Consider the following 47883-nt stretch of genomic DNA (forward strand, 5'->3'; position numbering starts at 1 on the left):
GGCCTGCCGGTTACTTGCGGGCACGACCTTTCCGGAGCGCTGGACGCACCGCGCCGGGCGCTGACGGCACTTTTGAATGCGCGCCTCATTCCCATGATCGAACAGCTCATACGCGCTGTGCAGGGTATGTTGGAAGCGCGTGAGATCGCGGCGCCCCTGATGGTGGTCAAGGGTGATGGTTCCCTGATCGCTGCGGAAACGGCGCTTGAGAAACCGGTGGAAACAATACTTTCCGGTCCGGCGGCCAGTGTGGTCGGCGCGCGCTTTCTTTCCGGCGAGGGCGATATTGTGGTCTCCGATATCGGCGGCACCACGACCGATATCGCGGTTCTCCAGAACGGCCAGCCGCTGCTTGATCCAGATGGCGCGCGCGTCGGTGGTTACCGCACCATGGTCGAAGCGGTGGCGGTCCATACTGTCGGACTTGGCGGCGACAGCGAGTTTAGGCTTGATGACCGGTTACGGCCCGTGCTGGGTCCGCGCCGAGCTCAGCCGCTCAGTCTTTTGGCGCTGGAGCATCCTGGCGTGCTGCCGGTTCTGCGCGAGCAGGCCGAGCGTCCCTGGCCCAGCGAGAACGATGGTCGCTTTGCGCTGAGGGTCCGTAGCCTGCCACCGGGCGGAGAGGGCGCGCTTTCCCGGCTGGAGCGCAGCATCTGGGACGCTCTGGCGACCGGGCCGGTGGCGCTGGGGAATCTACTTGGCGGCGCATTCCCAATTGGATCGCTTCGCAAGTTGGTGGACCGCGGATTGGTCATTCTCAGTTGTTTCACACCTTCTGACGCCGCGCATGTCCTGGGTCTACAGAGCACCTGGGAAGTGGGGGCCGCACGCCTCGGCGCTTTACTCTGGGCACGCCGGGAGGATGCCTTCGGTAAAGCGATTGCTGATTCCGCCGAGGCTTTTGCGTCGATGGTTTACGAACAGGTCATCTTGCAGTCAGGAGAAGCCATCGCCTTGGCGGCCTTGTCCGAGGAACTTCGGTCGAGCAATCCGGCGGCTTCCAAGCTGGCGGCCGGTGCAAAGGAGGAATCCCGGAGTTTTATCAACCGCGCGCTGGCAAAGCCCGGCGTGGGCGGCTTGCTGGGATTTTCCGTAAAACTGCAACGCCCTTTGGTCGGCATCGGCGCACCTGCCGCGACCTACTACGAAGAAATCGCCAAGCGTCTTGGCACGCGTCACGTGGTGCCGCGTTTTGCGGAGGTATGTAATGCGGTCGGCGCCGTTGCCGGTGGCGTCAGCCAGCGGGTCCTGGTTTCTGTGACTCAGCCAGAGGAAGGCCGTTTCCGCCTGCACAGCGCTTTGGGAGTCGAGGACTTCACGCAACTCGACAAGGCGATGCAACGTGCTGACGCGGTGGCCACTGCAAGTGCGCGCAAGGCAGCAGAAGCCGCCGGAGCGACAGAGATCAAGGTTGAGCTGCAGCGTGAAATCAAGGCAGCGACACTGCGCGGGGACAAGGAGATTTTTGTCGAGGCGCAGGTCACGGCCCGCGCCTACGGCAGACCCAGGCTAACTCGGCCCGCAGCGTGACAAGAGACGGGGCGGGCGTTCTATCGGATATCTGACCAGATGACCGGGCGATTGACTCGTTCGGATCGACCGGGCCAGACTGTTTCCAACTGGTCATACCAATTCACTTCACCCTGCGCGGAGCCCTTGCCTTTGGACGCCCTGCCCGAGATGACATTTCTGGCGCTTTTCGTCCTGGCAATGACGGGGACGGGGCTGCTTGGAGGCGTCCTCGCAGGGATGCTCGGTGTCGGCGGGGGCATCGTCATCGTACCGGTGCTGTTTCACCTGCTGGGGTTGTTGGGGGTGGCTGAAGGGCAGCGAATGCACGTTGCCGTGGCCACTTCACTGGCGACGATTGTGGCGACATCGGTTTCTTCGGCCAGAGCACATAGTAGACGCGGCTCGGTTGACTGGACGCTGCTGAAAAGCCTGCTCGTTTCGGTTTTGATCGGCGTTGCTGTCGGCACGGCCTTCGCCACTTACGTCAAAGGACCCGTGCTGTCGGCGATATTTGGAGCGGTCGCCCTTATCGTAGCCGCCAATATGGCTTTGCGTCGGGAGGGTTTCTCGCTGGTCGCGGAGGTACCTAAGGGCCTGTTGCGGCAGGTGTTTGGGTTCATTATCGGCGGATTCTCATCAATGATGGGTATTGGCGGCGGCACTTTGGCGGTGCCGCTGTTGAGCCTGTGCAGCTATCCGATCCGCAATGCCGTCGGCACCTCATCCGCTTTGGGGTTGGTGATCGCGGTTCCGGCGACCGCAGGATTTATCTACGGCGGCTGGCAGGGTATCGACCTTCCGCCCTTCAGCCTTGGTTACGTCAATGTGCTGGGATTCTTGTTGATAGCGCCGGCGACCGTCCTGACGGCACCTTGGGGGGCGCGCATTGCCCACAGCATCAACGTCAACTATCTCCGAAAAGCGTTTGCCTTGTTTCTGATCATCACCGGCATTCGTATGATCGTCAGCCTTTTCTGAACGACCTGAACCAGTTTGCGGTGATATCCCGACGCACCAACGGGCCATGCAACAGCCACGCAAGCCCCAGCATCAGTAGGAAAGAGAAGTAGACATCGCTGAGGAAGTGGCCGCCCTGCAGAATGCGAACCGCACTCAACAACGACCCGTAAGCAAATGCGCAAACCATGCCGGTCCCCCGCCGCCAACCTGGCGGCAACAGAAAGGCGACCGCCAGGAACAGAAATCCCAGACTGGCCTCGCCTGAGATGAAAGAGCAGTTGCTTTCGCACTGATCCGATAAAATCCAGGCTGGCGAGAAGTCCTTTTCCCAGTGGCTGAGCTCGGCAAGATGCAGCGGACGGGCACGGCCCCAGATTTCCTTTAAGAAGAGGTTGGTGATCAACAGCACGCCCAGAAGGGCATTGCTTACCAGATAGAGGATCGCCGGACGGCCCAGTCCGAAAAGATAACGGCCTTTGATGCTGCACCAAAGCAGCGACAGGCCGCATGCCGCAGCAAGAACGTAAGCCGGAATCGACAAGGCGGCGCGAAAGTCATCCATCCGGTAGTTCGTTATGTTGAGAGAGAAAAAGCCGAAATCGAACAGGTGCGCGACCCAGCGATCAATCTCGGCCTGCCCCTCTGCCGTAAAGAAGGGCTGCTGCCAGGCAAAGGGAAAGCCGTCTATGGCCGGCAGGTAGAACTGCCGGGCCATCCAAAGATCGATCTCGGGGCGCAAAGTCAGGAGCAGCCCAATGCCCAGCAGTGGGATGGCTATGGCAAGTGGCCGTACGAAGCGATAAGGGGGGGCAGTCAACAAGGGGCGCGGCCCTCCTGGTCATTGCCGCCTGGGAAGCGCGCCTGGCCGCACCCTACTTCTTGCCGCGGCTGATCGACTGAAGCTGTTGCTGGAGCGCTTCTACCTGACGCCGGAGTTGCTGTAGTTGGTCGTCGTCCGGACCATCCGAATCGTCCGATGAATCCGTTGTGGGCGGCTGGCCCTGCTGCCCCTTTTCGTCGCCGGCGAAGGGAGAAAACATTTTCATCGCGCTTTCGAAGAAGGCGACGTTCTGCTTGCTCATTTCCTCGATGTTGCCAAAGGGAAACATGCCGCCCAAAGTGTCCTGCATCGATTGGCGCATCTGCTCCTGATTCTTCTGCAGGGATGCCATCATGTGCTCAAGGTAGCGCGGCACCATCCATTCCATGTTATCGCCGTAGTATCCGATGAGCTGGCGCAGGAACGAAATCGGTAGCAGATTTGTGCCTTTCGATTCTTCCTCGACGATGATTTGCGTCAATACGCTTCGCGTGATGTCGTCGCCGGCCTTGGCGTCGTAAACCACGAAATCAACGCCGTCTTTGACCATCTGGCAAAGGTGGTCGAGAGTGACGTAGCTGCTGGTCGCGGTGTTGTAGAGGCGCCGGTTGGCGTACTTTTTGATAACGACGATCTCGTCATCCTTTTTGCCGGTCGTTTTGTCGCCGGTCTTCGCTTCCGTCGGTTTTGACTTCTGCATGGACACTTCCCGCCCTATCCATTGAATTTTTTGGCATTGCACACAGGATTGTGCTGCGCCGCGTCAAGATATGTCAATGTTTGACCAATGACCCTATGGCGATCTCGGTAAGCCGCGGTTGGTTTAAATCATTCGCCTTGGTCAATGATGGCCGCCAGACCTATAATTGTTGCCACCATGAAACAGAGCGACGATGACACGAATGCAGAGGCTGCGCTGGCGCGCCGCTTCTTGGACTTATGGGAAGACCAGATGGCTCGGGCTTGCAGCGACCCGCAAGCGTTGAGCTTACTGAGACTCTCGGGCCTTGGTGTCGTTTCCGATGCCGATGCGAAAGCCGCCTCGCCCTTGTTGTTGTGGCAACAGAGCATGGCGGGCATGATGGAATTCTGGAAATCCCAGGGAAGTGAAGGGGATGGCACGAGCGCGGCGCGGGCCAGCACAGATCGACAAGAAAGGCGGGCGGGACACGACGATGCCCCGAACGGAGCAACTGCGTCCGGCGCTAGAGCGCCAGGGACCGCGTCCGTTGCCGCTGCATCTGGCGACCGCGACGCTGCTCTGGGGCTCATCCTTGAGCGCCTGGACACTCTGGAAAAGCGACTCGCTACGCTGGAGCGCCAGTCTGCAGGCAGCAAAGCCGGCGCAAGAGGAAGCAAGCGAGCAGGCACTAAGGGCAGCCCTGGAAAAATGCGATCCTGAGGTATTTCAAACGGCGCTCGCCCAAGCAGTCAGGGAACGGATGGGTCGGTTTCTGGATGGTGTAGAGGCCTACCGGTCCTATCCCGAACACCGAGAGTTACCTGAAATGCCGGTCGTCTGGCAGGAGGGCAATAGCCGCTTGCTCGATTATGCCCCGGACGCGCCTTCCGACGCGCCGACGGTGCTGTTCGTTCCGTCGCTGGTCAATCGCTTCTATGTCCTTGATCTGGACCGGGAAACCAGCCTCCTACGCTGGTTGGCGCGCGAGGGCTTCAAGCCAGTAGTGATGGATTGGGGCGCGCCGGGTGAAAGCGAGATGGATTTCACTCTGACCGACTACGTCGCCGGTCGTCTTGAAGCTGCGCTTGATGCGCTCAAGCAAATTCAGGAAGGACCACTGCATCTCGCGGGCTACTGCATGGGTGGGCTTTTGGCCTTGGCGCTGGCGCAGCGCCGCAGTCGCGATTTCGCCAGCTTGGTGTTAATGGCCGCACCATGGGATTTTCACGCAGAGCAACCTGAAGCGGCCCGGCTCTTGGGACTGCAGGCCGAGGTCATGGCGCCCTTGCTCAGGACGATGGGCGTGATGCCAACGGATATGATCCAGAGCTATTTTGCGCTTCTCGACCCGGCAGGTGTGCTGCGGAAATTCCTCGCCTTCGCGCAGTTTGAGCCTGGCAGCCCGAAGGCTCGACGATTTGTCGCACTGGAAGATTGGTTGAACGACGGTGTTCCCCTGGCGGCGAAAGTGGCTGGGGAATGTTTGTCCGGTTGGTATGGCCGTAATGAACCCGCGCGCGGTCGCTGGCGTATCGCGGGACACCCCGTAAAGCCCGAGGATTTGCGCCTACCGGCGCTGGTCATGGTTCCGGCGCAAGACCGCATTGTGCCGCCCCGATCCGCCCTGGCGCTGGCCGCTGCCTTGCCGGGCGCGCAAGTCGAGCAGCCGAAGCTCGGGCACATCGGCATGGTGGTTTCCGCACGCGCGCCCGAGCGGATTTGGAAGCCGCTCGTCGAATGGCTTTCGGCGCGCAGCTAGTCATAGTTCGTCATGCGAATATCTGCATGATTTCGGTTTCCGGCTTCACGGGTTCACCTTGCGGGCCGGGTGGCGGCGGGCTATATCAGAGGGGATTGTTGCATCGCAGCGTGAGGTTGGGGTCTTCTACGACCTCCCTGCGACCTGGAGGGTCGCGCCCTCGTGGCCCGCATGCAAATGAAAAATAGGAGGTCCTTTCTCAATGGCCGATATCGTGATTGCCAGTGCCGTTCGCACGGCGGTTGGCGCTTTCAATGGGGGGCTCTCCAGCGTCCCGGCGTCCTATCTTGGAACCACCGTCATCAAAGAAGCCTTGAACCGAGCCAAGCTCGAAGCTGGCGATGTCGATGAAGTTGTGCTGGGCCAGATTCTTTCCGCTGGCGCCGGGCAGAATCCGGCGCGTCAGGCTGCAGTGCATGCGGGTATTCCCGTCGAAAAAACGGCTTATCAGATCAACCAGCTTTGCGGTTCGGGTCTTCGGACGGTGGCGCTGGGCTCGCAAGCCATTCAATGCGGAGACGCCAAGGTCGTCGTCGCTGGTGGGCAGGAGTCCATGAGCCAGGCACCGCACGTGGCGCATCTGCGTAACGGTGCGAAGATGGGTGACGTGAAGTTCATCGATTCGATGATCCGCGATGGTCTTTGGGACGCGTTCAACGGTTACCACATGGGCAACACAGCCGAGAATGTTGCGCGCAAGTGGCAACTGACCCGGGATGAGCAGGATGCTTTTGCTGCATCTTCCCAGCAGAAAGCCGAAGCGGCGCAAAAGGCGGGTCGCTTTGCCGATGAGATCGTTCCGGTTGTGATAAGCAGCCGCAAGGGCGATGTTGTCGTCGACAGCGACGAGCATCCCAAGCACGGCACTACGGCAGAAAGCCTTGCCAAGCTTCGTCCGGCTTTCGACAAGGAAGGCACCGTCACCGCGGGCAACGCCAGCGGTATCAACGATGGTGCCGCCGCGGTCGTGTTGATGGAGGCTGGCGAAGCCGCGCGTCGCGGCGTGCAGCCGTTGGCCCGGATCGTTTCCTGGGCGACCTGTGGCGTCGATCCCGCGATCATGGGTACCGGCCCCATTCCCTCGTCGCGCTTGGCACTGGAGAAAGCGGGTTGGACTGCCGACGATCTGGACCTGATCGAAGCCAACGAAGCTTTTGCGGCCCAGGCTTTGGCCGTCAACAAGGATATGGGCTGGGATCCTGCAAAGGTGAATGTCAACGGCGGTGCGATTGCACTCGGCCATCCGATCGGCGCTTCGGGCGCTCGGGTTCTCGTGACTTTGCTGCACGAAATGCAACGCCGCGACGCCAAGAAGGGCTTGGCGACCCTGTGCATCGGCGGTGGCATGGGTATTGCCATGTGCGTGGCGCGCGACTGAACGACGCTCTAGGCGCTACACGGAAAAGGCGCGGCGGCCGGTGTGGCCGCCGCGTTTTTATACGGGCGCGCCGCTTTGCTCGGATATTGTCACCGCACTTGGCCTGATGGGCGCTTCCGTGTTTTCATCGTTTCTCAGGGTAAGCTGGCATCGAGAAGCAAACCAGGGAGGTCATGAAATATGGGACGAGTAGCAGTTGTCACGGGTGGCACGCGCGGAATCGGCGCAGCCATCTCCATCGGCCTCAAGGATGCAGGCTACAGCGTCGCCGCAAATTATGCGGGCAACGATGAAGCTGCAAACAGCTTTAAGGCAGAGACGGGCATCTCGGTCTACAAATGGGACGTGTCGGATTTCGATGCCTGTAAGGAAGGGCTCGCTGCCGTTGAAGCGGATCTTGGGCCGGTTGAGATTCTGGTCAACAACGCGGGCATCACGCGTGACACTACGCTGCATCGTATGTCGCCGGAGCAGTGGCGTGCGGTGGTTAGCACCAATCTCGATTCTTTGTTCAACATGACCCGAAACGTGATCGAGGGCATGCGCGAACGCGGATTTGGCCGGATCGTGTCTATTTCGTCGATCAATGGGCAGAAGGGTCAGTTCGGGCAAGCCAACTATTCGGCGGCAAAGGCTGGGGTTGCCGGCTTTACCAAGGCGGTGGCTCAGGAAAACGCCGCCAAAGGCATTACGGTCAACGTTATTGCGCCCGGCTATATCGGCACCGAGATGGTGCGGGCGGTTCCCGAGGAAGTCTTGAAAAGCAAGATACTGCCGCAAATTCCCGTTGGCCGGTTGGGCGAACCGGAGGAGATTGCGCGCAGCGTTGTTTTTCTTGCCTCGGACGAGGCTGGATTCATCACCGGGTCAACCCTGACGGTGAACGGCGGGCAATACATGATCTGACGCAACAGGGAAATTTGCACGGCGTCGGGCTTGCGTAGATGCAAGCATCGGAAGAACCAACTTCTCAATTTCGGGAATACAGATGACAGCAGGTGTGGAGCATGTCGGCGGTCGCCAAAGATTGGCTACGCTGGTAGGGTTTCTTGCGGTTTTATTGTGGGCGCTATTGGCTCTTTTTACGGCAGCGGCGGGGGCTATTCCCCCGTTTCAACTTCTATCGCTTTCGTTTGCCACCGCTTTTTTGGTCAGTCTTTGCTTCCTGTTGCGCCGCGGTCGCGCCGGCTTGTCGGCTTTGCGGCAACCTTGGCCCGTTTGGGCAGTTGGGGTCGGAGGCTTGTTCGGCTATCACCTCTTTTACTTCATCGCCTTGCAGAATGCACCGCCGGTCGAGGCTGGTTTGATCGCCTACCTCTGGCCTTTGCTGATCGTCATTTTCTCGGCCATGTTGCCGGGTGAAAAACTACGGTGGTTTCATGTTGCCGGTGCGCTGCTGGGATTGCTGGGCGCAGCCCTCCTTGTGACCGACGGCGGACGGGTTTCTTTCAAGACCGAGTACATGACGGGCTATATCGCCGCGCTGGTCTGCGCACTTATCTGGTCAAGCTATTCCGTCATCAACCGGCGGTTCGGAACCGTGCCTACGGAGATCGTTTCGGGATTCTGCGCGGTTGTTGCCGTTTTGGGTGCATTTTTCCATCTGTTGTTCGAGCCAACGGTTCTGCCGACGGCAACGCAATGGCTGGCGATTATCGGATTGGGCCTGGGACCGGTGGGGATTGCTTTTTTCTTCTGGGATTTTGGGACCAAGCATGGCCACATCCAGACGCTAGGCGCCTCGTCGTACATGGCGCCTCTGCTCTCAACGATCGTGCTGGTCGCAGCGGGGCTCGCTTCGCCCAGCCTAAGCCTGGCGGTGGCTACGATACTGATCGTCTGTGGAGCAGCGTTGGCCGCCAAGGACATGTTACTGCGGCGTGGCAAGCAGGGATGAGATGACACGGTAATGGTGCATGGTGTTCCTTCTCCCGGTTTGCTCATCTTCGATTGCGATGGGGTTCTGATCGACAGCGAGACGCTCGCCTGTCAGGCCATTGCCGATGAACTGGCCGGTTGGGGCCTTCGGTATGAAGGCGCCGAGGTGGCAAAGCGTTTTGCCGGATATACCGACCGGCAGATTGCCGATCAGGTAACCCAGGAGACGAGGGTTTCTCTCCCGAAGGATTTTCCGCTTCGTGTTCAGAACCGGGCGCTGGAGGCGTTCGAAACATCGCTCAAGACGCCGCCCGGTATTCATGAACTCTTGCGCAGCGACCAACGCCCACGCTGCGTTGCCTCCAACTCTGGCCGAAACCGCCTCCGTCGCGCCCTGGAAATTGTCGATTTGCTGGATTTTTTCGGGGGCCGGAGCCTGTTCAGCGCAGAGCAGGTGCCGCAGCCTAAGCCGGCGCCCGATCTGCATCTTCTGGCCGCCGGTATGTTTGGTTTTGCACCGGAGAATTGTTTGGTGATCGAAGACAGCGGTACGGGAGTCCAAGCGGCGCGCAATGCCGGGATGCAGGTCGTCGGTTTTCTCGGCGCCACTCATCTGGACCGATCGGAACGCACCGCCCAGGCGCAACATCTATCGAGCCTGGGCGCGGTCGCTATCTTCAATGATTTCACAAGTTTAGGTGACTGGCTCCGGCAACTTTAAAAGCTCCAGGATCAAGCCTCGGGCGGTTGGTTGTTCACCATGGAGGGTCGTGCCGAGAACCCCTGATACCACGCCGCAAGTCGCGGGTGACTGGCTTGCCACTGCTCACCGGCAAAGCGGAAGTCGATGTATCCGAGTGCGCAGGCTACGGTGATCTGACCAATCGTCAGGCCGCCGCCCGCGAGTTCGTCGGACTGGGCTTCGAGTTGGGCGATGGCGTTGCGCACCTTTTGAAGCTGCTTATCGACCCAGGGCTGCCACCGCTTTTCCTCGGGTCGCCTCCCTTCGAGCATGGCCAGGATCGCCGCGTCGAGAATGCCATCCCCCAGAGCCTGTTGTTGGAGCGCCTGCCAGCGCGGCGCGCCGGCCGACGGAAACACTCGCGGGCCGTCGTGTAGGCTGTCCAGGTACTCGCAGATGACAGGAGAATCAAACAAGATCCGCCCGTCTTCCAATTCTAGGGTTGGCACCTTGGCAAGCGGATTGACCTTGCCGATCGGGTCGTCGGGATTTTGCGTATTGGTAGGGATCTTTTCAATCAAGTCGGCCAAGCCGACTTCGGTCGCGGTGACCATCACCTTGCGTACATAAGGCGAGGTCGGGGAGAAACGCAACTTCATGGTCGAAGCGTTCGTGCTCATGGGACGTGATTTCCTTTCAAGTGCAATCGCAAAGGCCGTGGAAGTATTGGGCAAAGCGCGATCATCGTAGGCAATTAGTAGAAGAACTCAGAACGAATCCTTACGTTTGCGCACCTCTGCAAAGACAATCTCCGGCGCGGCGTTTGTCAATCCAAGTCCATCGGCTAGACTGCGTTCATCGGCGCGCAGGAAAGGGTTCGTGGCTTTTTCCTCACCCAGCAGGGACGGCACGGTCGGCTTACCCTGTGCACGCGCCACGTCGATTGCGGCGCTGCGGTCGTGGAGCGCTTGGTTCGCCGGGTCGACCGTCACTGCAAAACGGGCGTTGGCCTGGGTATATTCATGGGCGCAGAACACGCGCGTTTCGTCCGGCAAGCGCCTGAGCTTGGAGAGCGACGACCACATCTGCTGGGGAGATCCTTCGAAGAGCCGCCCGCAACCCAGCGCAAATAGCGTGTCGCCACAGAAAAGCGCCGCGCTGTCTGCAAACCAATAGGCGATGTGCCCACGGGTATGGCCGGGAACGAAGAACACCTGGGCCGTGGCGTCGCCAAGGCTGTAGTGGTCGCCATCGTCGACTTCGACATCAATGCCGGGAATGCGTCCTGCGTCGGCCTTGGGGCCGACTATTGTGCAGCCGGTTGCAGCCTTGATCTCCAGATTACCGCCGACATGATCACCATGATGATGCGTATTCAGAATATGGGTGATCCGCCACCCGAGCCGCTTTGCCTCCGCCAGCACGGGCCCGGCGACCGCTGGGTCGATCACGGCCGTGTCGCCGGTGGTGGGGCAGTGAGCGAGATAGACATAATTGTCGTTTAGGACCGGTATCTGATGAACCTCTAGTTTGTGCGATGTCGTCTGTGGCATGGCGCCTTTTCCGATAGTTAGGAGCAGAGGGGCAGCGTTTGCGAAACGTAACAGAGGTCACTTGCGACTTGAAGACTTCGCAGACCGCTTCATGATAGGGATATGTGGGCAGATATCATCGATCTCCATGAGTTTTATGAGTCCGACCTGGGTCAGGTCGCGCGGCATATGGTGCGCAGAGGCATTCGCAAGCTGTGGCCGGACGTCAAGGGCAAGACAGTTCTGGGTGTCGGTTACGCCACACCCTACCTGCGCCATTACCGCAGTGAAGCGGATCGCGTGCTTGCCTTCATGCCAGCGCCGCAAGGTGTGATGGCATGGCCGGACGAAGGGCCGAATGCCGCTGCGCTGGTTGAGGAGAACGCCTTGCCGCTTCCAGACGCCTCGGTTGATCGGGTTCTGTTGGTGCATGGACTGGAAAGCAGCCAGGCACAGCGGGGCTTGTTGGAGGAAATTTGGCGCGTGATGGCGGGTGACGGTCGTTTGCTGGTGGTGGCTCCGAATCGCCGCGGCGTCTGGGCCCGGAGCGACCGCAGCCCCTTTGGTTTGGGCCACCCCTTCAGCCAGAACGAGCTGTCCCGCTTGTTGCGGCATCACGGATTCACGCCGACGGCGCGTGAGCGTGCCCTGTTCGTACCGCCGCTCAGGAGCCGTACGCTTTTGCACTCGGCCGCCGCTTGGGAACGTATCGGCGCCCAGTGGTGCCCCCGCTTCTCTGGGATTGTACTGGCCGAAGCCGGAAAGCAAATATGGGCGGTCAATGCGCGCAGGGCTGAGGAAACCCGCCGTCCCTTTGCCGCCAAGATGCCGCAGGCCGTACCGACACCAAGAAGTGAGGTTACCGATTGATGGGGTCTACCCAAGTAGATTTGGAACACAAGCCATTCACGCGCGACGATGCGGAGGTCTGGGTCTTCGATCTCGACAACACACTCTACCCAGCCACCAGTGACCTCTTCCCGCAGGTGAGCGATCGCATTCGCAGCTACGTGCAAAGCTTGCTGGGTCTCGACGCCGAAGCTGCGCACGCTTTGCAGAAGGACTACTACCGCCGTTATGGCACGACCATGAACGGGCTGATGCAGGTGCAGGGAATCGACCCGAAAGCGTACCTCGACTTCGTTCATGACATTGACCTGTCGCCGATTGTTCCAGATCCGCGTGTGATTGCGGCGATCGAGCGCCTGCCGGGCCGCAAATTGATCTATACGAACGGCTCCACGCCGCATGCAGAGCGCATTCTCGATCGTCTGGGATTATCGGCGCACTTCGAGGGTATTTTTGATATCGTGGCCGCCGATTACCGGCCCAAGCCCGGGGCCGCAGCCTTCGACAGTTTCCTCGAGCGCCATGCGGTCGACCCGCGCCAGGCAGTATTCGTTGAGGATACGGCGCGAAACTTGGTTCCCGCGCACATGTTGGGAATGGTAACGGTTTGGCTTGACCACGGTCACCCCGATACATTGGTGGGACTGGACCGGAACTGCATTCATTTCAGGATCACGGACCTGCCTTTGTGGCTGGAAAGCCTATAAGGGAGCTATTTGGCCGACTTGAGTGTCGCTCCGATTGACTAACCGAGTGGTCTTGCTCATCTTGCGGCCTCGGGTTTGCAGTCTTCGATTGCATCGACAAAATTGATTGAACTTGGGGCCGAAGACCCCGTGCTGAGCAAATAAGGGGAAGATCGCCATGCGCACCGAAGACCTGAAAAGCGTGATAGAAGGAGCCTGGGAACAGCGCGCCGAAATCGGTACGGGAACCCAAGGTGTGGTTCGTGATGCCGTGGAGTTGGCGCTTGAAGGCCTCGACAAGGGGCAATACCGGGTGGCGGAGAAAACCGAGAGCGGTTGGCAGGTCAACCAGTGGCTGAAGATGGCCGTGTTGCTGTCCTTCCGTTTGACGCCGACTCATAGCTTTCTCGGCGGTCCTTCCGACGAAAAGAACGGCGTTGGCGCATGGTACGACAAGGTGCCCTCGAAGTTCGCGGGCTGGACCGACGAGCACTTCGAGCGCGGCGGCTTTCGTGTCGTGCCACCGACCGCCGTGCGGCGATCAGCCTACATCGCCAAGGGCGTCGTCTTGATGCCCTGCTTCGTCAATGTCGGCGCTTTCGTTGACGAGGGGACGATGATTGATACCTGGGCAACGGTCGGGTCCTGCGCCCAGGTCGGTAAGAATTGCCACATCTCCGGCGGTGTCGGGTTGGGCGGTGTGCTAGAGCCCCTGCAGGCCGGTCCGGTGATCATCGAGGACAACTGTTTCATCGGCGCTCGTTCCGAAGTGGTCGAGGGCGTCGTCGTCGAAGAAGGCGCGGTTCTCTCCATGGGCGTCTTCATTGGCGCCTCGACCAAGATCGTCGATCGCAACAGCGGTGAAATTCACATGGGTCGCGTTCCTGCATTCTCGGTTGTGGTGCCGGGCTCGCTGCCGGGTAAGCCGCTGCCGAACGGCGAACCAGGGCCGAACCTTTCCTGTGCGGTCATCATCAAGCGTGTGGACGAAAAGACCCGCTCGAAAACCTCAATCAATGAGCTGCTTCGCGCCTGACGAAAGCTCCGATTCACAGGATAATCCAAATAATGTCGTTGGATGTCATAGAGTTCTGCCGCGATCTGGTTCGTTGTCCTTCGGTCACACCTGACGAAGGCGGCGCGCTCGATCTGTTGCAGCGGACGCTCGAAGGCTTGGGATTTAACTGCCAGCGCTTGCCGTTCGAGGAACCGGGCTATCCGCCGGTGGACAATCTCTATGCACGTCTTGGCACGAAAGCGCCTGTTTTCTGCTATGCGGGTCACACCGATGTGGTGCCGGTCGGCGATCGGGCTGCCTGGAGCGTTGACCCCTTTGCAGCCGAAGTCGTCGGCGAAAACTTGATTGGCCGTGGCACAGTTGACATGAAAGGCTCGATTGCAGCGTTCGTTGCAGCCACGGCTGACTATCTCGATCAGCAAGGCGGCGTTCCCAAGGGGTCGATCGCCTTTCTGATCACGGGCGACGAGGAGGCTGAAGCGGTCAACGGTACCGTTAAGATGCTTTCCTGGCTTGCCGAGCGCGGCGAGCAACTGGACCACTGCCTGGTTGGGGAGCCAACCAGCGATCAGAAACTAGGCGACATGGTGAAGATCGGGCGGCGAGGAAGCTTGAACGGCAAGCTGGTGGTGCGCGGTATTCAAGGACATACGGCCTATCCGCAGCTTGCCGACAATCCGGCGCATCACTTGGTCGCTATGCTCGCCAACCTGACGACGGATGCATTGGACGACGGTAGCGCGCATTTTCCTCCGTCGAGCCTTCAGGTTACCACCATCGATATCGGCAACCCGGCCACCAACGTGATTCCGGCGGTTGCCCGTGCCGGCTTCAACGTGCGGTTCAACGACCTCTATAGCGGTATCACGGTCGAGCAGTGGATCCGCGAACGCCTGAACCGCGTCGGTAGGCCCTATGAACTGGAAATCTCGGTTTCCGGAGAATCTTTTCTAACCCCGCCAGGCTCACTCAGTACTCTGGTTTCAAACGCGGTGCAGGCGGAGCTGGGTGCCGCGCCGGAGCTGGGTACGACCGGTGGTACCTCGGATGCCCGCTTCATAAAGGACGCCTGTCCGGTTGTGGAGTTTGGCCTCCGGAACGCAACGGCGCACAAGGTCGACGAGCAGGTTCCGCTGGCAGAATTACAAGCCCTGACCAATATCTACAGGCGGATACTGGAAGGATACTTCACGTCATGAGCCTGCCTGATCGGGAAGAACTGGGACGCGGCTTGTCCGGCGCACTGTTGCTGTTGCGCCAGGACCCCGGCGCCATGCGTTTCTTCGATATCTCCCGTCGCGGCTTCTGGCGCTCCTTCTACGCCGCTTTTTTCGCCGGCCCGGCGCATCTGTTGTTGATTGCGCTGCAACCTGTTGTCGAGGATGCGGTCGGCGTGGCCAGCTCTGTTGATACGACGGCCACTGATAGTGGTTTTTCTCTCGGTGTCCTGCTGGGGCACCTTTGTGTTTATGCCATTAACTGGCTCGCCTGGCCGGTTGTGGCCGACGTGCTTTGCCGCAACTTGAAACGCGATTCCGAGTATCCTGGCTACATCATCGCCTACAACTGGGCGCGGGTCGTGCAGATTTACGCGGTGGCACTGGTCACCCTGCTCAGTGGGATGTTGTTCCCCGGCGGCGGCGGGTTCCTGGTTTTCATCGCGATGATCGGCGTTCTGTATTTCGATTGGGCGATTGCCCGTGTGGCGCTGAAGCTTCCGGGGATGGCTGCGGCCGGCATGGTGATCGCCGATCTGATGCTCGGCTTGTTCATTTTCCTTCTTGGCGAAGCCGTTCTCAGTTAATGCCTGAGGGCCCCGAATAGGGCGGCAACCCTTTCCAGGACTTGCTCTAAGGGCTCGCTTCGTCAATGATGGCGCCAATCTTTCGACTAGGGTTCCGTGGCAAGGAAAGGCGGGAGCCATGACACAGCGGGTATTCATCGACGGCGAGGCTGGGACGACCGGCCTGCAGATCAGGGCGCGGCTGGAAGGCCGCACGGACATCGAGCTACTCTCGATTGCGCCCGCGCGTCGTAAGGACCCCGCATCGCGTCGTGAGCTTCTGAACGAAGCCGATCTTGCCATCCTCTGCCTGCCGGACGAGGCATCGCGTGAGGCTGTGGCCATGATCGACAGCCCGCACACGCGGGTCATCGACGCCAGCACGGCCCACCGGGTGGCCGAGGGCTGGACGTACGGGTTTCCGGAATTAACGCCGGGGCATGCGGCCAGGGTGGTTGAATCCAAACGCGTGGCAAACGTTGGCTGTTATGCGGTCGGTTCGGTTTCCATTCTACGCCCTTTGACCGAACGCGGCCTTCTACCGACCGATTATCCGGTGTCGATTCATGCGATCTCGGGGTACAGCGGCGGTGGCCGGCAGTTGATCGAAAGCTATGAAGACAAGGACAATCCAGCCTACACGGAAAGTCCGTTCTGGCTCTATGCACTGGATTTGGCGCATAAGCATCTGCCCGAGATGATGCTGTACGGCGGGCTGGCTCATTCGCCGGTGTTCTCACCGTCGGTGGGGCGCTTCGCACAGGGTATGCTGGTCTCGCTGCCGCTACAGCTCTGGGCATTGCCGGGGCGCCCCAGTCCCGAGGATGTGCGTTCCATCTATGAGAAGCACTACGACGGCCAACCCTTCGTGAAGGTTTCGCCTTGCGAGACGGAAGCCAAGGCCAGACGACTTGATCCACAGGCGCTCAATGGCACGAACGAACTGCGCATTCACGTGTTCGGGAATAGCCGGAGCGAGCAGGCTTTGGTCGTCGCTCAGCTCGACAATCTGGGCAAGGGCGCATCGGGGTCAGCCGTGCAGAATCTCAATCTGATGTTGGGATGCGCTCCGGAAGCGGGCCTGTCTTTGGCCGCTTGAACGGCTCTTTGGGCCTCAGTCGTAAGTGACGTTGGTGAGGTACAGACCGTCCGGAGGGGCGGTCGGACCGGCGGCGCTTCTATCCTTTGCCGCCAACACCTTAGCGACGCGCGCCGCGGGCCAACGCCCCTGGCCGACCAGCTTCAAAGTGCCGACGATATTGCGCACTTGGTGATGTAGGAATGACCTGGCTTCCGCGATGACCTGAATCTCTTCTCCCGAACGCCGGACCTCCAGCTTGTCGAGTGTCTTCTCCGGCGAGGCGGCCTGGCATTCGCTGGCGCGAAACGACGTGAAATCATGATGACCGACCAGCAAGGCGGCTCCCGCGGCCATGGCTTCCGCATCCAGGGCGACGGGAACCCACCAAACCCGACCCAGGTCCAGGGCCAAAGGGGCGCGTCGATTGACGATACGGTAAAGATAGGCGCGGCCGGTAGCCGAGAAGCGGGCGTGAAAGTCCTCGGGTACAATTTCGGCTGAACGCACGCTGACCGGCCAGGGGCGCAGGTGGTGGTTTATCGCGCCGAGCAACTCGGCAGTATCGATTGAGCGATCAAGATCGAAGTGTGCGACCTGACCGAGCGCGTGCACACCGGAATCGGTTCGCCCGGCACCCTGTACACTTTGCGTTTCTCCGCTAAAGGCCGTGATGGCCTCCTCCAGGGCTTGTTGCACGCTGGGTCCGTTGTCCTGCCGTTGCCAGCCGACAAAGGGGCCACCGTCGTATTCAAGGGTGATCTTGAAGCGCTGTGTCATGTCAGCAATAGACCGGGTTCCAGGCTAAATCCGCGCAAAAGATCGGCTGCCGCCATCGGGGCTCTCCCTGCGCGCTGCAGACGGGTGACACGCAGCGCCTGCGCACCGCAAGCAACTGTTAGGTGCTGATCCAGCAGTGTTCCAGGAAGGGCGGCGCCCTCGCCATCAACGACCTCGGCATCCAGAACACGAAGCCGCTCGCCGCGCGCTTCGAACCAGGCGCCGGGCCAGGGCGTGAAGGCCCGCACCTGACGCTCCAGACGGGTCGCATCCTGGCGCCAGTCCAGCTTTGCTTCTTCGCGGGTCAGCTTCTCCGCATAGGTGACGCCCTTTGTCGGTTGCGGGACAGCCGTGAGCGTGCCTTGCTGCAAACCGACGAGCGCTTGTGCGATCAGTGCGCCACCCAACAATGCCAACCGATCATGAAGGCGCTGCCCGGTGTCTCGGTTGGTGATGGGGATCGCCTCCTGCAGCAAGATCGCGCCGGTGTCCAGGCCCTCGTCCATCTGCATGATGGTGATACCCGACCTATCGTCACCCTCCAGGATGGCGCGCTGAATCGGTGCCGCGCCACGCCAACGGGGCAGAAGCGAGGCATGGACGTTCAAACAACCCAAACGCGGTGCTTGCAGGATTCCCGGAGGCAGGAGCAGTCCGTAGGCGGTCACGACCGCCGCATCGAGCTCCAAATTGCGAAAGTCGGTCTGGGCTGTGCCGTCGCGCAGTGATGCGGGACTGCGAACCATCAGTCCGCGACCCTCTGCAAAAACCTGCACAGGGCAGGGACGAAGCTTCTTGCCGCGGCCCGCCGGACGGGGTGGTTGGCAATAAACCGCAACGACATCATGCCCAGCACTGAGCAGGGCATCTAAACTGGGGACCGCGAAATCGGGCGTTCCCATGAAGGCGAGTTTCAAGGCTGTCATGGGAGCGAAAGATAGCGCTTCAAAAGTGCTACGTCCAAGCCGTCAGGCGTTGACGGTTTCGGGTTCGTTACTTTTCTTGGCCTTGAGGAGTTTGCGCAGGATCATGTTGCGCTTGAGTGCGGAGATATGGTCGACAAAGAGGATACCGTCCAGGTGATCGATCTCGTGTTGGATGCAGGTAGCCAGCAGTTCGGTTGCCTCTATTTCTCGGATTTCATTCTCATGATCCAGGTAGCGCACGCGGACAGCGGCAGGGCGCACCACATCCGCGTAGTGTTCGGGCAGGGAAAGGCATCCCTCGTTGTAACTGGCGTCCTCGTCGGACACCCATATTATTTCCGGGTTCGCCATGAACAGAGGATTACGCGGTTCTTCCTCGTGCGTGATATCCAGCACGATGACGCGCTTGAGGACACCTACCTGCGGCGCGGCCAAGCCGATACCCGGCGCCTGGTACATGGTTTCCAACATGTCGTCCATAAGCTGGCGAACTTCCGCATCAACCTTCTCCACCGGGGCAGCTTTCTTCTTCAGCCGAGGGTCGGGCGCGGTGATGATGGGCAAGAGGGCCATGGCGTCTGTCTGCTTCCGTTATTTATCCGTAGAAATACTCCTGGCGAGGTAAGTATTGCGCCGAAGGCCGGGCGTCAAGGCACAGTGGCTCTGGTACACTGTCGAATGGCGACTCGGGAGCGATGACCCGGGGCGCCGGACCAAGAGGACGAATCGTATGGATATCATGACTTTGGGCGTCATCCTGCTGGCCGTCGTGGCGGGGTTGCTGGGGGGATGGCTTCTTAACGCCCGCCGGAGCGACGTGCCCGAATCCGCGGAGCTTTCCGGCCGTCTGGCACAGATGGCCGAGGGGTTGGCGGTCAGCCAGAACCAGATTGCCGAGCGCCTACAGGGCCAGGAACGAGTGTTGTCGCAAATGGTCGAGCAGCGACTGACGGATTTTGGGAAGCGGGTGAGTGACCGCTTGCAGGAGCAGTCCACGACACAGCAGAAGACGTTGGGCGAATTGCGTGAGCGTCTCGTGGTGATCGACAAGGCGCAACAGAACATCACGGAGTTGTCCAAGGATGTGGTGTCGCTGCAGGACATTCTTTCAAACAAGCAGGCGCGCGGGGCATTCGGGGAAGTGCAGCTCAAGGACCTGGTCAGCGCCATACTGCCGCCGTCGTCCTATGGGTTCCAAACGCCGCTTTCGACCGGTGTCAGGGTTGATTGCCTGCTGCAGCTTCCCAATCCGCCCGGGCCTATCGGCATCGATGCTAAATTTCCGCTGGAAAGTTACGAGGCGTTGCGGTCCGCCGGCGATGAAGCGGCTAAACTCCAAGCGAGCAGGCGCTTTCGCGATGACGTGCGCCGTCATATCACCGCCATCGCGGAGAAGTACATCATTCCCGGGGAGACGGCCGAATCGGCGCTAATGTTCCTGCCCTCCGAGGCGGTCTATGCAGAACTCCACGCCAACTTCCGCGGGGTCGTCGAAGAGTCCTACAGCCGCCGCGTCTGGATCGTATCACCCACGACGCTCATGGCGACCTTGAATACCGTGCGCGCGGTTCTCAAGGACGTGCGCATGCGCGAGCAGGCCCATGTCATTCAGCGGGAAGTTATGACCCTGTCGAAGGACATCGAACGCCTGGACGAACGCGTGGCCAAGCTTCGCAAGCATTTCGATTCTGCGAACAGCGATATTCGGGACATAGAGGTTTCTTCGGGCAAGATTTCCAGCCGCAGCAGCAAGATCGGCGAACTGCAGCTTGAAGACCCGGATAAGGATGGCAAGCCCACGCTGGCGCCGCCTTTGGCGGGCGGCGGTAAGGCGGGTGAAACCTGAACTACTCCCGTCGGATGAGGGTTCCGATACCGCGATCGGTGAAGATCTCCAGTAGCATGGCATGGGGCAGGCGGCCGTCCAGGATGACCGCTGCGTCGACGCCGTTTTCGACGGCCATGGTGCAGGTTTCCAGCTTCGGGATCATGCCGCCCGAAATAGTGCCGTCCGATTGCAGGCGTTTTACGTCCTCCACCGTCAAATCGGAGATCAGCTCCTTGTTCTTATCCAGAACACCAATCACGTCAGTCAACAGCAACAGGCGAACGGCCCCCATCGCGGCAGCGACCGCGCCGGCGACGGTGTCAGCGTTGATGTTGTAGGTTTCGCCGTTCACGCCTGCGCCGATAGGGGCGATGACCGGGATCATGTCGTCCTGTTCGAGCTCCATGAGGATATGCGGGTTGACCTCCTGCGGTTCACCCACGAAACCCAAGTCCAGAATTTTCTCGATGTTTGACTCCGGGTCATGCTTGGTGCGCCTGAGCTTGCTGGCTTTGATCAGGTTACCGTCCTTACCGGAAAGCCCGATCGCCGTGCCGCCGGCTTCGTTGATCGCCTGGACGATCGATTTATTGATTGAACCGGAAAGGACCATCTCGACGATCTCGACCGTCGCTTGATCGGTGACGCGAAGACCATCGACGAACTCGCTTTTGACCGCCAGGCGTTCGAGCATCGCACCGATCTGTGGGCCGCCGCCGTGAACCACGATGGGGTTGATGCCGATTTGTTTCAGCAGCACTACATCGCGCGCGAAGATTCGGGACAATTCTGCATCGCCCATGGCGTGACCGCCGTATTTGATGACACAGGTGCGCCCGGTGTAGCGGCGCATGAAGGGCAACGCTTCGGTGATGGTCTCCGCGGTGCGCAGCCAATGTTTGGTTTCACTGAAGCTTTTCGGGGTCGTTGTCATGGTCCCTGGTGTCCTCCTCACCGCACGCACTCGATCCCTGCCGATCAAGTCGTTGGTCCGTCGTTGCGAGGCGCGCCTTGCGCGAATGATGACAGACTAGCGCGAAGCCGGTCGATTCCCCAATTTTCTTGCGCCGAGGTCAGCATAATCTCCGGGTGCGCGGCAACATGACCCCGAGCTTCCTTGGCTGTTGCCTCAAGCAAGGCAGCCTGCTCGCTGGCTTTCGTCTTGTCGGCCTTGGTCAGGATGATTTGATAGGAAACCGCCGCATCATCAAGCTCCTTCATGACCTCGCGATCGCTATCCTTGATTCCATGACGGGCATCGACCAGCAGACAAACCCGCATGAGACTGGCGCGACCTTTCAAGAATGCGCGGGTCAAGCGCGTCCACTGGCGGATCGCGGACTTGCCTGCTTTGGCATAACCGTAGCCCGGTAAATCCACTAAGCGCAGTTGGGTGCCGAGATCGAAGAAGATGAGCTGCTGAGTGCGCCCGGGGGTGTTTGAGGCGCGCGCCAGGGTGCTGCGGCCGGTCAAGGCGTTCACCAGACTCGACTTGCCGACATTGGACCGACCCGCGAAGGCGATCTCCGGAAGATCGGCAAGCGGCAGCTGGTTTAAATCGGCTGCCGCCATGATGAACTGACAGTCCTGCGCGAATAGCCAGCGGCCAAAGGCGAGCGACTCCTCGCTCGGTTCCTCGGGCTGCGGGCTGGGAACGGGCGGGACCTCTTCCATCAGGTTTTCTTGGTCGGCATGCGCCCGATCGGCACGCCCTGGCGCTTCATGATCACCACCTGCTGCAAGATCGACAGGGAGTTGTTCCAGGTCCAGTAGATCACCAGTCCGGCAGGGAAGCCTGCCAGGATGAAGGTGAAGAAGATCGGCATCAACTGGAAGATCATGGCCTGCGTTTTGTCGGGCGGCGGCGGATTCAGGCGCTGCTGGAACCACATGGTGAAGCCCATCACAAGAGGCCAGATGCCGAGACTGAGAATCTCCAACGGGCCCAAATTCGGGATGTCATAGGGCAGCAGTCCGAAGAGATTGAAGATCGATGTAGGATCCTTGGCCGAGAGGTCCTGAATCCAGCCAAAGAAGGGGGCGTGGCGCATTTCGATTGTGACGAAGATCACCTTGTAGAGCGCAAAGAACACAGGAATCTGGATCAAGATCGGCAGGCAGCCGGAGAGGGGATTGACCTTCTCCTTCTTATAAAGCTGCATCATTTCGGTATTCAGCTTGGTCTTGTCTCCGCTGTAGCGCTCCCGCAACTCCGTGAGTTCGGGGGTCAGCTTGCGCATCTTCGCCATGGATTTATAGGACTTGTTGGCGAGCGGGAAGAAGACCAGCTTGATGCAGACCGTCAGCGCCATAATGGCAAGGCCGAAGTTGCCCAACAGGTCGTTGAAGAAATGCATCACGTAGAAAATCGGCTTGGTCAGGAAGTAAAACCATCCGAAATCGACAGCGCGATCCAATCCTGCGACATTGTATTTGTCGCGAATTTGGTCGAGGAGAACGACTCGCTTGGCGCCCGCGAATATCCGGTTCGTGGTCTCCAGGCTCGACCCGGCGGCAACCTCTTGCTGCTCCCAGATATAATCCGTCTGATATTTAGGCAGCGGCCCCGTGCCGTCATAGACGAAGCGCGTACCCAGTTTACGTTCCTGATCGGGCAAAAGAGCCACAAGCCAGTATTTGTCGGTGATGCCGATCCAACCACCCGTGGTGTCTTGCTCGATGCGCCCGTCGTCGGCGAGATCGCTGTAGTCGACCTCTTTCAAAGTCCCGTCGAACACGCCCAACAGACCTTCGTGTAGAATATAAAAGCCAAGCGTTTCCGGCGTGCCGCGACGGGAAATCAATCCGTAGGGCGCCAAGGAAACAGGTGTGGCGCTATCGTTGGTGACGCGCTGCTTGACCGTGAACAGGTAGTTGTCGCTCAGCGAATAGATGCGCTCGAATGTCAGACCTCCGCCGTTGTTCCAGCTCAGTTTGACGTCTTGGCCGGGCGCCAAGGGTCCGCCCTCGGCCTGCCACAGCGTGTCCGCGCCGGGAACCTTAACCGCCGGGTCGCTCGGCGCCCAGCCGAGGTCGGCAAAATAGCCCTCGCCGCCGCCTACCGGGTTGAGCAGCCTGATCTTGGGGCTCTCCGGAGCAATTTCCTCGCGATAGTTCAGCAAAACCAAGTCATCCAGACGCCCGCCGCGCAGACGGATGGAGCCGGAGAGCTGTGGAGAAGAAATCTTCACTCTGGGGTCTTCCTCCAACAGCTCGTCGCGCGTCTTGTTCTGGAGCGTTGTCGCCGCGTCGGATCCGGGCGCTGCCACGGAATCGCCGGTTCCGGTTCCGCTGCCGGGCTGCGGAATGATGGCGTCACCCTGCGGTTGCTGAGCGGCTTGCTGCGCGGCCAGTTGTTGCTGCTCTTTCAGGCGCGGCACTTCATAAAAAAACTGAAAACCCAATAGAATCGCAACGGACAGGGTTATTGCGATGATGATGTTCTTCTGGTCCATCCGATGTCAGCTCCCGAGCAACCTGGCGTTCATATCACCCTTTTCGTCATGACAGGCCCCTCCACAGTCCACGGTGTGGGTGTGTGGTTGGATTCTGTCTTGTCCCGGGATTTTTGGGACAGGGTCGTAGCCCGAGCCACCCATGGGATGACAGCGGGCAATGCGTTTTACAGCCAGCCAACCGCCGTGCATAGCGCCATGATGCCTGATGGCGTCGAGGGCGTACTCGGAACAGGTTGGAAGGTAACGGCAACGCGGCATCAACAATGCCGAAAGGCAATAGCGGTAAAAATAGATCAGCCCAATCGCGAGCCACTTGAATGGCAGACCCAGGATGCGCGTCATTTGCGCGCCTCCCGCTCTTTCAAGCGACACAGAGCCGCCGTCAGGTCAGACAGTAATTCGGTAAAGTTGCGCGAGGGCGTAGAGTGCCGCGCGATGAGTACGTAGTCGGTGCCGGGTGCGGCATGATCGGGCAGTACAGCCGAAACGGCGGCGCGCAGCCGTCGTCGGGCGCGGTTGCGCACAACAGCCGAACCGACCTTGCGGCTGGCTGTGTAACCCACTCGGATGGAATCTGCGGCAGGCACGTCGCGGTCCTCCTGGTCCCGAAGCGGTGCTGTAGGACGCCGTTTGGCCTGAAGGATCAAGCCCGGCGTGACCCATTTCAGACCGCTGGCGGCGACGCTAAGAAATTCCGACCGCTTGGTCAGGCGACCCAGTTTGGTCGCGCGCGCCAGATCCGCCGACATGACTCAGGCGGACAGGCGCTTACGACCCCTCGCACGGCGCTGCGCGAGTACGCGGCGACCACCGACGGTAGCCTTGCGCGCGCGGAATCCATGGCGGCGCTTGCGGACCAGCACACTTGGCTGAAAGGTGCGCTTCACTTGTCTTCTCCGTTCTAGATTGGTCTCATCGGCCCGTTAGCCGATTAACTTTGCCGGGGCTGTATAAGCATGCCTGCGCCATCTGTCAACGACGCCTAACCTTGTTTTCGCAAAGACTACTTGCCACGGCGACGGGAAACCTATCGTTGCCGTGCTGCGGATACAAGCTCTATCGCGCAAGATATGGGAGGCGGCTCCTAGAGGAGAATCACCCCTGGAAGGTTCCCGTGCGACAGCCACCGCTCAGATAGGAGGCTTGTCGCCAACCCGCAATCGGACAGAGACCCGCGCACGGTCGCGCCTACGCAATTGGGGACTCAGTCATAGCGGTTCTCTCGGCGTTGATTTTCCCTGCAACCACTTGTCCATAAAGGCCAACTCGGAATACAAGGGTTTTGATTTCCGTCGAGCGCCTAAATGGCCCGTTGGTTGTATCGTGCAAGGCGACGGATTGCCTTCATGCGGCTATAAATGGGGGGCTGATCGCATGCCCGTCGCTCTTTTGCTGATCGTCGTTACAACCTGGGGATTTTCTTGGTACGCGATCGCGCTTCAATTGGGGACAACGCCCATCGAGGCCTCGGTGGCCTGGCGGTTCCTGTTGGCCAGCGGTCTCATGTTTCTGGGGTTGGCGGTGTCGGGGAAACTGCGCAAGATCCCCTTTGCCGCCCAAGGCTGGGTCGTCCTTTTGGGGTTGTTTCTCTTCAGCGGTAATTTCTTATTCATCTATGCGGCGACTTCTTATGTCGCCAGCGGGGTCGTATCCGTGATCTTCGCTTGTGCGGCCATATTCGGCTCAATCAACAGTTTGATTTTTCTGAGACAGATACCCTCTCTTCAGGTTGTGTTCGGATCGTTTGTCGGAGTTCTGGGCATCGCCTGCCTCTTCAGTGTCGATGCGCAGGCAATCGGCGGTAAGGATAGCTGGATTGGGTTGGCCCTGACCCTGGCCGGCACGTATTCCTTTTCGCTGGGCAATTTCGTTTCGATCCGGGTAAGACGCGATATCGACCTACTGAACGGAATGGCGTGGGGGATGCTTTATGGCGGGTTGCTAACGGCCGCGATCAGTTTGTATCGACACGACGCGCTACCTATCGATTTTTCCGCCACCTATCTGAGCTCACTTGTCTATCTGGCTGTCGGCGCATCTGTTGTCGCCTTCATTGCCTATCTCAATCTCATCACGCGCTGGGGACCGATCCGGGCTTCTTACGCAACGGTGCTTTTCCCGCTGGTAGCCCTGGCAACCTCGACGGTGTTCGAGGGCTTGGTCTGGAGCCTCACGACAGGACTCGGTGTTGGCCTGGCGCTTCTTGGCGCCGTTCTTGTGTTCACGGCGCCCAAAGCAAGTTCACCGAAAATAGCGGCTTGAAGTGTCGGGCTTCCGAACTGCAGCCCCCACAAAAGCTCACTCTAAGGTGAATGGGTTGTGATAGGCGGCGGTGCTACATAGCAGTTTGCCATCGGGGCGAGTGTGCGAGGCACGAGGAACCTCTTGCCGAGCAGTCTGTCGGGAGCAAGGGCTTCCGACATTTGTTTGCGTGCAACGAGCCAGGGAGCGATGCTGTTGGAGCAGCATTCGATGGACCATGCGAGGATGGATCGAACGTGCGAGAGGAAGAAACTGTGACCAGCGATGCAACGTTACAGCCAGTTGCGAAGAAAACACTCTTCCAGCGGTTCCTGCCGTTGCTGTTGCTGGCGGCCGGATTTGTCGCGTTCTTTGCCGCCGGGCTGGACGAGTATCTGTCTTGGAATGCGTTGGTAGATCATAATGAATGGTTGATCCAGCAGGTTTCGGATAACGCGATTGCTTCCTTCCTGATCTATTCCGCGGCCTACATCCTGGTGGTTGCTTTTTCGATTCCAGGCGGCACCATCATGACCCTGGTCGGCGGTTACTTGTTTGGTACCCTGATCGGTGGAACGGCAACCGTCCTTGGAGCCACCATTGGCGCCTGTCTGGTATTTTTGGCAGCCCGCACGGCGCTTGGCGATCTGTTCCGTAAAAAGGCCGGTGGCGCGCTACTGCGTATGGAGCGGGGCTTTCAGGAGAATGCCTTGAGCTATCTGCTGGTCCTACGCCTGATTCCGTTGTTCCCTTTCTGGCTTGTGAACATCGTGCCGGCGCTACTGGAAGTGCCGCTGCGCACCTATTTCATCGGCACGTTGTTGGGCATCATACCGGGAACCTTCGTGTATGCCTCTGTCGGTGCAGGCTTGGGTACGCTTCTCGCGCAGGGCCGGACGCCGGACCTGGGTATTATCTTCAATCTGGAAATATTTATGCCGCTGATCGGGTTGTCGCTGCTTTCACTGCTGCCGGTCGCCTACCGTAAGATTAAGGCGCGGCGGGACAAGGGCTGATCGGATCTCCAAGCCGAACGCCTGCTAAGGGCGCTCCAAAAGGGACCCAAGTAAGTTTAATCTCAATTTTCACGTATCGGCGGGAGAGGATATGTCAAAGCCATTGGAGTTTGACATCTGTGTCATAGGTGCCGGGGCCGCAGGTCTATCGATCGCGGCAGGGGCATCCCAACTGGGCGCACGCACCGCACTGATAGAAGCGGGCGAGATGGGCGGCGATTGCCTGAACGTGGGTTGCGTTCCCTCAAAAGCGTTGCTGGCCGCCGCCAAGGCTGCCCATAGCGGCGCGGAGGCCGCCAAGTTCGGTATCACCTACACCAAGCCGGAGGTCGATTTTGCAGGCGTCATGGCCCATGTGAAGGACGTGATCGCGGGTATCGCTCCTGTCGATTCACAAGAACGTTTCGAGGGCTTGGGCGTCACGGTCATCCGCGAATGGGCGCGGTTCGTCGATAAGGACCGGGTTGTGGCCGGAGAGCAGGAGATCACCGCCAAGCGTTTCGTGATCGCCACCGGATCCAAACCCATGGTCCCGCCGATCGAGGGTCTTGCGGATGTGCCCTTTCTAACGAACGAAACGCTTTTCGATCTTCAGGAACAGCCGGAGCATCTCATCGTGATGGGTGGAGGCCCTATCGGATGTGAGTTGAGCCAGGCTTTCGCGCGCCTCGGCACGCAGGTTTCCATTGTCGAGATGGCATCGCTTTTGCCCAAGGATGACCCGGAGGCCGCCGATGTCGTGCGTCAATCGTTGCGAAAGGACGGAGTGTTTTTGCACGAAGGTGCAAAAGTTACGCGCGTCTCTTCACCGGTCGAGAGCCCATTCAAGAATGGCGGCGTAACTGTGGAGGTCGAGCGCCAGGACGGCGCGACCGAGCAGCTACAGGGCAGTCACTTATTGGTCGCGGCCGGCCGCACGCCTTCGATCCAGGGGCTTGATCTGGAGAAGGCCGGCGTCGAATTTCACCGTGCCGGCGTCAAGGTTGATGCCGGATTGCGGACCAGCAACCGTAAGATCTATGCGGTGGGGGACGTGGCTGGCGGTCCACAATTCACCCATGTGGCGAGTTATCACGCCAGTCTTTTCATCCGCTCCTTCCTCTTTCGCTTGCCCGCCAGGACCGACTACAGCGCGCTGCCTTGGGTCACTTACAGCGACCCGGAACTGGCGCATGTCGGCTTGACTGAGAAAATGGCTGACGATCAGGGCTTGACCGTGCAGGTGCTGCGCTGGCCCTTTGCCGAGAATGACCGGGCGCAAAGCGAGCGGCAGACGGCCGGATTGCTGAAGGCCATCACCACTCCGAAAGGCCGAATACTCGGCTGTACCATCGTTGGTGCCCACGCCGGTGAGGCGATCTATCCTTGGGTGCTGGCACTTCACAAAAAGCTTTCGGTGAAGGACATGGTGGGCATGATCGCCCCTTATCCAACATTCGGAGAGGTCACCAAAAGGGCGACCGGGTCCTATTACACACCCAAGCTTTTCAGTGAGCGTACGAAGTGGTTGGTGAGGCTGCTGCTGAAGCTCGGCTAAAGCGCGGAAATTGGCAGAAATACAAGGGTTTGCTCTCACAGAAAGTTGACATTTTATCTGTGAACGTGAGTGGCTTATCACCCCGCCACTGCGCATTATCCCAGGTAGGATACGGTTTGGATCCAGTGAAAAAAATTCCGAACCTAGCAATTGCAGTAGCGAGGAATACCCATGTTCAAGAAGACAGTTGTAGCTCTCAGTGTAGCCACTCTGGCGACAGGCGCCGCCGTGTTGCCCGCCGCCGCCGCCAAGGTGTTCGATAATTCAGTCCAGCTTGCTTCCGGTTGCAACCCCTGCAATCCCTGTGCGGCTAAGGCTTGCAATCCCTGCAATCCCTGTGCGGCCAAGGCTTGCAATCCCTGCAATCCTTGTGCGGCCAAGGCTTGCAATCCCTGCAATCCTTGTGCGGCTAAGGCTTGCAATCCCTGCAATCCCTGTGCAGCTAAGAAGAACTAACAGTCTGCAGGTAACAGAACGGCCGGAATTATCGGCCTAGAACGCTGACGCTCAGAAGGGTATCCCACTCTCTCCCTCTCCCTCTGGGGTTCTTCCAAGGCGTCAGCGTTCACCAATCGAGAAAAAGCGCCGCTCAAGCATTCCCCGGGCGGCGCTTTTTCTTTTTTCTCGTGCTATAAAGTCGGGATGAAGACCAAGCGCTACAAATTGCCGTCGCTGCTGCGAGGGCTGTCGGCACGCCTGCTGATTCTGACCATCTTCTTTGTGATGCTGTCGGAGGTATTCATTTACGCGCCTTCCATAGGTCGATTCAGGTTGACCTACCTTCAAGAGAAGCTGAGTGCGGCGCATTTGGCGATCTTGACCCTGGAAGCCGCACCGGACTTCATGGTCGGTCCCGACCTGCAGCGCGAGCTTCTGTCGCATGTGGGTGCGCGCAGTATCGCGCTGTCCAAGCCCGGCGCCGGCAAGCTCATGTTGATGGATAGCCAACTGCCGCCGATAGACGACAGTTATGACCTGAGCAGCCAAGGTTTCTTTATGTTGATCCGGGATGCCTTCATGGTGCTGACCAGTGAAGGAGATCGCTTAATTCGGGTCATGGGGCCTTCGCCCAAGGATCGGGATGCGATCGTTGAGGTGGTGATGCACCAATCGCCGCTGCGTGAAGCCATGTTGGGATTCTCGCAACGTATCCTCGCACTTTCCTTGATCATCTCCTTGATCACAGCGGCTTTGGTTTATTTGAGCCTGCAGTTGCTGATGGTGATGCCGATGCGCCGTATCACGGAAAGCATGATTGCTTTTCGCCGGGATCCAGAGGACGGACACAGCCTGATCCGTGCCTCGGATCGCTCTGACGAAGTAGGTTTGGCGCAACGTGAGCTTGCACGCATGCAAGAGGTGTTGCGCGATACGCTGACGCAAAAAACCCGTTTGGCGGCGCTGGGGACGGCGGTCTCCAAGATCACTCACGACCTCAGAAACATTCTGGCGACTGCTCGTTTGGTATCAGACAGGCTGGCGGACATCGACGATCCTGCGGTGAAGCGCGTCGCGCCGACACTGCTCTCTGCGATCGATCGTGCGGTCAATCTGTGCCTGCAAACATTGGATTACACGACCGAAAAGCCGCCTCGACCTCAATTTGAAGACTTTCCATTGCGCGGCTTAATCGACGAAGTGGGGCAGGGATTACTGGCCGATGAGACGCAGCATCGTATCTGGAACAACGAGGTGCCGGAGGGGTTGGAGTTGGAAGCAGACCGCGAGCAGCTGTACAGAGTTCTGCACAACCTAGGAAACAACGCCTTCGAAGCGGGGGCAGGGGTGGTGACAGTACGTTGTGAGAGCAGCGACAGACGGCTTTCCATCGATGTCGTGGACGACGGACCCGGGCTTCCGCCTCGCGCGCTGGAAAACATCTTCAAACCGTTTGAGAGTTCGGCGCGGCGGGGGGGTGTTGGCCTTGGCTTGTGCATTGCAAACGACCTTGTCCGCGCACATGGCGGGCGGCTGGCACTGGCGTCCACGGGAGCCGAAGGGTCGCGTTTTAGGATCGAGATTCCGTTGCGTGAGGTCCAACGCAAGGAGAACGCCGCTTGAAGGCGCTTTCTAAGCTCGGGTAGCGCTTCGTCCGCATCTGGGCTAGGGTCGAGAACTGACGATATCAAAGGACACAAAAGCGCAAAATGCCGCCGTTCGATGTCAGGTTCGTACGCAATCTTGAACAGGCGCGCCCGCGTCCTGATCGGAGTTCCGCACCTTGTGTCGCCTGCGCTGTTCGTCACTTGACGGTCTGCGCGCCGCTCAACCCGGCAGAGCTGGCGGAGTTTTCCACCATTATGAAGCGCAGGCATTTTGAACCTGCGAATGCAGTGTTCGACGAAGGCGATCTCGCCAAGCATGTTTTCAACGTGACCTCGGGAGTTGTTAAGATCTACAAACTTTTGCCGGACGGTCGCCGTCAGGTCACAGGGTTTCTGATCGCGGGTGACTTTTTGGGTTTGGCGAACGAGGAGCGCTATGCCTATAGCGCCGAGGCCGTTACGGATGCGCGTCTTTGCTGCTTTCCTCGACAGAAGTTTGAAGCGATGCTCGATAATTTCCCGGCCGTCGAGCGGCAGATGTTGATGGTGGCGAGCCATGAACTGGCGGCTGCGCAGGAACAGATGCTGCTGCTGGGTCGGAAGACTGCAAAGGAAAAGATAGCGTCGTTCCTGTTGCGCCTTTCCAGTCGCTATCGTAAGCGCGGGTTGCAGGATAATCCGATCCATCTGCCGATGAGCCGCAATGATATCGGCGATTTTCTTGGGCTTACGACAGAAACGGTAAGCCGCACCTTCACGCAGTTGAAATCATCGCAGATGATTCGTTTGCTGGCGGGCGGACTGGTAGAGCTTTGCGATATCGACCAGCTTGAGGATATTGCCGAGGGAATGTAATCGCAGCCAGTTAAGCAGCGGTTGCCCCCAACCTTGCCTTCACCTAGGCTCTGCACGCTTGGTCCAGGGATAAGGACGACACTTAACAAGCAGGCAGGAGCCAGAGGGATTGGAAACAATTCGGAGAGTGGCGGAATTGCGCGCGCGAGTCTCGGATTGGCGTGCCGCAGGTCTTACGGTTGGCTTAGTGCCGACAATGGGCGCTCTGCATGCGGGGCACCTACAATTGGTCAGGCGAGCCTTTGAAGATTGCGACCGTGTCGTAGTGTCTATCTTCGTCAATCCGCTGCAGTTTGACCGGCCAGGTGATCTTGCCAGCTACCCACGGGACGAAGCGGCGGACCGGGAGAAACTGGTAACGGCCGGCGTACAGGTCCTCTACGGGCCGCTTGTCGAGGAAATGTATCCTGAGCATTTCTCGACCGGTGTGATGGTAGCCGCCTTGAGCGAGGGCCTCTGCGGGGCGCATAGGCCCGGACATTTCGGTGGCGTTGCTACCGTGGTCAGCAAGCTTCTACTGCAATGCTTGCCCGACAGGGCCTATTTTGGCGAGAAGGACTTTCAACAGCTTCGGGTCATAGAACGGGTTACGCGCGACCTCGATATTCCCGCTACCATTGTTCCGGTCGAAACAGTCCGGGAGCCCGACGGCCTCGCCATGTCTTCACGCAATCGGCTGTTGACGGACCAGCAACGCCGGGCTGCGCCGAAACTGTTTGCAGTTTTAACGGAGATGGCGGTGCAACTGGCCGATGGGACGACTGCCGCAGAGCCCGTGCTCGAGGCTGGGCGCAAAAGTCTTTCGGCAGCCGGATTCGAGCGGGTTGAGTACCTGGAACTCAGAGATTCCAACCTGCTACGGCCTTTGGAACGGGCAGACCGGCCGAGCCGACTGTTTGCCGCGGCTTGGCTGGGTGCGGTGCGCTTGATCGATAATCTCCCGGTCATCGATCGTCAGCCGGAAGGTCGAGGCGACTAGCCTTTGCGGCTGACGATCGGCGGTACCGACATGGGTTCCGTGTCCCAGGGGAACAGAATCCAGGTATCCTGGCTGACTTCCGTAACGAAACTGTCCACGAGAGGACGCCCGGCCGGCTTGGCGTAAACAGTTGCAAAATGGGCTTTTGGCAGCATCGCCCGTACCGCGCGCGCGGTTTTGCCCGTATCCACCAGGTCATCAACGATCAGCCATCCCTCGCCATCGCCTTCGATGCCCTTCAACACAGTTAGATCGCCCTGCTTCTGGTCGTCGTAGCTGGCAATGCAAAGGGTGTCGATCAAGCGAACGTCAAGCTCGCGGGCCACGATGGCGGCAGGCACCAATCCGCCGCGCGTGACGGCTACGATCCCAACGGGATTGAGGGTCTCCAGCAGTCGCCAAGCGAGAGCCTTTGAATGGCGGTGAAGCTCTTCCCAGGAAACCGGGAAGGTTTTATTGGGCGCTGCTGATTCATTCACGATGCTGGCTCCTCTCTGTTGTGACCGGATAGCTTCTTTTTCACGATTGGCGCGGGTAAAGGCAAGAGGAGATGTCGTCTTGGGTAAGCGCTAACAGGCGTGCGAACGCCGCTTGCAGGCAAGAAGGGAATGTCGCGCCCTGTGACAACCACAGCGAAGTGCCGGGCGGGTGCTAATGGCCCGCCCTTTATGTTTGGCGCAAGGATTCGATGAAGGGAAAGAGACCATGGCCAAGAGCGATATCGAAATCGCACGTGAAGCGACGATGCAACCGATCACCGAAATCGGCAGCAAATTGGGTATTCCCGCCGATCAGGTGCTGCAGTACGGCCCCTACAAGGGCAAGCTTTCCTTTGATTTCATCAACTCCCTGGACAGCAAGCCCGATGGCAAGCTGATCCTGGTAACGGCGATTACGCCAACCCCGGCGGGTGAAGGCAAGACCACCACCACCGTGGGCCTGGGAGATGGCCTCAATCGCATCGGCAAGAAGGCGGCGATCTGTTTACGCGAGCCAAGCCAGGGGCCTTGCTTCGGCATGAAGGGTGGCGCCGCTGGCGGCGGCTATGCCCAGGTTGTGCCGATGGAGGATATCAACCTCCACTTTACCGGCGACTTCCATGCCATAGGCATCGCCCACAACCTGCTGTCCGCGCTGATCGATAACCACATCTATTGGGGTAACGAGCTCGGTATCGACCTGCGCCGGGTGTCGTGGCGCCGGGTGGTGGACATGAACGACCGCTCGCTGCGTTCGATCGTCAGTTCCCTGGGCGGCGTTTCCAACGGCTTCCCGCGAGAAGACGGCTTCGATATCGTTGTGGCGTCCGAAGTCATGGCAATTTTCTGCCTCGCCAAGGACCTCAACGACCTGACCGAGCGCCTGTCGCGGATCGTGGTCGCGCAGCGCCGCGACAAATCGCCGGTGACAGCGGGCGATTTGATGGCGCCGGGCCCCATGGCTGTGTTGTTGAAGGATGCCATCTCGCCGAACCTTGTGCAGACCTTGGAAAACAACCCAGCTTTCATCCACGGCGGACCCTTCGCCAACATTGCCCATGGTTGCAACTCTGTTATTGCCACCCGGACGGCGCTCAAGCTGGCCGATTATGTGGTGACGGAAGCCGGATTCGGTGCCGATCTGGGCGCCGAGAAATTCTTTGATATCAAATGCCGTAAGGCAGGCTTGAAGCCGGCAGCCGCCGTTGTCGTGGCGACCATCCGTGCCCTCAAGATGCACGGCGGCGTTGCGAAGGAAAACCTGGGCCAGGAGAATGTCGAGGCCGTAAAGAAGGGTTGTTCGAACCTTGCGCGCCATCTGGCGAACGTGAAGTCATTCGGCGTGCCGGTGGTGGTTGCGATCAATCGTTTCTCCGCGGATACGGATGCCGAGGTTGCAGCTGTACAAGAGGTCGCCAAGACACAGGGCGCCAAGGCTATTCTCTGCAACCACTGGGCCGAGGGATCGAAGGGCACCGAGGAGCTGGCGCACGAGGTTGTGCGGGTTGTCGATAGCCAGACCGCCAATTTCTCGCCGATCTATCCTGATGACATGCCGCTTTGGGACAAGGTTAAGACCATCGCTACCAGGCTCTACGGCGCCAGCGACATCATTGCCGACAAGGCAGTTCGCAATCGCTTCAAGGAACTTGAGGATATGGGCTATGGAGACCTGCCGGTCTGCATGGCCAAGACTCAGTACTCCTTCTCGACCGATCCCAACCTGAAAGGCGCACCATCCGGGCATGTGGTTCCGGTGCGGGAGCTCCGTCTTTCGGCGGGGGCGGGATTCGTCGTTGCCATCTGTGGCGAGATCATGACCATGCCGGGCCTGCCGCGTGTACCCTCCGCCCATAACATCAAGCTGGATGCCAACGGCCAGATCGAGGGTCTGTTCTAGGCGTTCGCTGAAAAGTCTGTTGTTGCAAGGCAGCGGCTCTGCCGGGACTCTTTGGAGGATCAGGCAGGGCCGCTTTCTTTTTAGTCCCCCCACCCTGGCAAAGGTAACGGCAGGCATAGGACGGGAAGGGGCGAAAAAGCGGTCTTTGACCCTTGCAGGGGCTAATCCCTTCTGCTATCACTCCGCGGCTTCTGACGGCAGCGGAACAGGTTTTGTTTTTGCAGTTCCGCCCCTCGTGGCTAAGCGCCCGTAGCTCAATTGGATAGAGCGTCTGACTACGGATCAGAAGGTTGGGAGTTCGAGTCTTCCCGGGCGCGCCATCTTTTCAATAACTTAGCCTAAAATACAACTCCAGAGCGTTGTTTATGGTGCACTCATGGTGCATTCATAATTGGCAAACCAGGGCAAATCCGGATAACCTCTATGTAGAGGTCACCGGCAACGGAGTGTGTGGTTGGCCAGCATTCAAAAACGGGTTTCTAGCAAGGGGAAGATTTCGTACCGGGCTGTCGTGCGAGTGAAAGGTGCGCCTACGCAGACCGCCACATTCTTGCGCAAGACCGATGCTGTGAAGTGGGCTCACGACAAGGAGTATCAGATCCGGTACGGAAAGCATTTTCCGACATCTCATGCAAAGCGCGTCACCGTCGCGAAGGCCATTGATCGCTATATAGAAGAGGTTCTCCCCCACAAACCAAGATCGCTTGAGACGCAGCGTCAGCAGCTTCTCTGGTGGAAATCAGAAATCGGGTCACGGGTCTTAGCTGATGTCAGACCTGAGGTCCTTGTCGAGACCCGCGGCAAATTGCTCAGCAAGCCGAGCAGAAGTGTGGGAACGCTAGCGCCTTCGAGCGTCAATCGATATATGTCGGCGCTACGTCACGTGTTTGCAGTTGCCATCCGAGAGTGGCGATGGATCGAGTCTTCTCCATTCAGCGCATTGAAGAAACTGCCGGAACCTGATGGCCGCGTCAGGTATCTCCGTAAAGACGAAGCATTTTCGTTGCTCAAAGCCTGCAAGGAAAGCAAAAGCTCAGTTCTGTATCCTCTCGTAGTCCTGGCTCTCTCAACCGGTGCCCGAAAAATGGAACTGTTGTCGCTTCCGTGGGACGACTTCGATGTCGATAAGGGACAGATTGTGTTTCAGAAAACCAAGAGTGGGCGACGGAGGTCAGTCCCGGTTACCGGTAAGGCGCTCACAATTTTGCGGGACCTATGGAATGAGAGGTGCAATGGGGAACCGTATGTGTTTACGAACGGAAAAGGGGGGCATGTGCAGGACATTAAGCTGGCATGGCAGGGAGCCCTCGCTCGAGCATGCATTGAGGATTTTAGATTTCACGACCTGCGTCACACGGCTGCGAGTTATTTAGCAATGAGCGGAGCCACTGCGTTTGAGATTGCAGAGATTCTGGGTCATTCCACTTTAGAGATGACAAAGAGATACGCTCACCTCTCGCCGTCACACCTATCAAAAGTAGTCGCGGGCATGAATGCGTCACTGTTAGGAGAATTGGAGCTTGACGGCTAGCAAGGCATTCATATTGCAAGTGACTAAAGCGACATGGACGCTACGGGAAGGTGCGCATCTCGTGCACATGAAAGATCCAGAATCAGAGCCAGCGAAGATCAATCCAAATTCAAGTGACGTAGTCTCCCGTACCTATTTTTGGCTCAAGAAGCAGTATAAGAAGGGTTTGCTCATAGCCGTTGATGGTGATGCGAAGAATCCGAAATTCTCTCCCGGTACCTTGATGAGAAGTCTTGAGACGCACGATCATTATGTGAGCCGTGAAGTTCGCCGAATTTATGATGCAGCCCATGCCAACGCCGGTCACGTAGAAAGCAATGCGCAGGTCAAGGAAACCTACGTGGCGGCTGCAATGGCACTCTGGAAAGACAAACCAAATTTGCCTGCTGCGAGGATGGCAAGAGTGTTATCACAAGCTAATTCGTCCTTCCTTGCGCCGAGGAGCGAGAATACTATTCGCAAATGGCTCCGAGGCCACGGTCTATGCAAAGTAGGGCGCCCTCCGAAACAACTTAACTCTGGGGATCCGGCATTTGATCTAGAAGAGGTGCTAACCACGCTCGAAGAAAACTGATCCGGATCAGTTTTTTTGTCAATTTTTCTCAGTTGGCGAGTACTCCATCTTCGTTCCTCCCACGAAACGAATTTCGAAAAGGAGGAACACGAGATGAAAACCGATTGGGCGGGCCCCACGATCCCGCAACTCCTAACCGTTAAACAGCTGGCCCAGGACAGCCGATTCCCGTGGCTCACGGAGTCGGCGTTGCGTCATCTGATCTTCAATTCTCAATCCCGCTTTAGCGCCGCTGGAGACGTGCTCGAAGGAAACGGTCTTGATGGAGCGATCATTCGCGTTGGGCGTCGGATTCTGATCAATATTGATGAGTTTGTGAGTTGGCTCAACAGCCAGAGTGAGGGAGGCCATCATGACTAAACAGCCTCCATCCTCTAAAAAGGTAGTCAAGAAGGTCAAAGTAATTAAAATCAGCTTTAAGAAGAAGGGAGATACCATAGGTGGGACAAAGGTAAACCTATCTGTGGGTGAGACAGTATCGGCCTCAATGCTGATTGACAAATTGCAATTGATTTCAACGGTCAAATACTCCCTTCAGGAAAAGAAAGCTCTAAATAAAAAAATCTACTCTATTTCAAATGTTATGGGGAAGTTTAAGCCAATTTCCCAGAACCCCAATTACTACGGAACGTACTTGGCGCAAGTGGGTGAAAAACAAAGCCCTGTCAGAATTGTCATGGGACCAAAGAAATCTCATCTGCCGTTCATCTCCATGGAGTTCAACCCGAGCAACATCGGGGCGAAAGGAATTCAAGAGCTTCATAATGTGCTGAAGTATTTTCTTCCGGGCGGATACGTTTACTTCCTAGAACAAGGCAAAGTGGCCCGGATTGACATTGCTGTGGACCTCGGTGGTGTGGACCTGAAGCAGATCCATCCACTTCCAAGTCACGCGACCAAATCGCTTCGTTATACTAAGAGCGGGTATCTCGAAACCATCTGCTTCGGCGCGTCCAAGTCTTACAAGCGTGTCCGGATTTATGATAAGGCATCGGAGAAAAAACAAAGCAGCCCCGGCCTCGAATTTCCGAGTCCACTTACGCGGTTTGAGTACACGCTCCGCAATCAGTCGCTATTAAAAGAACTGCTGAATTTGGAGAATCCCTTCCTTAATCTTTTGGTGATGGAGATGCCCACTGCGCCAATGAACGTGAATCTGAAGCATTGGACAATCTTCGCTGACTCTGTCGAGGTTCGTGGTCTGCAGGCGGCACTTGCGTTGCTCCCCCAAAAAACTCGTCAACGCTATCGGAAGGTGTTCAAGAAAACTCCGCTTAAAGAATGGACCCCTGAACCGTGGTGGGACCATTGGCCGGAACTATTGGGTAAGCTCGAGATTTTGAAAGTGCCGGAATAATCGGATCTGCAATTATACACCTAGCAAACCGATGAAGAACAGATTTGTCGAGAGCTTCAATGGTCGACTCCGGGGCAAAAGCCTGAACGAAAATCTGTTCAGGGGTTACGGCCATGCAAGAGAGCTCAATGAGCGCTGGCGTCACGATTATAACTACCTCAGACCGCATACGAGCCACACCAAAGGAATTTACAACCCGGTCCGATCAGAACCATAACCAGAACAGATTCTACTCATAAACGGGGGGTGAAGGGGGCAAGGTCACCTTGAATCAAATCCAGAATCATGCGTCAACTATATTGTCCATATGGCCTAAGATGCCTCACCCCCTACGAATACAGCTGCAAAGCAAGGGCAAACGAGCTCGAACGACTCAGGCTCAATCCTATCCACCAAATGCCGGGACTAAACACCTAAAGACATATGCGTCGACGTTCCGCCATACAATTGAATTTCTCCACAGCCCGATTTCCCTTTTCTTGAATCTCGCGGCGAAGTGCCCTCATATATTTCTCATATTGCTCTGGTGCTGACTCATAAATTCTAATCGCCGAGCTACGACCGTCTGCTGCACCCGCGAATGCGCGGACATCACCTTTACATTGCATCAACTCGAAAGTGTTGCTGGGAGAGTAATCGTGCCCACTTTGTTTCCTAACACAAGCTGGTACGCCGTAATTCGTATGAATCTTCCCGGCGCCTGTAAGGATTGGATATGTCTGATATGAAGGTTCAACTGAAATACCGGGGCAAAGAGAAGAGATTGATACAGTTCCTGATTCTTCAAATCTATCTACATAACAGTTATATGTTTCATAGGATTGTTCGATAAGTATTTGAAAATTATTTTGTAGTTTTTCAGAAATACATGAATAATAATTATCAAGAGCGCGAATATAATTGTCAACACTTAGACGACAAGCTTGAAATTCAGATGAATATTCAAAGCTGCCTAACCAAAGGCACGCGGGCTCATTAGGAAGTTGATTGCTTTGGCAGCCATATGAATAAGTTGTAATAGGCCAAGATGTATCTCTGACCGCCACACCACCTCCATTCTGAGTGCAGCCACTGCAAAAGATAAGAAAAAAGCAAACGCAGAGTCGCAACATCCTACAATAATGCCCGCTGATGCATGTAACCTCAAGAGTCGCCCTTCTGAGCAATTGGCAAAAGCCGCCCCTAGATCCTCCTTGCGGTGCGTGGCTCGGAAGACATTCGAACCGCGAACGCGTTCGCGAATCCGGACTCTGGAACAACAATCATGTTGATGATCAGAGTGGCCTGCATTTTTTAAGCTGTTTCGACCGCTGGATGGATTTGGCCAGGAAGCTTTGAAAAAACTGCGTTGGACATTTGACCCCCTACAGCAAGAAGAACATTTTTCGTGAAGAAATAAATTGAAGTAATAATTTGTCCCTTATTGACATTTTAGCAGTGTCAAACCCGTGCAATCTTGTCCCATGTGACGCGTTTTTTTCAGTCCTTTGGTAGGCGGATTTTGAAATTCGCTCCCGAAATCCGAAAATCTTTTCGGAATCATAAAACTTCATTTAAAACAGTAAATTAGATGTTTGATTAATTTGCGTGAAGGCCCCCTATTTTGGGCATGTGTGTGGAATTAAGAGTGCCCCATATGCGCAGCACTATCTAATGGGACATAGTTTTGCATCAAACTAAAATATAGATATAATAATAAGGGATAAATGACATCAATCCTCCGGCATTAATAAATGATTGGAGGTTCTAACCATGAAATACATAGTAGATTATTACAACGATACTCTTATTAGCATAATAAATTTACGAGAACAGTGCGACAGCGTCCTTGAGATCCCCGGCCTATCCCCTTGGCTTGCCATGAGCCTTTTACAGAAAGCCATCCGACGGGGGCGGGTTGATCTCGCTCTTTGTGCGGCACGGGCTCTGTATCGTAAGTCGCCAGACCGTCTGTGGCGGCGGTTGGCTGTCATCGCGTTTGAGGATGTTGGCTTGGCAGATATCGATGCTGTTGGCTTGGTGCTTGCCGGACTGTCAGGGAGAAAACGGTGGGCAAGGATTGGAGGGGAGTGGGCAGTTGTTTCGTATTTAACTTTGCATTTAGCGAGGGCGTGTAAATGCAGAGCAACAGACGATCTTGTTATCGTGGCGGACTGGCATCTAGACCTGGAAGATGTACGTCTGTCGATGACTTACCAACCCTTCAGAACGCTCATTGAACACCTCAGGAGTGATGCACCTCTTGAGAGCCGAGCGGTAGCCCTGCGTTACTGCCTAGGAACCGACAGATTCCCATCGTTCAATATGAGACCGCGGAAAGGCGATCCGAAGGCCCTCTTCGAGTGCTTCGAGAATTCGCAAGTGCCTATGACCGTGGTGGCTCTCGCGAGCGAGGGCTTCAAGAAAGGGGCTGGATTGTTGGCACCCCACTTAATGCTTCTTTGGCAGGAGCGTAGTGCCAGATCCTTAGCCTGCATGGCTGATGAGCTTCCAGAAGAAACGCAGATTTCCGGTATTCCTTCGTGGTGTTTCGACATGCATGTGCGCGAAGGCAATCGGGCTTTTGCGCGCTTTCTAGAAGCTGACTGTCGAACCGCGCGCTGGATCGCGCAACACGTCCCAAAAGACGAGCGGGTTGCCTATCTTGCCGGTATCGCATTCCGCCACGAAGCCAGTCTGGTTAATCGGCGTCTGCAGTGGGGTGCAGGCTATCGAATACGAAAGATGGCCGACCTGGGGTGCTCCGGGGCGGGCATCAGGGACTGCTCCGAAGTTTTGCATCTTCTGGGCGAAGACCACGCGCTACTCAATCAGGTCCGCAGGTCTGTGTGCGTGCCTAACTCCCGATAATCATCACTTATCGGAGGTAAAAAATGAGCAATCTGACGACTTCAAATCCTGGACCTCCAGAGATCGATCAAAGCGTCCTGGAGTACGTCCGAAATGCGATTTCAGAAAATACGCGCAGAGCCTACAGGTCGGACCTGGAACATTTCATCGCTTGGGGCGGGACCATTCCTTGTGTGCCGGAAGTTCTAGCCACTTATCTGTCAGATCAGGCTGGGGCTTATGCGGTGTCCACGATTAAGCGTCGGCTAGCGGCTCTCACGGCCGCCCATGAAGCAAAAGGCTGTCCCTCTCCAACTACCTCAAAGCTGATCAAAGCTACTCTTCGGGGTATTCAGCGAATTCATGGTACGCCACAAAGTCAATCCAAACCCCTCCTCGTTGAGGACTTGATCAAGATCGTATCCGGCTTGGGTGAATCGCCGAAGGATCTCCGTGACAAGGCTCTGCTTTTGGTGGGTTTCGCCGGCGGTTTCCGAAGGTCCGAACTCGTTGCAATCGATTGCAATGACATTGAGTGGGTCCGACAGGGCATGGTCATAACGATCCGACGTTCTAAGACTGATCAGACAGGAACGGGTCGCCGGATCGGGATACCGTATGCGAGGGGTGAGTTCTGCCCCGTTCGTTCGCTTGATCTTTGGATTTTGACATCCGGAATGAAGAGCGAGGGTCCCACATTTCGGTCCGTATCAAAGCACGGACGCATTAGTAACAAACGTCTGTCTGCAGAGGCGGTGGCAAAAATCGTGAAAGAGCGTGTCAGGGGTATCGGACTTAACCCAGCCCGGTATTCAGCGCACTCTCTGAGAGCTGGCTTAGCGACAAGTGCTGCAATGAAAGGCGCAACTACGATTTCAATTCGAAAGCAGACCGGTCATCGATCAGATGCAATGCTCGCGCGCTATGTGCGTGAGGGAGAACTGTTCTCCGAGAATGCTGCCGCCCGCCTATTCTGAGAATATTTCGGGTGCAGCGTCCACGCAGATAGGTGCCGGTGGGTGACACACGCCGCATCATGATCTTGGGCGGCAAGCCACTAGCCTTCAGGTGTTGTAATATTTTCTAAGGGCGCCTAGTGCCATCGGGTCGAACGAGTGCTTATCTTCCGCTGGCAAGTTCATCAACACGCCGATACAAGCTGAGGTGTTCGGTTCCGTAGTTCGTTCCAGCCTTATCTGTAGGCGGAATGATACGATGCGCCATCTAGTTAAGGCTGACGAGCACTCGACCGCCACCCGCAAGCCCGGTGGGCTATCGGGCTCGGGACACCCAAAACGCCAGCAAAATCAAAGCAGGGACAGTTGTTGCTGTCACTAACTTTCACAACTTAAGCTACAAAAAGGTGTATCCATTGGATGCAGTCGGACGCTATGAAGGATGTTGGCCTCCGTATTCGCGCCCCGAAGCTATGTCGAGGTTGATCATCATCATATCGAGCTAGGCATTCCTAAAGGCGCAAACACGGAAAACCGGCGCACTGTCCTTGATAATTGGTACTGGCAGGAGCTTCGTGGTGCTGCGTCAGCGCTGATAGAGACATGGCAGGAACGATTTGGGGTCGAAGTCGATCACTTCTTTATCCAGCGCATGAAAACCAATTGGGGCGGAAGCAGCACTCAGCGAAGAACGATCCGGCTCAATCTGGAGCTCGCCAAGAAGGATATCGAGTGTCTGGACTACGTTATTCTTCATGAGCGTGCACATTTCATCGTTCTTAATCATGGCGACGGATTTATTGCGCTGCTCGATCGACATATGCCGAACTGGCGGCATGTGAGAAAGCACCTGAATGATTTGCCGCTTGGGTTTATTGAAAAACCATAGACTAGCAAGTGTCGGAGTGCCTTGACTATCTATACTGATTTAATATTGGTAATTATCTCTTATGTGGAGCATTGCTACCTTAAGGGCGCGTAAAGTGATAGTGATCGCGGAAAAGAAATGCCGGTGTAAATAGAAGATGTCGGAAGATTTCGAACTTAATGATATTGAGCCGCAGCAGTCGAGCAATGTTCCAACTGCCGCGCAAGTGTCTTCCGGAATTCCGGTCCCTCCGGTGCGCTTGATCGAGGTCCTTTCGCCGGATGACTGGGAAGCATTTACTGTGGAATGGCTGACGCATCACAAATCAAGGGGTTTGTATAAAGCAATCAGGCGTTACTCCGGACCGGGTGATCGTGGTCTCGATGTGGTTGCTTTCACTTCAGCGGATGGCTTCGCTGAACCTTGGGATAGCTACCAGTGCAAGCACTATAACCATGCGCTGACGCCAGAAGACGTTTGTGCAGAAGTCGCTAAAGTAATCTATCACTCCTTCAACCGGACGCCGCCTTTTAACCAAGCCTGCCGTGTCCCTCACCGTCATGTTTTTGTTTCCCCTCGAGGAGTGGGGATTACCGTTGGCCGATGGCTCACGGATTCGGAGACCTTCAAAACGGAAATCAAGTCGCGCTGGGATACCCAATGTGCCCCGAAGATAGGTGCCGGAATATCTGCGCCGTTAACGGGTGATTTGTTATCCTATGTGGACAGCTTTGATTTTTCGATTTTTGAGGACAGGACAGGGGCTGAGCTTATTGAGGAACACTTCCAGACCGTTTTTTACGCACCACGATTTGGCGGTGGTTTGCCACCGCGCGGTACAGCACCGCCCCCGCCGCCCACGCCTGCTTCCGAAGAAAGCGTATATCTCCGAAAGCTTCTCGATGCCTACGGAGATCACTTAGGTACGGCAATTACCGCGACCGCAGACCTCGATCCAGACGGAGGGCTCCGCGAGCACTATAATCGCCAGCGCGTTCTTTTTTACAGTGCCGAAGCTCTCCGAAATTTTGCGCGTGATCGTACGCCGAGAGACACTTTTGATTCTCTTCAGGAGGATATCTTCAACGGCGTGATCGATGTGTGCGAGGCGTCCTACGCCTCTGGACTGGAGTGTCTACGAGCAACCATTTCGACGGCTGCGACCGTTGACGTTGGCGGAAATGCCCTAGTCGGTGTTACCCGTGTTGCGGATAAACAAGGTGTGTGCCACCAACTCGCCAATGATGACCGTTTGACCTGGGTGGACGCCGATGCCTGATCGAAAGCCCAGCCCCTTCAACAGTGCTTTGGAAACTGGCGTTCGGACATTAGCGCTCTTGGTCGCTGCCTACCCGAATGCCCATGATCTTCACAGGCTTGTTCAATATGATTACCTGACTGTGCACTCCGCTGACGCGGACGGTCCACCCAGCCTGCATCCCGCGCTTCCGATGCGGTCCAATGAGCTGTTGGTTCGCCGTCACATCGTTGAGCGTGGTCTTCTATTGATGGTTAGCGCTAAGCTCGTCCGAAGATATTCGGACAGCCGTGGTTTTCTTTTTGTCGCAGAGGATGCCGCCGGCGCCTTTCTCGCCAATCTCACGTCAGAGTATCTCGTCGGCGTAAAGGCGCGGGCCCAATGGGTCGTAGACGCGTTCGATGCGCTGACGGCTGATGAACTTGATCGAGTTGTTAATAGGCTCTTCGAAGCCTGGACAGTCGAGTTTCAGCCCGTTGAAACTCCTTACCAGATGGAGTTGCCGAAATGAGCGGTCTCCTTCTCAAGCATTTGGCATTTCTCGGCCCGAACCGCCCACCTGCCAGTATCACTCTTGAAGCGGGGCTTAACGTGATCTGTGGAGCTTCCGAGACAGGAAAGTCGTTCATCGTAGAAAGCATTGACTTCATGCTTGGCGGAAGCGAGCCGCCGAAGGATATTCCCGAGAAAGCGGGCTATGATCGCGTTCGGCTTCTCATAGAAAGCGCGGGCTGGCCTCCCCTTGGATTAGAGCGAAGCATTGAGGGGGTAATTTCTCTGCATACGAAGAGGCACTACTTGACGGAGAACCCATTACAGAGCGCAAGGTTTTGCGTGATCGGCACAGTGGAGCTAGAGAGGACACCCTTTCACACGCCCTCCTTGAGCGCGTGGGCTTGATTTCAAAGCAACTCCGGAGAAACAGAGCTGGCGACACCCGGTCTCTAAGTTTTCGAGACCTTGCGCGCCTTTCTGTGGTCAATGAACAGGAGATTCAGAGAAGCGGCTCGCCTTTGCTTTCGGGCCAATTCGTTCAATCAACGCCAGAGTATGCGGCTTTCAAACTTCTCATTACAGGGACCGACGATAGTGCGCTTGTTTCTTCGAGGGAGGTGGCCGGTAGGCGCGAGTCTGTTTCGGGTAAGCTGGAGTTGCTCGACCAACTCATTGAAGAGCTTCAAGTCGAAATCAATGAAGAAGGACTCGATGAGGCGGAATTGCGAGATCAACTTAAAAAGCTGGAAGGAAACATCGAGGAGCGGAACACTGCGCTGAACGAGGTCCAGGCCGTCCACGACGATCTCCTTCAACAGAGAGCCGGGCTGGCGAGAGACATACAAAGGCGGCGAGCACGTTTGTTGGAGATTCAAGAACTGACAGGCCGCTTCAAACTCCTTGATGAGCACTACCAAACGGACCTGAAGAGACTTGAGGCCATACATGAGTCTGGCTCGTTCTTTGTCCACCTCGACCGGGACATTTGTCCTCTGTGTGGAGCAAATCCCGGCGACCAACATTTGGATGCTGAATGCGATGGGAATACGGAAGAAGTAGTTTTAGCAGCTGGTGCTGAGATGGACAAAATTCGGCGGTTGGATCGGGAATTGAGTGAAACTGTCGTCTCTCTCAAAAATGAGGTCGAGCAAATAGACTCCGAATTACCTAGCTTGCAGGAGCAGTACAAAAAGATCGACGAACAACTTACCGAGATTGCCAAACCCACGGTCTCAACGGAGCGCGCATCATACAATCAATTGATTTCGGAGCGCGCTGAGGTGAACGCTTCGTTTGATAAATTTAGACGACTCGAACGTTTGGTTCATCAAAAAGATGAACTCGAGGAACAGGAGGAAGATGGAGGCGAGGCAACTGAGTCTCGTACGACGGTCCCAAGAATTACGCTCGATGCGTTTTCGCAGACCGTTGAACGCGTTCTCACTGAATGGCACTACCCCAACGCTAACCGCGTCTTCTTCGATGAATCGGCCAAGGATTTTCAGATAGCTGGAAAAGCCAGGGGTAGCTCTGGCAAGGGCCTTAGAGCGATTACACATGCGGCGGTGTCTATCGCGGTTCTAGAGTTCTGTCTTGAACATGACCTGCCGCATCCCGGATTTCTCGTCCTTGATTCTCCACTGCTGGCTTACTGGAAGCCGGAAGGTGAAGAGGATGATCTCAGCGGTACGGACCTAAAGGAAAGGTTCTATGACTATATCCTTGGCCTGAGGTCCGATGCCCAAGTCATAATTGTTGAAAATGAGCACCCGCCAGATTTTGTTTTGGAGAGAGGGAACGTCACTGTCTTCACGAAGAACCCACATCGTGACCGGTATGGATTCTTCCCTGTTCGAAACGGTGTTTAGCAGCTGCGCTATCGTTTAAAATCAACAACTGTCGAGGGAGCAGGTTTGAAGGGAAAGCAAATAAAGCTCGGCAACAGACGGGTGTGGATGCACAAGGCGATACAGCACACAAATTTCGAAGCCGAAAGCGTTTTGAGCAATGACCCGTGGCTCTTCGTAGAACTGTGGTTGAAGCGAAACGGCAAGGCGGATGCTTTAGCTTATTGGCTCCAGGCGCGCCGTTTTGCCGACGCGACCAAGACACTAGGTATCGAAGCTGCTCCCTTAACCCTCTACTACTCGTTCCTAAACGCTACGAAGGCTCTCTTGGAAGTCCGTTCTGCCGTTCACGGCACCACCCACGGTGTTACTGGAGAGCGGCCAGCGAGCGCCAAGGCATCTTTGGCAAATGAGAAGGTAACGTTCCTGTCGGGTGGTGTTCTACCTGCCCTTTGTCGCTATCTCGGCGAAAGTCCAAACAAGCACGAATATAGTTTGAAAGAACTTCTATGGAATCTGCCATTTGTACATCGTGCTTTTCGGCACACATTCACGTCAGCGCCTGAACTATTCATACCGTTGGAAAAGGCTTGCTACGTAAGCCACGACGGTACAAGCGAGGCGTGGTTCGAGGCGATGGTCATTCCTCGTTACGCGGATGGCCGCATCCTTCAATCTATTCCAGGATTGTTTGAAACATTTGAGCATGCAGGGAACACTTTCGTTCGCAGAGAGAAGAGGTTCAAATGGATCAAGGGAAGGTCGGACAAGCGAGAGAAGTCTCAGGCGCTCGTCCGTTTAGGAAATTACCACTCGACAACAAGACGTATCGTCGTGCCGATAAGCGGTAACAGAGACCTTTGGTATCTCAAGAAGAATTCAACGCAGAACAAGTTAGCGGAGCGTCATGAGCTTTCAATTGCGTTTGCCGCCATGCACCGGCTTAGCGAACTGTCGCGCTATGATCCAAGGGGTTTTGATCGTCACCTGTGCGGCAACGCAAACTGGCTGCTTACGGAGTTTATTGAACACGCTGCAAGCCAATTTATTGATCAGATTTCGTCGGAAATTACAGGGTTTCAATTTTGGAAGCCGGGAATTCGCAGTTAACCGGTCGTTTCGAGGGCGCGTCCGGCCTCGGCCGGACCGGGCTCTACTTGCGCCTCTGGCGCTCCCCGAGCCCCTGCAATACAGGGTCTCGGCGGCACTGTCATGTGTGGACGTATATGGACCCCGCCCGATTGCAACGGGATGGCTGGATCAGGATCAAGGGCCACAACTGCTGACGTATATCCGGCTTCCTGATGCGGCTTGACTATTTTTCGCCGCGAGCCTCGAAGGGTTGCTTCTTCGATCAGATGGCCGGTGCCGCCCTGTAGTTTTCGCCCTTCGCGAGCAGCGCCCAGGCGGTGCGGGCCGTCTTGTTGGCGATAGCGACGGTGACGACCCGAGTTGGTTTGCGCTCCAGAAGCGATCTGACCCAGGCGCCAGTTCGGCTGTCGATGGT

52 protein-coding genes, 1 tRNA gene and 1 pseudogene (1 of these 54 running past the window's edge) are annotated in these 47883 nt (G+C 57.1%); 36 read left to right on the forward strand and 18 right to left on the reverse strand.

Translation table 11 applies throughout. The features are described 5' to 3' along the window. Together FHR98_RS14460 and FHR98_RS14465 are read left to right on the forward strand one after the other, a co-directional pair. A protein-coding gene (locus FHR98_RS14460) for a hydantoinase/oxoprolinase N-terminal domain-containing protein (RefSeq protein ID WP_183417441.1) crosses the window boundary here: on the forward strand, nt 1-1530 show its 3' portion. Its footprint begins 513 nt before the window's first position; only the last 1530 of its 2043 coding nucleotides appear in the window; its start codon lies off the left edge, out of view; the stop codon is at nt 1528-1530. Between the two features lie 39 nt (nt 1531-1569). Continuing rightward, on the forward strand, nt 1570-2490 hold the full coding sequence (locus tag FHR98_RS14465; RefSeq protein WP_246377882.1) for a sulfite exporter TauE/SafE family protein: 921 nt from the start codon (nt 1570-1572) through the stop codon (nt 2488-2490). Here the strand turns inward: FHR98_RS14465 and FHR98_RS14470 are convergent. From FHR98_RS14470 to FHR98_RS14480, 3 genes are all read right to left on the reverse strand, one after another. Next, a complete protein-coding gene (locus FHR98_RS14470; protein ID WP_183417442.1) occupies nt 2477-3292 on the reverse strand; it encodes a phosphatase PAP2 family protein in 816 nt (271 codons plus the stop codon). The genes FHR98_RS14465 and FHR98_RS14470 overlap by 14 nt on opposite strands. Before the next feature lie 52 nt (nt 3293-3344). Next, the gene (gene phaR / locus FHR98_RS14475; RefSeq protein ID WP_183417443.1) at nt 3345-3992 is read right to left on the reverse strand and encodes a polyhydroxyalkanoate synthesis repressor PhaR; all 648 of its coding nucleotides are present in this window, start codon (nt 3990-3992) and stop codon (nt 3345-3347) included. A 128-nt stretch (nt 3993-4120) separates the two neighbouring features. Further along, the gene (locus tag FHR98_RS14480; protein WP_183417444.1) at nt 4121-4372 is read right to left on the reverse strand and encodes a hypothetical protein; all 252 of its coding nucleotides are present in this window, start codon (nt 4370-4372) and stop codon (nt 4121-4123) included. Nucleotides 4373-4407: 35 nt separating this feature from the next. Here FHR98_RS14480 and FHR98_RS14485 point away from each other — a divergent pair, with 35 nt between their 5' ends. The 5 genes from FHR98_RS14485 (at nt 4408) to FHR98_RS14505 (ending at nt 9710) form a co-directional block, all read left to right on the forward strand. Next, nucleotides 4408-5733: an alpha/beta fold hydrolase gene (locus FHR98_RS14485; protein WP_221205918.1), complete on the forward strand. Its 1326-nt coding sequence runs from the start codon at nt 4408-4410 to the stop codon at nt 5731-5733. A 202-nt stretch (nt 5734-5935) separates the two neighbouring features. After that, on the forward strand, nt 5936-7111 hold the full coding sequence (locus tag FHR98_RS14490; RefSeq protein ID WP_183417445.1) for an acetyl-CoA C-acetyltransferase: 1176 nt from the start codon (nt 5936-5938) through the stop codon (nt 7109-7111). Nucleotides 7112-7291: 180 nt separating this feature from the next. After that, nucleotides 7292-8017: an acetoacetyl-CoA reductase gene (gene phbB, locus FHR98_RS14495; protein ID WP_183417446.1), complete on the forward strand. Its 726-nt coding sequence runs from the start codon at nt 7292-7294 to the stop codon at nt 8015-8017. An 82-nt stretch (nt 8018-8099) separates the two neighbouring features. After that, nucleotides 8100-9008, forward strand: coding sequence for an aromatic amino acid exporter YddG (gene yddG, locus FHR98_RS14500; RefSeq protein ID WP_183417447.1), 909 nt, complete (start codon nt 8100-8102; stop codon nt 9006-9008). A 12-nt stretch (nt 9009-9020) separates the two neighbouring features. Next, the gene (locus tag FHR98_RS14505) at nt 9021-9710 is read left to right on the forward strand and encodes an HAD family hydrolase (protein WP_183417448.1); all 690 of its coding nucleotides are present in this window, start codon (nt 9021-9023) and stop codon (nt 9708-9710) included. An 11-nt stretch (nt 9711-9721) separates the two neighbouring features. Here the strand turns inward: FHR98_RS14505 and FHR98_RS14510 are convergent, their stop codons facing one another. Both FHR98_RS14510 and gloB read right to left on the reverse strand, forming a co-directional pair. After that, nucleotides 9722-10351 (reverse strand): glutathione S-transferase, encoded by a 630-nt coding sequence (locus tag FHR98_RS14510; RefSeq protein ID WP_246377885.1) that lies wholly within the window; start codon nt 10349-10351, stop codon nt 9722-9724. 87 nt (nt 10352-10438) lie between these two features. Next, nucleotides 10439-11224 carry a hydroxyacylglutathione hydrolase gene (gene gloB, locus FHR98_RS14515; RefSeq protein WP_183417449.1) on the reverse strand — a complete coding sequence of 262 codons (786 nt, stop codon included), beginning with the start codon at nt 11222-11224 and terminating at the stop codon, nt 10439-10441. 102 nt (nt 11225-11326) lie between these two features. Between gloB and FHR98_RS14520 the strand changes: the two genes are divergently transcribed. The 6 genes from FHR98_RS14520 to argC all read left to right on the forward strand — a co-directional run bounded on the left by FHR98_RS14520 (nt 11327) and on the right by argC (nt 16638). Then, complete coding sequence (locus tag FHR98_RS14520) at nt 11327-12073, forward strand: methyltransferase domain-containing protein (protein WP_183417450.1); 747 nt, start codon at nt 11327-11329, stop codon at nt 12071-12073. Continuing rightward, nucleotides 12073-12759: a pyrimidine 5'-nucleotidase gene (locus FHR98_RS14525; protein WP_183417451.1), complete on the forward strand. Its 687-nt coding sequence runs from the start codon at nt 12073-12075 to the stop codon at nt 12757-12759. Before FHR98_RS14520 ends, FHR98_RS14525 begins: the two co-directional genes overlap by 1 nt. A 157-nt stretch (nt 12760-12916) precedes the next feature. Next, entirely contained in the window at nt 12917-13774 is an 858-nt protein-coding gene (gene dapD, locus FHR98_RS14530; RefSeq protein ID WP_183417452.1) for a 2,3,4,5-tetrahydropyridine-2,6-dicarboxylate N-succinyltransferase, read from the forward strand. Nucleotides 13775-13806: 32 nt separating this feature from the next. After that, nucleotides 13807-14955 (forward strand): succinyl-diaminopimelate desuccinylase, encoded by a 1149-nt coding sequence (gene dapE / locus FHR98_RS14535; protein WP_183417453.1) that lies wholly within the window; start codon nt 13807-13809, stop codon nt 14953-14955. Further along, nucleotides 14952-15560: a hypothetical protein gene (locus FHR98_RS14540; RefSeq protein ID WP_183417454.1), complete on the forward strand. Its 609-nt coding sequence runs from the start codon at nt 14952-14954 to the stop codon at nt 15558-15560. Before dapE ends, FHR98_RS14540 begins: the two co-directional genes overlap by 4 nt. Before the next feature lie 118 nt (nt 15561-15678). After that, nucleotides 15679-16638 (forward strand): N-acetyl-gamma-glutamyl-phosphate reductase, encoded by a 960-nt coding sequence (gene argC / locus FHR98_RS14545; protein ID WP_183417455.1) that lies wholly within the window; start codon nt 15679-15681, stop codon nt 16636-16638. Nucleotides 16639-16653: 15 nt separating this feature from the next. Here argC and truA read toward each other — a convergent pair whose 3' ends face one another. From truA to def, 3 genes are read right to left on the reverse strand one after another with little or no spacing between them, the layout of a single operon-like run. Next, entirely contained in the window at nt 16654-17397 is a 744-nt protein-coding gene (gene truA / locus FHR98_RS14550; protein WP_183417456.1) for a tRNA pseudouridine(38-40) synthase TruA, read from the reverse strand. Further along, entirely contained in the window at nt 17394-18323 is a 930-nt protein-coding gene (gene fmt / locus FHR98_RS14555) for a methionyl-tRNA formyltransferase (protein ID WP_183417457.1), read from the reverse strand. Before fmt ends, truA begins: the two co-directional genes overlap by 4 nt. 42 nt (nt 18324-18365) lie before the next feature. Further along, nucleotides 18366-18896 (reverse strand): peptide deformylase, encoded by a 531-nt coding sequence (def, locus tag FHR98_RS14560; protein ID WP_183417458.1) that lies wholly within the window; start codon nt 18894-18896, stop codon nt 18366-18368. A 157-nt stretch (nt 18897-19053) separates the two neighbouring features. On the opposite strand from def, the gene FHR98_RS14565 reads away from it, so the two are divergent. Further along, entirely contained in the window at nt 19054-20169 is a 1116-nt protein-coding gene (locus FHR98_RS14565; protein WP_183417459.1) for a DNA recombination protein RmuC, read from the forward strand. Between the two features lies 1 nt (nt 20170). Here the strand turns inward: FHR98_RS14565 and argB are convergent, their stop codons facing one another. The 6 genes from argB to rpmH are packed head-to-tail and all read right to left on the reverse strand — an operon-like array spanning nt 20171 to nt 24496. Beyond that, on the reverse strand, nt 20171-21085 hold the full coding sequence (argB, locus tag FHR98_RS14570; protein WP_183417460.1) for an acetylglutamate kinase: 915 nt from the start codon (nt 21083-21085) through the stop codon (nt 20171-20173). Nucleotides 21086-21129: 44 nt separating this feature from the next. Next, nucleotides 21130-21825, reverse strand: coding sequence for a ribosome biogenesis GTP-binding protein YihA/YsxC (gene yihA, locus FHR98_RS14575; protein ID WP_183417461.1), 696 nt, complete (start codon nt 21823-21825; stop codon nt 21130-21132). Next, nucleotides 21825-23606 (reverse strand): membrane protein insertase YidC, encoded by a 1782-nt coding sequence (gene yidC / locus FHR98_RS14580; RefSeq protein WP_183417462.1) that lies wholly within the window; start codon nt 23604-23606, stop codon nt 21825-21827. Before yidC ends, yihA begins: the two co-directional genes overlap by 1 nt. A gap of 6 nt (nt 23607-23612) precedes the next feature. After that, on the reverse strand, nt 23613-23951 hold the full coding sequence (gene yidD / locus FHR98_RS14585; RefSeq protein WP_183417463.1) for a membrane protein insertion efficiency factor YidD: 339 nt from the start codon (nt 23949-23951) through the stop codon (nt 23613-23615). Continuing rightward, nucleotides 23948-24358: a ribonuclease P protein component gene (gene rnpA, locus FHR98_RS14590; protein WP_183417464.1), complete on the reverse strand. Its 411-nt coding sequence runs from the start codon at nt 24356-24358 to the stop codon at nt 23948-23950. The genes yidD and rnpA overlap by 4 nt, the downstream gene beginning before the upstream one ends. 3 nt (nt 24359-24361) lie before the next feature. Further along, nucleotides 24362-24496 (reverse strand): 50S ribosomal protein L34, encoded by a 135-nt coding sequence (gene rpmH / locus FHR98_RS14595; protein ID WP_183417465.1) that lies wholly within the window; start codon nt 24494-24496, stop codon nt 24362-24364. Nucleotides 24497-24983: 487 nt separating this feature from the next. Here rpmH and FHR98_RS14600 point away from each other — a divergent pair, with 487 nt between their 5' ends. The 3 genes from FHR98_RS14600 (at nt 24984) to FHR98_RS14610 (ending at nt 28403) form a co-directional block, all read left to right on the forward strand. After that, entirely contained in the window at nt 24984-25871 is an 888-nt protein-coding gene (locus FHR98_RS14600; RefSeq protein WP_183417466.1) for a DMT family transporter, read from the forward strand. A 254-nt stretch (nt 25872-26125) separates the two neighbouring features. After that, nucleotides 26126-26866, forward strand: coding sequence for a TVP38/TMEM64 family protein (locus tag FHR98_RS14605; RefSeq protein WP_322091266.1), 741 nt, complete (start codon nt 26126-26128; stop codon nt 26864-26866). Between the two features lie 91 nt (nt 26867-26957). Continuing rightward, nucleotides 26958-28403, forward strand: coding sequence for a dihydrolipoyl dehydrogenase family protein (locus FHR98_RS14610; RefSeq protein WP_183417468.1), 1446 nt, complete (start codon nt 26958-26960; stop codon nt 28401-28403). A 143-nt stretch (nt 28404-28546) separates the two neighbouring features. On the opposite strand, the gene FHR98_RS14615 is transcribed toward FHR98_RS14610, so the two are convergent. Next, entirely contained in the window at nt 28547-28825 is a 279-nt protein-coding gene (locus FHR98_RS14615; protein WP_183417469.1) for a hypothetical protein, read from the reverse strand. A gap of 220 nt (nt 28826-29045) precedes the next feature. Here FHR98_RS14615 and FHR98_RS14620 point away from each other — a divergent pair, with 220 nt between their 5' ends. From FHR98_RS14620 to panC, 3 genes are all read left to right on the forward strand, one after another. Continuing rightward, nucleotides 29046-30464, forward strand: coding sequence for a sensor histidine kinase (locus FHR98_RS14620; protein ID WP_183417470.1), 1419 nt, complete (start codon nt 29046-29048; stop codon nt 30462-30464). An 86-nt stretch (nt 30465-30550) separates the two neighbouring features. Continuing rightward, complete coding sequence (locus FHR98_RS14625) at nt 30551-31303, forward strand: Crp/Fnr family transcriptional regulator (RefSeq protein WP_183417471.1); 753 nt, start codon at nt 30551-30553, stop codon at nt 31301-31303. Between the two features lie 109 nt (nt 31304-31412). Further along, the gene (gene panC, locus FHR98_RS14630) at nt 31413-32282 is read left to right on the forward strand and encodes a pantoate--beta-alanine ligase (RefSeq protein ID WP_183417472.1); all 870 of its coding nucleotides are present in this window, start codon (nt 31413-31415) and stop codon (nt 32280-32282) included. Here the strand turns inward: panC and gpt are convergent. After that, nucleotides 32279-32761: a xanthine phosphoribosyltransferase gene (gene gpt, locus FHR98_RS14635; RefSeq protein WP_183417473.1), complete on the reverse strand. Its 483-nt coding sequence runs from the start codon at nt 32759-32761 to the stop codon at nt 32279-32281. The genes panC and gpt overlap by 4 nt on opposite strands. 226 nt (nt 32762-32987) lie before the next feature. On the opposite strand from gpt, the gene FHR98_RS14640 reads away from it, so the two are divergent. The 7 genes from FHR98_RS14640 (at nt 32988) to FHR98_RS14670 (ending at nt 38340) form a co-directional block, all read left to right on the forward strand. Continuing rightward, nucleotides 32988-34661, forward strand: a complete 1674-nt coding sequence (locus FHR98_RS14640) for a formate--tetrahydrofolate ligase (RefSeq protein WP_183417474.1) — start codon at nt 32988-32990, stop codon at nt 34659-34661. Nucleotides 34662-34904: 243 nt separating this feature from the next. Then, a tRNA-Arg gene (locus FHR98_RS14645) sits at nt 34905-34981 on the forward strand. Between the two features lie 134 nt (nt 34982-35115). Further along, nucleotides 35116-36192, forward strand: coding sequence for a tyrosine-type recombinase/integrase (locus tag FHR98_RS14650; RefSeq protein WP_183417475.1), 1077 nt, complete (start codon nt 35116-35118; stop codon nt 36190-36192). Continuing rightward, nucleotides 36182-36766 carry a hypothetical protein gene (locus tag FHR98_RS14655; protein WP_183417476.1) on the forward strand — a complete coding sequence of 195 codons (585 nt, stop codon included), beginning with the start codon at nt 36182-36184 and terminating at the stop codon, nt 36764-36766. Before FHR98_RS14650 ends, FHR98_RS14655 begins: the two co-directional genes overlap by 11 nt. A gap of 93 nt (nt 36767-36859) precedes the next feature. Beyond that, nucleotides 36860-37126 carry a hypothetical protein gene (locus FHR98_RS14660; protein ID WP_183417477.1) on the forward strand — a complete coding sequence of 89 codons (267 nt, stop codon included), beginning with the start codon at nt 36860-36862 and terminating at the stop codon, nt 37124-37126. Beyond that, entirely contained in the window at nt 37119-38123 is a 1005-nt protein-coding gene (locus FHR98_RS14665; RefSeq protein WP_183417478.1) for a hypothetical protein, read from the forward strand. Before FHR98_RS14660 ends, FHR98_RS14665 begins: the two co-directional genes overlap by 8 nt. A 4-nt stretch (nt 38124-38127) precedes the next feature. Beyond that, on the forward strand, nt 38128-38340 hold the full coding sequence (locus tag FHR98_RS14670; RefSeq protein ID WP_437126641.1) for an integrase core domain-containing protein: 213 nt from the start codon (nt 38128-38130) through the stop codon (nt 38338-38340). A gap of 196 nt (nt 38341-38536) precedes the next feature. On the opposite strand, the gene FHR98_RS14675 is transcribed toward FHR98_RS14670, so the two are convergent. Continuing rightward, a complete protein-coding gene (locus FHR98_RS14675; protein ID WP_183417480.1) occupies nt 38537-39169 on the reverse strand; it encodes a hypothetical protein in 633 nt (210 codons plus the stop codon). 85 nt (nt 39170-39254) lie between these two features. Here FHR98_RS14675 and FHR98_RS16865 point away from each other — a divergent pair, with 85 nt between their 5' ends. The 9 genes from FHR98_RS16865 to FHR98_RS14715 all read left to right on the forward strand — a co-directional run bounded on the left by FHR98_RS16865 (nt 39255) and on the right by FHR98_RS14715 (nt 47486). Continuing rightward, on the forward strand, nt 39255-39461 hold the full coding sequence (locus FHR98_RS16865; protein ID WP_496196074.1) for a GIY-YIG domain-containing protein: 207 nt from the start codon (nt 39255-39257) through the stop codon (nt 39459-39461). A 414-nt stretch (nt 39462-39875) separates the two neighbouring features. Beyond that, nucleotides 39876-40973, forward strand: a complete 1098-nt coding sequence (locus FHR98_RS14680; protein WP_183417481.1) for a hypothetical protein — start codon at nt 39876-39878, stop codon at nt 40971-40973. 23 nt (nt 40974-40996) lie between these two features. After that, the gene (locus FHR98_RS16850) at nt 40997-41929 is read left to right on the forward strand and encodes a site-specific integrase (RefSeq protein WP_183417482.1); all 933 of its coding nucleotides are present in this window, start codon (nt 40997-40999) and stop codon (nt 41927-41929) included. A gap of 421 nt (nt 41930-42350) precedes the next feature. Further along, a complete protein-coding gene (locus FHR98_RS14690) occupies nt 42351-42797 on the forward strand; it encodes a M48 family metallopeptidase (protein WP_183417483.1) in 447 nt (148 codons plus the stop codon). A gap of 136 nt (nt 42798-42933) precedes the next feature. Continuing rightward, a complete protein-coding gene (locus FHR98_RS14695; RefSeq protein WP_183417484.1) occupies nt 42934-44055 on the forward strand; it encodes an ABC-three component system protein in 1122 nt (373 codons plus the stop codon). Further along, nucleotides 44048-44545 carry an ABC-three component system middle component 2 gene (locus FHR98_RS14700; protein WP_183417485.1) on the forward strand — a complete coding sequence of 166 codons (498 nt, stop codon included), beginning with the start codon at nt 44048-44050 and terminating at the stop codon, nt 44543-44545. The genes FHR98_RS14695 and FHR98_RS14700 overlap by 8 nt, the downstream gene beginning before the upstream one ends. Beyond that, the gene (locus FHR98_RS16855) at nt 44542-44934 is read left to right on the forward strand and encodes an AAA family ATPase (protein ID WP_183417486.1); all 393 of its coding nucleotides are present in this window, start codon (nt 44542-44544) and stop codon (nt 44932-44934) included. Before FHR98_RS14700 ends, FHR98_RS16855 begins: the two co-directional genes overlap by 4 nt. Then, the gene (locus FHR98_RS14710) at nt 44865-46397 is read left to right on the forward strand and encodes a coiled-coil domain-containing protein (RefSeq protein WP_183417498.1); all 1533 of its coding nucleotides are present in this window, start codon (nt 44865-44867) and stop codon (nt 46395-46397) included. The genes FHR98_RS16855 and FHR98_RS14710 overlap by 70 nt, the downstream gene beginning before the upstream one ends. Before the next feature lie 45 nt (nt 46398-46442). After that, a complete protein-coding gene (locus tag FHR98_RS14715) occupies nt 46443-47486 on the forward strand; it encodes a YaaC family protein (protein WP_183417487.1) in 1044 nt (347 codons plus the stop codon). Between the two features lie 244 nt (nt 47487-47730). Here FHR98_RS14715 and FHR98_RS16695 read toward each other — a convergent pair. Next, nucleotides 47731-47883, reverse strand: a pseudogene (locus tag FHR98_RS16695) (IS110 family transposase); the annotation flags it as partial.

The organism is Limibacillus halophilus, from assembly GCF_014191775.1.
GTDB lineage: Bacteria > Pseudomonadota > Alphaproteobacteria > Kiloniellales > CECT-8803 > Limibacillus > Limibacillus halophilus.

Excerpts from the sequence above, each read along its gene's own strand:
- FHR98_RS14465 (WP_246377882.1), top strand. The coding sequence starts at position 1,570 with ATGACCGGGCGATTGACTCGTTCGGATCGACCGGGCCAGACTGTTTCC.
- phaR (WP_183417443.1), bottom strand. The coding sequence starts at position 3,992 with ATGCAGAAGTCAAAACCGACGGAAGCGAAGACCGGCGACAAAACGACC.
- FHR98_RS14480 (WP_183417444.1), bottom strand. The coding sequence starts at position 4,372 with ATGCCCGCCATGCTCTGTTGCCACAACAACAAGGGCGAGGCGGCTTTC.
- FHR98_RS14485 (WP_221205918.1), top strand. The coding sequence starts at position 4,408 with ATGGCACGAGCGCGGCGCGGGCCAGCACAGATCGACAAGAAAGGCGGG.
- FHR98_RS14490 (WP_183417445.1), top strand. The coding sequence starts at position 5,936 with ATGGCCGATATCGTGATTGCCAGTGCCGTTCGCACGGCGGTTGGCGCT.
- phbB (WP_183417446.1), top strand. The coding sequence starts at position 7,292 with ATGGGACGAGTAGCAGTTGTCACGGGTGGCACGCGCGGAATCGGCGCA.
- yddG (WP_183417447.1), top strand. The coding sequence starts at position 8,100 with ATGACAGCAGGTGTGGAGCATGTCGGCGGTCGCCAAAGATTGGCTACG.
- FHR98_RS14505 (WP_183417448.1), top strand. The coding sequence starts at position 9,021 with ATGGTGCATGGTGTTCCTTCTCCCGGTTTGCTCATCTTCGATTGCGAT.
- FHR98_RS14510 (WP_246377885.1), bottom strand. The coding sequence starts at position 10,351 with ATGAGCACGAACGCTTCGACCATGAAGTTGCGTTTCTCCCCGACCTCG.
- gloB (WP_183417449.1), bottom strand. The coding sequence starts at position 11,224 with ATGCCACAGACGACATCGCACAAACTAGAGGTTCATCAGATACCGGTC.
- FHR98_RS14520 (WP_183417450.1), top strand. The coding sequence starts at position 11,327 with ATGTGGGCAGATATCATCGATCTCCATGAGTTTTATGAGTCCGACCTG.
- FHR98_RS14525 (WP_183417451.1), top strand. The coding sequence starts at position 12,073 with ATGGGGTCTACCCAAGTAGATTTGGAACACAAGCCATTCACGCGCGAC.
- dapD (WP_183417452.1), top strand. The coding sequence starts at position 12,917 with ATGCGCACCGAAGACCTGAAAAGCGTGATAGAAGGAGCCTGGGAACAG.
- dapE (WP_183417453.1), top strand. The coding sequence starts at position 13,807 with ATGTCGTTGGATGTCATAGAGTTCTGCCGCGATCTGGTTCGTTGTCCT.
- FHR98_RS14540 (WP_183417454.1), top strand. The coding sequence starts at position 14,952 with ATGAGCCTGCCTGATCGGGAAGAACTGGGACGCGGCTTGTCCGGCGCA.
- argC (WP_183417455.1), top strand. The coding sequence starts at position 15,679 with ATGACACAGCGGGTATTCATCGACGGCGAGGCTGGGACGACCGGCCTG.
- truA (WP_183417456.1), bottom strand. The coding sequence starts at position 17,397 with ATGACACAGCGCTTCAAGATCACCCTTGAATACGACGGTGGCCCCTTT.
- fmt (WP_183417457.1), bottom strand. The coding sequence starts at position 18,323 with ATGACAGCCTTGAAACTCGCCTTCATGGGAACGCCCGATTTCGCGGTC.
- def (WP_183417458.1), bottom strand. The coding sequence starts at position 18,896 with ATGGCCCTCTTGCCCATCATCACCGCGCCCGACCCTCGGCTGAAGAAG.
- FHR98_RS14565 (WP_183417459.1), top strand. The coding sequence starts at position 19,054 with ATGGATATCATGACTTTGGGCGTCATCCTGCTGGCCGTCGTGGCGGGG.
- argB (WP_183417460.1), bottom strand. The coding sequence starts at position 21,085 with ATGACAACGACCCCGAAAAGCTTCAGTGAAACCAAACATTGGCTGCGC.
- yihA (WP_183417461.1), bottom strand. The coding sequence starts at position 21,825 with ATGGAAGAGGTCCCGCCCGTTCCCAGCCCGCAGCCCGAGGAACCGAGC.
- yidC (WP_183417462.1), bottom strand. The coding sequence starts at position 23,606 with ATGGACCAGAAGAACATCATCATCGCAATAACCCTGTCCGTTGCGATT.
- yidD (WP_183417463.1), bottom strand. The coding sequence starts at position 23,951 with ATGACGCGCATCCTGGGTCTGCCATTCAAGTGGCTCGCGATTGGGCTG.
- rnpA (WP_183417464.1), bottom strand. The coding sequence starts at position 24,358 with ATGTCGGCGGATCTGGCGCGCGCGACCAAACTGGGTCGCCTGACCAAG.
- FHR98_RS14600 (WP_183417466.1), top strand. The coding sequence starts at position 24,984 with ATGCCCGTCGCTCTTTTGCTGATCGTCGTTACAACCTGGGGATTTTCT.
- FHR98_RS14610 (WP_183417468.1), top strand. The coding sequence starts at position 26,958 with ATGTCAAAGCCATTGGAGTTTGACATCTGTGTCATAGGTGCCGGGGCC.
- FHR98_RS14620 (WP_183417470.1), top strand. The coding sequence starts at position 29,046 with ATGAAGACCAAGCGCTACAAATTGCCGTCGCTGCTGCGAGGGCTGTCG.
- FHR98_RS14625 (WP_183417471.1), top strand. The coding sequence starts at position 30,551 with ATGCCGCCGTTCGATGTCAGGTTCGTACGCAATCTTGAACAGGCGCGC.
- FHR98_RS14640 (WP_183417474.1), top strand. The coding sequence starts at position 32,988 with ATGGCCAAGAGCGATATCGAAATCGCACGTGAAGCGACGATGCAACCG.
- FHR98_RS14660 (WP_183417477.1), top strand. The coding sequence starts at position 36,860 with ATGAAAACCGATTGGGCGGGCCCCACGATCCCGCAACTCCTAACCGTT.
- FHR98_RS14665 (WP_183417478.1), top strand. The coding sequence starts at position 37,119 with ATGACTAAACAGCCTCCATCCTCTAAAAAGGTAGTCAAGAAGGTCAAA.
- FHR98_RS16865 (WP_496196074.1), top strand. The coding sequence starts at position 39,255 with ATGCATGTAACCTCAAGAGTCGCCCTTCTGAGCAATTGGCAAAAGCCG.
- FHR98_RS14680 (WP_183417481.1), top strand. The coding sequence starts at position 39,876 with ATGAAATACATAGTAGATTATTACAACGATACTCTTATTAGCATAATA.
- FHR98_RS16850 (WP_183417482.1), top strand. The coding sequence starts at position 40,997 with ATGAGCAATCTGACGACTTCAAATCCTGGACCTCCAGAGATCGATCAA.
- FHR98_RS14690 (WP_183417483.1), top strand. The coding sequence starts at position 42,351 with ATGTTGGCCTCCGTATTCGCGCCCCGAAGCTATGTCGAGGTTGATCAT.
- FHR98_RS14695 (WP_183417484.1), top strand. The coding sequence starts at position 42,934 with ATGTCGGAAGATTTCGAACTTAATGATATTGAGCCGCAGCAGTCGAGC.
- FHR98_RS14700 (WP_183417485.1), top strand. The coding sequence starts at position 44,048 with ATGCCTGATCGAAAGCCCAGCCCCTTCAACAGTGCTTTGGAAACTGGC.
- FHR98_RS16855 (WP_183417486.1), top strand. The coding sequence starts at position 44,542 with ATGAGCGGTCTCCTTCTCAAGCATTTGGCATTTCTCGGCCCGAACCGC.